This window comes from Rhodanobacter sp. FW510-R10 (genome assembly GCF_058781105.1).
This window is the reverse complement of sequence record NZ_JBYSWL010000002.1, coordinates 1-55769: the sequence shown is the minus strand read 5'-3', so window position 1 is coordinate 55769 and position 55769 is coordinate 1. Positions and strand designations below refer to the sequence as shown.

Sequence of the window (55769 nt, the reverse complement as noted above, 5' to 3'; positions counted from 1 at the left end):
CGTGCGCAGCAGGCCGGGGACGAGGAGGACATCAGGGTTGGGGTAGTCGGGAGCAACCATGGACGGACGCCAGGAGAAGACATTGCGTCACGATAGGTTTTCATCGGGGACGTCGGACAGCGAAAGCCGCGGTTCTTGGGTCGCCGTTTCGCCGACGGGCGTCAGCCGTCTCAGGCTGCCTTGGCCTGCCGGACGGTCACGGTCTTGGCGTCGTCCAGTAGCCCCTGCAGGGTCACGAGACCGGCATCGTCCAGCGCGGTGCACGCGCCCGAGGCGGTTGCCAGGTCGTGGAGGTCCGCGGGTCGGCAGACAAGATCACCGAAGCCGGATTGGAAGTACCACTCAATCGCAGCGCGGACCGTAGCAATCTGCTGGGCGTCGAGTGTGATGGCGGAGGGTCCGGAGAACGGAGACAGCGGCGCCGGGCTGCCCAACGACGACTCCAACGCGACTGCCTTCACGGTGCCGCCACGATCGCCAGGAAGACCACGGCGGCCAGCAGGAGCGGACTCGCAGCGCGCCCGAGGAAAGCCAGCGTCCGCTCCGGCCATCGCGCTTCGCAATAGGCCACAAGCCCTGCCGTCACCGCAGAAAGACAAGTCGGCAATGACGCCAGGTCGATCGGGCGAGATTGGGGCATCAGCCTTGCCCAGAGCAGTTGGCCGATAAGAACGGCGAGCCCCACCAGAACGCCGAACCCTACCGCGTGCGCGAGCAGTTTGGCGCTATGGGGCCGTGTTGACGGGTCCGTGGGGAGCACGCTGGACTTCATAGCCAAATCCTCGAAGTGAAAGCGAGGAGATCACAGGCTGGGCACGGCATGGCTCAAGGGGGATCACCATGCGCCGGAGGCACGCCCCAGGGGGAGAGGCGGCGTACCCAGACCTGTGACTACTCGTCCTCCTTGCGGAGGATCATCGGCGACCCCTACAGGGGGAAAGGGATCGCCAACGTGCGCTCTGGATCATGCTGCCCGCGTAGATCCGTACCGGTGTTTCTTCCGGTCACGTGTGGGAGCGCAGCCACAAATGAATCATAAGTGCGGTGGGCGAGTGTCGAAGTTCGGAAACCCTTTGCTTAGCACCCGTGGTTTCGCAGCAGAACGATCGCCTACCTCCGGACTCACTCGATCTCATCTTCCTTATCCATGTCGCCGGCGGACGCCTTGACGTAGGCCTCGACCGCATCGGCGGGCTGCTCCCCGAACCGATGCCCCGGTTCGCCGTAGATCAGTTCGCATTCGGCCACTGACCAGCCCATGCGCTCGGCGAGCAAGCGGCAGAACTCTTCCTTGAAGGCGGCCTCGCGCCAGTGCTTGTGCTTCATCCACACCACCCTCGCGATCACGGGATCGGCGAATCGTAGCGGTGTTTGGATTCAAGCGGCCTTGGGAGAACCGTGCCGGCGGCGCGCCACGTCCAAGCCCAGAAGCTCGGCCAGCTCGATGGCGCGCCCATCGGTCAACTCGCGTACCCGTTGGGCGAGGTACGCCGGGGCGAGGTCGCGGGCGGAGTCCGACGATGACGGCAGACCCTTGTTCACGAACGAGGCCACCATTGACATTCCCGCTTCCGGCCGGTCGGCCAGGTGACTGAGGATAGCGGTCCGAGCGCGGGAGCCGCGAGCCTCGGGCGGAAGCGCCTCTGCGGACGCGGGACGCTTGGCCTTCGTGTCCGTGCGGGCGCCGGTCCTTTCGGCACTGGGATAGGTCGCGACCAGGATTCCAAGCGCGGCCAGCGCAACCCACGCAGTGATTTCTGTGTTGGCCGCCTGTGGCGCCATCATCGACAGAATCACCATGGCGGCGGCGATCACCCCGAGGGTGCGGGCAAGAGCGGTTGGCATTGGCAAACTCCCGTGGTTGGAGTGCGTCAAGGTACGGCGTGGTCATACCGGTGGTTTTCCGAAACGACCAGCTTTTCGCCCGTTCTTCCGCCAGTCGGTTACTGCCGCCGGCGGTTGATCCGTGGCGCCAGCAGCGGCGCGACACCCCGGCCGTAGATCTGGGCAGCGATTGCGCCGGCGCCGACGGCAAAAACGATCCCGACCGCCGTCAAGCCATAGCCGATGGCCAGCGCCTTAACCGGCTGCTCCTGCCAATAGACCATCATCAACCACAGGCGCTCGATGGTCGGTTGGTCGAACCAGCGGCTCAGGGTGCTGCCGATGGAGGCTGACGATGCGACCAGCGCGAACCAGGCGGCGGCCTTGGGAATGGTGCGGACACGATCCCGCGCGGTGGCTGCCCGCCACGCCGCATAGGCGATCAGAATCTGGCAGAGAAAGAAGAGAAGCCCGAAGAAAGTGACCATGACGCGCTCCGTGAGTGGTTTGCGTCAACGGTCCCCCGACCGGCTCGGTACAGAAGTTACGCCGTATTCCGCCGGGCCAGGCGCAAGGTCACTTACCTTTCCGTGCCGGCCGGCTTCTCGGCGAGCACGTCGTTCAGCAGCGCATCGACGGCTTCGCGCGGGCCGCAGGCGAAGGTCGCGCCGAACTCCTTGGCGAGTTCTGGCGACAAAACGTCATCCGGACTCCCTTGCCGGGTGATGGACGCGATGTCCTCCACCGCCGGGGTCCCGAAGATCAGCGTCACGCCACCGCGGCGCTCGACTTGGCAAGTGGCTTGGACATCCATGGCGTTCTCCTATCCCTGAAGGACCGTTGGCAGCGAGGCGGCGGGCATACAGAGCGGGTGCTTCGGGCTCCCGTCGGCATTCTGGCCCAGCACGTGCACCTGGCGAAATGCCAAAGCTTCACGCACGGCCTGGCCACGCCCAAGATAGCCCCCGTGCCGGCCCCACGCGAACACGACCCTATCGGCGCGCACCACCTCTGCCTGTAGGTGGACGTCGTTCTCTGGGCCCACCGGATCGCGGGCCGTCCGGAGTGCCAGCGGATCGGTCGCCCGCCATGCGAACAGGTTCACCACGTGGAGCCAGTCGAAACCCCAGGCCCTGGCAAAGCCCGCGCAGCGGCGAATGGTCGGATCGTCCATGGTCGCATCGGCCGTGCTGGGGTTCAGCATCACGAACAAGCAGACACGCGTCCCGGCCGGACAAAGCTGACGCCGCAACAGGTAGCGGTAGCGCCCGCACGGCGACATCACCGCACTCGCCTGGAGGGCAAAAAGGTCACCCATCACCGGGGGGCGGGCGAGGCTTCGTTGGTAACGCCATGGCGGGCACGGACAGACGCCGCGGCCGTGTGTGCATCAGCGATGATGTCGCCACTGTCGATAGCCGGATCGACTGCCTCGATCAACGCGGCAAGAGCCGATTCGCACAGGTACGAGGGGTCACACTTCGTGTTCTTCTTAAAGGCGGGGGTGGCCAGCCGGTAGTCCACCAGTTCCGTGAACTCACTCTCCGCCGGCGCAGGGCGGCGAGACCCTTCGCGCTCGACGCAGCCGCCCAACACGATGCCATAGCAAATCTGCGGCGACTCATCGGCCCACCCATCTTCGGACGCCGCATCCTGAGCGTAGGCAAGCATGCGCTCCGCATCGGCCACTGCCTCTTCCAGCGTGTTGCGTCTTGTGAACTCGCCGTCGGCAGGATCGGCAGCAAAATACCCCTCCGCCTGCAGGTCCTGAGCTGGCTCGCAGACCGAGCCAGTGACGCCCTCGGTGACTGCAGCCGGAAGAATCGACTCGCCCCGCTGGTGTAAGAACAGGCAGAAGTTCGCCACGTCTCTGGGGTCGCCCTTGGCGACGTGCTCGCGCAGCATGTCCGACAGTCGCTGCTGCATGCCAGGCTCGGTATTCGCCCAGCCGCCGCGGCCGTTGGAGCGCGCCGCGGCGAGCTTCGCCTTCATCGCGCGCGCGAAGTCCTCCACAGCAATGTCGTCGGCGTGAGGTAGTTCCACATCCTCGGCAGCGGGGGTACGGCTTGCCTCCTCACGAATTTGCTGGAGGCGCGCCGGCGACACGTGCGGCTCCAGCAGCTCGATCTCCGTGAGTGCGTCTCCGGCGTAGAGCCCGACAACGCCGTCGCGATCCGTAAAGCCCTTGACGAAGGCGGAAGACGCAGCCGGGTTGTCCGGAAGCTGGATAACGACTGTCAGATACCGCGTATTCGTTGACATGAGTGGTCCTGGTGGCCGCCGCTCTCGGCGTGTTGTGCACCTTTGTACGCCGCCTGTCGCCGACAGGAAGGCCGGAATCATTCCTTCTGTGGCCTCCCTTTCGTCACCTAACCCAACAGGACGGCATCCTTATCGGAGTAGTGCCCGACCCAGGCGTATACGCCCGGTCCGGCATGGCCGTCGTCCCGATGCTGGACGACGTAATGCTCCGGATGGTCGGACAGGGGTTTCCCCTCGTGCCCGGCTAGCTGCGCCAGTCGGGCTATCTGGTCGCCCGTCAGCTCCACCGCGCCAGCGTGATCGCATGGCTCGGCCGGGACCCATCCCAAAGCCTGCGCCTCACGCACGGAAGGAAGCCTGCAGTCGGCGATCGCCTTCTGGAACACCTCCTCATTGACACCGCCAATGGGCACCACGTAGGCCAACCGTCCCGATGTCCCGAAGTAGACCGCGCGCATCCCGACGACCTGGGAGGCGACAACGACGGTGCAAGCCCTCGTGATCGCTGAGCCGCCGATGCCGCCATACCCCAGCGCCGTGCTGCCCCACACCTGTGAGAACAGCGTCACCGAACATTCGTTCTCCGTCGGCCGGCGCCGCCGCGTTATCGTCGGACCTCGGGACTTCCCCGTCGTGCGCTCCTCCTCGTAGACCCTGGCGCGCTCTTCTCGCGTCATACCCCGCAGCCATTCGTTGTGGAGCGCCCAGTTCCGATCTTCGTAGACCACAGTCGGAAGGTCGCGCAGACGTGCCGCGTGCAAGGCGGATGCAACCGCCAGAATGGGGTTGTCGGGACCCATGATTCTATTCCTCGGATGAGTTGATGGATGCCGTGGGCGCTTCGCACAGCGGCGCCAGCCACGGAACGAGCCGCGCACCGGCCGGTGAAAGGGTCGTGAGACGACGTGGATCGGAACCGCGGAGGCTTTTCTCCCACCCCTTCGGATCCGATCGGTGGAGCATTGCCGCGTTGAACCAGGGCGTTCCCTTGCGGATCGTGATGTCGTTGAGGGAAACAACGCCGACGATTGGCGCAAGGGCCTGCTCCATCCTGGACAAGGCGCCCTCCGGGTTCACGTAGGTTCGCTGGGCCCACGCACGCACGCGCTCCTTCTGAGCGTCGTCGCCCCATGCGTACGCGGCATCCCACGCGTCCACGTGAAGCACCAGCAGCCCGGTCTTGCCCCGCTCGATCACGGTCCCGATCGGAAACAGGCATGGCTCGCGGGTGACGTAGCGCTTGGAGTGCGTGCGGTTGTAGGTGGTGGCGGACAGCATGAGGGCTTCCACCAATGCATGCTGATCGTCGAACGCCAACGAGGTCTTCGCAGGCAAGTCCAGTATCGACCGAAGGCGATCGTACGTCAGCCCGTCCGGTGCCTTGGCGCTTGCCCAGCGATCGGCCGCCTCCCAGGCAAAGACCACCTGTTCGCCTGCGCGGCGCTGATACAACTCGATAGCCATGCTCTCGCAGCGCGGCGTGCCGTCCGGCGCAAAGGCCAGCGCGCAGCGGACGCACCAGGGGAACTCCGCGATGCGTGGGTCGCGCTCGGCCTCGGTCGCCTCGCGGTAAAGGTGCCAACGGTCACGCCCGTCGTGCGTCAACGCAACCGGTACCGACTCCTGCGCCGCGCACCAGGCCTCGACGGCTTCGACTCGGGACGCGTGGTTGGCGAGCGCGGCGTGGGCGGCGTTCAACGCCGCGGTGCGGAGCGCCGGTGAGGCATCGTTCGGCGTGGCCGGCAACCTGCCATCCTTTTGGTTCGCCCGGATCACGGCGCGGGCAAGTCTCGCGGCCCGGCCCGCCTCGCCAGCATCGCTGGCCATCCCGCCGTCACGCAGTGAGGAGACGATCCACTGCTGCCACGGCTCCTCGGCGGCGTCCCGCTCGATCACGTGCGCCAGTGCCTGGCGGAAGACCTCGACATAGTCTGCATAGTCGCTGCGACTGCGCCTTGAGCCCAGGTAGTAGCCAAGCTGGTCTGCGTCGGCGCGATCGAGCACGAGGTAGGCGTGTGGCTGGTCGAGCACCACCTGGACGTTGCGGGCCCGGCCAGTTTCGTAGCGGTGGCGCGTCGCGACAGTGATGGTGGGTCGGCCCCGGACATACGCCACGCGGGCCACTACCGTCGTGCTATCGGGCAACCACATCTGGTAGCCCTTATCCGATCTGCGCGTGTAGGCGCCAGGCGCCGCTGACTCGGTCATGGCGACGCGCGCGTTTACTGCGACCATGACGCCGGCGCCGAGGAAGCGATTGCATTGCGCTCGATAAGTGGAGAACGACGGACGATCTTCCGCGATTAGGGTGTCGAGGCTCACCAGGCGCAGGTGCATGTTCTGGAAGCTGGGATCGAGCCAATTCGAGAACCGAGGGATACCGCTGGCTTCCAGCAGCTGCGTGCGATCGTGCAGTCCCCACAGGATCACGAGCACCCGGGCGAAGTCGGTGAGCCGGCCGAGCTGGGAGCGCTGGGCTTTGGCGTAGTCGATGTCCTCGCGGGTAATCGACTCTTCGTCGTAGCCGCGTTTGTCCCAGTTGTAGCTGCGCCGGGTGAAGTGCTCCGCCTGTTCGACCGCGCTTGGCAGCAGCTGCTTGATGTTGGGCAACACCTCATCGCACGAGATCAAGGTAAGTGAGGCGCCGTCGCGAAACAGCAGATGGTGGCGCATCGACTCCTTGGTCATGGCCTCGTTGTAGCGGCTGATGGCGACGGACCGTTCCGTACTGTCACCGTCCCGCTCCCTGAGAAACTCCTTGTAGCCACCACGGAAGCGCACCAGAACGATGCCTCGCGGGGACGGGATCATCTGGCGCACGAGCGCCGGATCCTCCAGTGCCCTGGCGACCTTGTCCACCATCGTGTGGTCGAGGCCGCCCTGGTCGAGGCAGAGCAGCAGCTCCTCGTCGAAACTGAGCAGGTCCTGGTAGATCACCAGCGGTTCGTCCCGCGGCGCAGGCTGGCCGACTGCCAGCGGCAGGACCTCGACGCCGCGCCCGGTGTAGATCTCCAGATTCGTAACCATGCCGCGAATGCGGTCCAGATCGGACAACTGATTCCTGGCCTTTGACAGGAGCGCGCTCGCCTTCTCTTGATGGAATCGTGCCAACGCACCGGCCTGGTTACCCAGCTCGTCGCTGTGTTCCTTGATCCATGCCAGCTGGGCGTCAGCGACGGCCTTGAGGGCGTCCGCGTGCTGGGTCATGGCCTTCAAACCACCTTCCGTGGCCAGCTCACGCCCCGACTCGCTGCCGGCATTGGGGCGAGGCTCGTTACCCAATCGTGGGGTGTTCGGGTCGACGGGCGGCGGCTGGCTCATCGCATCCTGAGTGAGGCGCATCTCGTCGACAAGCGCGGCAATCTCGCGGGTGCGCACGACCTCGCCGTCGAGGGCCAGATCCCAGTCCTTCTCGAAGTCGTCAGCGTGGATGCGCAGCGGAATCTGGTAGCACTTCTCCCAGCCGGGATGCGGCGCGAGGACGATGACGTGATCGTCGCCATCGGCTCGTTCGATGTCCTGCAACAGAAGCACCACGCCGGCGTCCACACCGTTGTACTTGCCCCGGGCGTCGTGTCGGCCTTCGATGTCGTGACGGGCGCGCCAGTACTGTCCCGGCGTCGGCCCCGCAAGACGTTCGACGATCAGGTTGGCCGTGCCGGCTCGGGCGACCGTCAGATCCTTCATCGGTTCTTCTCCCCGGCCGCCACGGGGCCGGCGGTCGTTGCCCGCTGATTGGCGGCGTGCGGCGTACCGCCGAAGTTCAGTCGATCGTAGACCTCGCGCAACGTCGCCTCTTCAGTCGCTCCCATCTCTATCGACGGAAACGAGACTCGATAGAATCGCCGCCGCTTGTCCGAAAGCGATAGGTCCGCGAAGCGGGTGCTGCCGAATATGGCGAACTCGCCGGCAGCGAAGTCGCGCAAGGCACACAGGCGTTGCTGGCCGTCGAGGAGCAGTCCTGCCAGCGGCCGGCGCGTGCCATCGCGGTCCCAATCCCACTCCGTCGTGACGTAGTATCCGGTGCCCAGGCCTAGAAAAATGCCTTCGACAAAGCGCACCTGCTGCTGGCGGGTCCAGACGGCCGGGCGCTGCCACGCCGGGAGCACCAGGCCGAGCAGGCTGCGCTCACCCTCTGCCAGGTGCGTCGCCGGCGCCATCGCAAGCAGATGTTCAATGTCGAAGGCGCGATCGCACCCAAACAAAATGGGAGCGGGCAGGAAACCCCGCTTCAGCACGGCGTTCACGCTTCCGCCTTGGCGGGGCTGGAGGCCAGCTGACCCGCCCGCGACAGGCCGGGGAAGCGCGGAACCTTCTTCAAGGTGATAGGTACGCAAGCCATAGGAATGACCCAAGTTGGTTCAGAGAAACCAGCTTCACACGGCAAGCCAGGCCCCAAAGTCCATCGTGATCGTGCACGGGGCCACGTCCTGCGGTGACCACGCCTCTTCGAGGTGCGCCTTCATAGGACGCTCCGGCGCTCGATCGTTACTCGACCTGTGCGGACAGGCCGGCCTTCGCGAGGAGCTTGTCCACGCCTCGCCTCACGTTCCCCTTGCCGAGGGTGAGAACATGTCCGTGCAGTGCGGCAACGGCCGCGGGCGCTTCGTTGGCCAACGACCCGCTCGGATAGCCGGCCACGCTGGGTTCTCGGAGGGTGCGGCGCGCCAGTGGATCACTGTCCGGCACCAGGCCATGGGCGTTGATCTGCGCGTCCCGAATCCGCACCGGGCGGCTCAGGTCTTCCAGCGCGGCGGCGGCCGCGGCGTGGTAGTGCTTGAGCGGGTCGCTGTCCGGCCACGTGCGCCAATCAGCGGTCCGCTCAATATGCGCGGGGTGGGGCTCGATCGCCTCGAACTCGCGATGCGTGCGATCGACGAATTCCGCCACACTGCAAAAGAGCCCGTACAACTCGTCGCTCCAATGCGCGGGGCGGTCTTTCACCTCGATCCCAACGAAGTGCATGTCCGTTATCGACTCGACCCAGTCCGATCGGTCACCGGTCGCGAACTCGGCGATCCCGGGCTTCGTGCGCCAGATGTCGAGCCACTCGTCCATCCAATTCGGCAGCGGACCCTGGGCTTCCACCCATGCGGCCAGGTCTTGCGCCCACTTGCGTCGCGGCGCGCGCTCCATCGCGTCCCAGGCCTCCAGCGTCACGACGAACTTGATCGACAGGCGCGGCCACTCGCCAACGGACGGCGACACCATCATCACCATGTCCGGAAGTGGAGTCGTGAGCGCGTAGCAGGCGATTTCCTTGTAGTCGTCCGAGCCTCGGTTGGGAAACCCGAAGCGTCGAAACAGGTAAGTGAAGAGGGCGCCGTAATTGACGGTGGTGCCGAAGTGCTGGTCGAGTAGGCCGGGGCCGTAAAGGCCGTTGCCCTTCGCCTCCGTGCTGGCCCATCCGCCCATCGAGTCACTTTGCATTGACATCCACCGCCCATTGGCGAGCTCGGCCAGCTTGAGGGTGAAGCGGCGCGGACGGCGCGGTGCGGTAGCCGGGGTGGAATCCTTCGGGCTTGTGGTCGAAGACATGGCCTGGGGTCGGTGGTGAAGTTCCCACCACGGTAGACGGTCGCGGTCGCCCCGAAACATAGGAACAGTTCCTCGGGAAGACGTGGTTTCAGGGTTGCGAATGTGAAGGCCAACGATGTTGATCGCTGCGCCTGAACGCAGCTATCACAAGTCAGGACATACACTGACCGGCATGTGGGTGTGCGTCCGTTGCCGTTCTGAGTTCCCGGAGTTCACGGGAGGTGCCGAGGCAAACCTCGATGCTTTCGGCCTGCACTTCATGTGCCCTGTTTGCGGTCGAAGGAATCACCTTCGAAGCCTTGGCCTCGATGAAGAAGGCTGCCTTTGCTTGGAGCAGATTGACGAACCGGAGTGATGTCGTGCGGCTTCATGGTTGCATCGCGACCCGCACTTAATTGCCGGTTCATCGCTGTACCTGCTGACGGTCTCAGGCAACCGGTTGAGGAAGACCTTCCAGCGAAGAGCGCAAATGGTTACCCGGAAGATTCGCGTGCCGAGTTGCCCGAGCACGCTTCGCATTCGGTCCAGTGTCGACGTGCCGCCTCACGCCGGAACGCGGGGACACTGTACGAACCGGATGCCCTGCGCGTTGAGCAGCTTCGCGTAGCTATCGTCGGGCGACACCACCACCATCGGTCCGCCAAACACCGTCCCGTAGTGACGCAGCTGCCGAATCAGCTCACCGCGTGTCGGTAGCTCGGTCTTCGCCTCAATCAGCACGCCATAGTGGCCGCCGATGCGATTCCAGCCCAACGTGATATTCACCGCGTCCGGTCGGCTGCGATCGAAGGGCTCAGGAACTTCCACGAAGATCTTCGGCCGCTCCGCCTCAATGATGAGGTCTGCAAAACCGACGCTGCGGGCATAGCGCCGCGGCCCGAGATCTTCATCGCGAAGAACCCTCTCCCACGTTGTCCGCTTGACCCGAGGCTCGGGGCGAGGCGTGGCTTCCATGAAGGCCTCGACCTCGGCGGTCGCCCTGGCCTGCCGCGCAGGATCCATCGCCCACTCCACGTCACTGGTGGTCCACTGCGGACCGAACAGCTCAGGAAAGGCCCTGCGCAGTACGAGGCCGGCGTTGTCGTCGACCCAAACGACCACGTCGTCGTGTGCGGGCTTCTTTACTTCTTCATCCCAGAAGCCCTCTTGCTGCACCTTGTCCCGTGACTTCGCCATGCTGTCCTCTCCGGGGTCTGCGCCCAAACCAGGTTGAATGCCCAGATCATCCCATATGCGAAATCGAGATCCGACATCCGCCTAGGACGCTGCGTAGTCTAAGCGGCAGTCTTCACTGTCTCAGAACGCCCAGCAAGGTCGGGCACGCACCGTGCCCGAGCGCAATGCGCCCGGGGAACTGGGCTGCCAGCGCGGCGAACTTTTCCAATTGCTCTGCAACCGGCCCCTCGCAGCGCGGTGACCCGGCCGCGCGCAGTCGATCGTGGTAGGCGTTGCACTGGCAGTCGCACAGCGGCTTTCCGTCGAGGATGAAGTAGGCGAGGTCTGTGCGCATGGCGATCTCCAGCGGTCCGGTGGTTGGTTGGCAACCTGCGCCTGGAGCGTCAGTGCCAAAGATCCCCGTGGTTGTGGTCCACGCGCTGGGCGTCAGCCGGATGTGATCGCCTTGTGGAGCGGCACCTTTTCGATCGTGTTCATGCGCGCCAGAAGCTCCTTCATCGTCTCGACGCGCTCAGGTGTCAGAGGTTCGGCCTCCTCTGGCGGCGCCTCGTAGGCGTAGAGCCCGTTGACCTGAACGAAGGCCTTAAAGGTCAGTTCCATCTCCCGTTCAAGGGCCTGGCGCGTCACCGCGAAGGCAAGCTTCGCCTGGGCGTACTGGGCGCTGGTCAGCATGAACGCGACATGCCGCTGCGATCGGCCGCGCCGGAACTGCCGGATATCCAAGGTTCCGGTGACCATGGCCACCACCTGGCGAAGCAGGCGCGTCTCCATCCGGCCGGCCACCTCGAACTTGCTCAGCTCGGCACATCCCGCGTCGCCGCACAACAAGTCCTCCATGGACAGGCCGTGGTGCATCAGGAGCTTCTCCAGGTGAGCCTGCGCCGTTTCGCGCTCGCCCTGCGCCCCGCGCTCGGCCAGGGCGAGGATCTTCTGCAACCGTCTCAGGACGGCGTCCCGTACCTCAGCCACGCGTCTTTGCCTCCGGCTCCGCCCGCGTCCACGCCCCGTTGGGCATGGCTCGCCATCGTTCTCCTGTCTCCTGGTCGACCAGCAGCCACTTGTCGGGCGTGCGCGTCGTCGCTTTCAATGTGATGGTCACTGGTTCCGGCAGCTCGGGCACCGTGCGGCCGTCCATCAGCGTCCGGTGGCGCTCAACCAGGCGCCAGTGCACATGGCCTGCCTTGACGACGACGCCCTTGCGCGCCAGCTGCCGAAGCACCTCAGCCGCCAGGTCGCTCGCCACCTCTCGGCTTCGCGGCCGCGTCGAGGGGTAGAGCACCTCTGCGAGGTCCTGTCGGCGGAACCGCGCGCCGCGCTGATCCAGCAGCGACGCAACGGCACGTTCTTGACGCGGCGTGATCGGCATGAGGGTTCCTCAGGAGCCAGTATCGGAGGGAAGGAAGGCAGACTGGGGCACCTCGAAGAAGCCGAGCTGCCCTTTCCAAGGGATGAACCTCGGCGCGGGACGCGCGCCTTGTAGAACGAACCCGAAGGGGCCGAAGAACCAGGGGCTGTCGGAAGATGACACGCAATCCACGATCCGCGCAGCCCCGATGATTCCGCCCAGCGCAAAGGTGTCTGGCAACGCGATCTCGGGGAAGGCCTCGCGTACGAACTCGAGATCCGCTCGCTGCTCCTGGCCCCATCGCTTCCCAGCGTGAATAAGGACGTCTCCGCGCACGTGCGTCTGCCATCGCCGGTTCTCGACGTCCTTGTGGCCGTGGACGATCAGCCACGCCCACGGCTGCAGAATCGAAAGTGCCTTCACGCTGTCAGAACCTCTCTCACCATGCCCCCTATCGGATAGCCGTTGTGCTCCACCCCGTCGAGGAACCGGCCAGCGGCACGCTTGCCAGCACGGAACATGGCGCAGTCCAGGTGGGCGTGTTTGCCGACGCCGTCGATAGTGGACTGCACCTGGTGGGGGAGGTGAAAGCAGCCGGACATCACTGTCGTGTCACGCGCCGGATGCCCGGGCGGCAACTTCGCCCGATTGCTGACCAGGCACGGGTAGCTCGAAGCCTCGCCGACATCGCGGGCTGTCCGCCACTCGCCCCATTGCTTGAACAGGAACGGCACGGCCGCCCCGGCGCATTGGTCACGCAGGTTGCGCGCCCAATCCGGGTGGATCGGCCGTGCCCGCGCGCCACTCTCACCGCCGACGATTACCCAGTCGATCCCTTCCAGCGGCGCTCCTGTCAGGTCACAGCGGTCGAAGTTCTCTCCCGAAAGGCGGTGCGTGGACCCGCCAACCGCTTCACCCATCCAGCGCCTGACGTCGACGGCCCCGAGAAGCGGCTCCATCGACAAGAACCGCATGGCCGCGGGTGTCTCGAGAAGCTTCGGGATGTCGCGGTCAGCCTCCGCCTGGTTGCAGATGGTCGCGCCAATCCAGACGTTCGGCCACGGATCCCGATCGGTAATCCAGGCGTCCAGTCGAGACCACGACCGGCTGCGGGCCTCGGAATCGCGCAGGTCGGTCAGCATCCGGGTCACGTTGCCGATGCGCTTTGTCAGCAGAAGCCAGTCGATATTCGGCGTGGCGTCGATCACGTCCAACAGGTCGGATCTCCACTGCGGATCGACTTCGTTGTCAAACACATCGGCCAGGGAGGCACAGAACACCCGGCGCCGCGCCGCGCTGACGACGCAGCTGTCGTCGGAGCCTCCGTGCGGGCAGCTGCAGCCGAATCGCAGTTCACGACGCTCTCCGCGCCATCCGTGCGTCTCGCATAGAACGTAGGGCTGCGCGTTCCAACGCAGCGGCAGGTGCCAGTTTGATGCGGACGTGCGGCGGCGTGATCGGCCCGACCCCCACTCCACGCCCAGCGCCCGCGCCGGTGCACTGACCGCGGCGTAGCAAAAATCGCACGCCGGCGAGATCTTGGTACAACCGATCCATGGGTTCCACGTCGAATCGCACCATTCAATCTTGGTTCGGTCAGCCATTGCACGTCTCCGTGAGACCCGCGCTGGAAGCGCTGATGTACGCGTCCACGGCAGCGTCTGCGCTTTCCAGACAACGGCCGTCACGCGGCCCGAGCAGGCTGGAGATGGTGGCGCCATCCATCTGGCGGATGGCGCGCCACCGGGCGGCGTCCTGCCTGGACTGCATTGCGCTACCGCCGCTTTGCCGCGAGTTGCGGCGAAGCACGGCGAGCGCCTCTGGCCAGTGGAAACCGTCCACGAACCGCAGCAGTCTCCCGGGGAACGCCTCGCAGTTGGCCTTGTGCGGCCTGTCGTCGCACAGAAAGTCACCCTCGTCGCCCAGCAGCCCCTTGTCGTGGGTCACGATGAGGCGGCGCTTCAGCTCCGGCAGGTGTGCAAATACCCACGCGGCCTTGTCGCTGTAGGCGTGCGCCACGCCGGTGGGCGGCTTGGTGGCCAGCCAGACTTCGTAACCCATCCCGATCAGGCTTCTCACCGCGTCGATGGCGCCAGAGATCGCGGGCATCTGAAGGTACGCGCCGGGCATGACCTTCACCTGGTCTCCCGTCAGTCCGCGCTCGTCGCGGAACTTGTTGAAGTCCACGATGACGCCGTCCATGTCGATGAATACGCGGTTCATTGAGTTCTCCTGTGCAGGGCGTGTTACCTATGCCGTCGTCGCACGGCAGGCCGCGCGCTGAAACTCCCTCTCGGGTAGCTTGCCGGCGAAGTAACCGCGTTCGACGGGCACGTAGTGAACCGCTCGGCCGCGCCCAGCTTTCTGGATGGCGCGCACGCAAACCTTCTCCTTCCAGTCCCCGTGATCGAGGACGTAGGTTTCACCGACCGCGATGGGTATCTCCGAGGCGCCGGCGAGGCTGGCTGCGATCGTCATGCCACCGCTCCTTCGACCAATTCCGCGGCCATGGCAAATAAAGCGATGGTCAGCAGATCGGTGGCGGTGGTCGTAGAGCCAGTCATGGCGAGGTACTCATGTCGGTGGATCGACCTCCATCTTGAGGCCCGACGCCACTCGTCGAAGATCTCATCAGATCCGGCTGGGCTCCGGCGGACCCCTGTGTCGTGGGCGCATGCGTCTCCACTCCCATCTCGTCCAGCTCCTGCTGGGCAATCCGGGTGGTGTGCACGAGCGACTTGCCCGTCTCCTTGGCGATGCGCGAGACCGAATAGCCGGCCTGCAACATCTGGCGAACGCGCGAGCGGAACACGGCTCTCCTGCGCAGGTCGGGGTTGCTGGCAGCCATTGCATCCTCCTGTCGAGGCCGTCACTGGGCCTGATTGGCACGAACCGTTACGTTATGGCAGTGGTGCCGTCGCCGGACCCGGAAACATCCCGGTCTGCAAGTGGCGTTATGCGAGCGGTGCGCCGTCGATGCGCGCAAGGAAGGCGTCCACACGCTCCAGCATGGAGTCGGCGACCTCCGGTGTTACGCGGCGGCACGACTGGACGCATCTCGCGCGGCGATCAGTTCCTCGTATCGGGCCAGCACCGCCTCGCCTGAGAGGTACTGTGCGTTGAGACCCACCGCGGCGGCGACGGAGCGACGCGCGCCCGCGAGCGCGTCGGCCTCGCCGATGGTCGGCATGCGTGAGGGCCAACCGAGACCGCCGAACAGCAATTCGTCCGGAATCGTCGCTTCGGCTGCCTTGCGCGCGGCGGTCGCGACCTTTGCCGCCGCCAGACGCACGCGCAGATCCTCGGTGAGCCGCTCGGGTGCCACGTCGCCGAGCCAGCGGTTGCTCTGGAAGGAGAAGGTTGAGCGACACTCCAGGTCGACCATGGCGTGGTACGTGTCCAGGTGCTCGGCGAGGCGCGCGGAAATTGTCAGGTCCGGAAGCGACCCCATGATGCAGAAGCCGCAGGACACTCGCGATGCACCGTGAACGCGATAGGCCTCGTGCGGCTTCAGGCCGGCGTCGGCAATCTCCGCGAATACGTCGTCGATCGACCACGGGAAGATGGCGTGCCAGTTGACGCCGACGTGCCCCTTCCTTGTCAGCTTCGCCGCCGGCGAGGTCACCGGCTTGCGCGCGCGTGCGCTCGACTCCTGGGCGCGCACGCCATCGACGGACACGATGGGGCCCGTCGGAAAGCGCCGGCGCAGCTCGCGTGCGATGACATCCGTTTTCATCTCGCCTGTACAGAACCTCAAGGCGGGCGTGCTCCATGGCAGGGTGAGCAGCACGGTCTCCAGTCGGGCGTATGCTTCGGAGCGACTCACCCAGCGCGATTCCCAACGATCGAGCATGTCGCCGGCCGCCCGGTGAACCACAATCAGCTCCCACCCCAAGTGGCGCGCCAGGCGCTCGCAAACCGGCAAAGAGTCGCGCCACTCGACGCGCCCGAGATCCGCGTGGATCAGGACGCGCGGTCCTGCGTGACCGATCGCATCCAGGTGACGGGCCACCGCGAGCGCGACGGCCTGTGAGTCCTTCCCGCCAGAGACGCCGACGGCGACGGTCGCATCACTGGCGAGGAGCTCGGCGACGGAAGGGTCCGTGGCGATCAGGCGAGTGGGTGTCATGGGAGGCTCCGAAAGTCGAAGCCCTAGCGTCCGATGTGCCACGCCCAGGCAAACATCGCGAGCCTTTCGGCGCCTCAGACGTCCGTTCACTCGGCGCCGTCGCTTGCGGACGCGCGAAACGCTTTCAGCGACCGTGTTCGCGGAGGCCGCGCACGTGGTGGCCATCACAATCGGAAGAGGGACAGCGGCTCCACCACCATGCCGAGCATGCCGCGAACGGCTTCATTCGTACCCACCGGCCCGTCGCCTATGAAGGAGGCCCCGGGCGCACGGGTTCACCACGAGCGTCGAGCGCATTGCCCCCGTCACGCATGCGGTCAACGGATGCCAGGAAGCGGGCGCGATCATCTTCGCCGCGGCGGACCCGGAACGCGTCATCGACGACGTCGTTGATTCGTGCCCAATGGTTCCACGCGAAGCTGCGGCCGAGGCCGACGGTTGTCCTTGAGCTGGGGAACCGCTCTGCACCCTTGACCAGGGCTTCCCACGAGTCGCCGAACTCTACTTCGTCGAAGCGGCTATGCCGTCCGGTCAGCGCGACGCGCTCGAGTTGGAGTGCTCTTTCCATCAGGTCAGGGTGGTGCGCGGCAAGCCAGAACAACTCCCACGCCTTGGAGGCGGGGCAGAAGAAGCAGGCGGATTTGATTGGCACCCGCTCGGGGCCAAGTAGCTGGGCGATCGCCCTGATGCAGTCGCGCCGCTCCCACCCCAGCAGTTGCAGGGGATAGGCGTAGTCGAAATCGTCGCCTGTGGACGCCAAACTGCCCGAGCGCCGGCGATCCGCGGGGCCGCAGTCATAGCCGATCAGCTTCAGTATCCGCTGACCGGTGGCCTTCGCCTCCAGCCACATCGGATGGGCAGGCCGCGCGTTCGGGCCGGACTTGACGCCTTTCAACCACTGATCCTGTGGTCCCTGCTTCCACTTGATGGAGCAGCTCTTCATGCCGAACGCCAGGGACGGTAGCGTTTCGTTGGCGAGGCAGTTCCCGAATAGGTCCGCGTAACCCGTCGACGGCAAGGGCGTCTTGCGCACCACGGTGACCGGCGGCCAGCCCCAAGTCTCGAGGATGCGGCTCATCGCGTCGACGTGCGCGAGTGTCTCTGGTTTTTCTCCCCCCGTGTCGGCGAAGCCAATCACGCCGGGAACGATGCCTGCTGCGTACAGCGCCACGAGCATAGCCGTGGAATCAACGCCGCCGCCAAAGCAGACCACGACGTGGCGACCAGCCAACGCGTCACGTAGAGCCTGCCGCTCGGCTGGCGTCAGTATGCCGTCGGCGATGCCGGCGACCGCGGCTGTCTGTGCTCGAACGGCTGCGGTGGGCGGTGGATTGGTGGCGAGAGCGATGTGGTCGGCCATGGGGCGATCCGGCGAAGTGACGTCCGAATCGTGGCCTCACTGGAACCAGGCCAAAGATGGACCGAGATCCGCACCCTGCTCCGAGAGATTACGCCGCGCCGAAGAGTGATCGAGTCCGCTAAAGATCGTCCGTGTCTGTGGCGTCCTTAGCTGACGATCCGACCCTCACGACCCAGCGCCCTGGCGATCGCTCGCTCGCTCTCAAGTACGTCGGCCGGCTGCTCGACCTGGCCGGTCACACGGATGCGCGTAATCTCGGCGAGGCAGCCGCACACGCCGCTTCCGGAGACGTGGGTCGCTTCCTCTCGCAGGCACCATTGGAATCGAACGCCGTCACGCTGGTAGGCGCTCTCGTAGAGTAATTCGCTGATGACCTTGGCCCACCCTTGCCCTGACATGGGTGGTTCGGCCGGGCGTAGCCATCCGGTACACCGATACTCGGCGCCGTCGTATTCGAAAAGTGTCCCGACGTCCGGCGCCAGGCACGCCGGGCTTGGTTTGTCGACCAGCGGCTCACCCAACACGGGCGCCACCCTCCCCTGCTTCGGCCTGCTCCGTTCCTTCGGACGCTTGCTCGACCGAACGCTGCTGCGAGGTCGCTTCCGTGGTGCACGACTGCTGCTGGCGTCGGTCTAGCTGATCAAAGAACTGCTGCGCGCTCTCCTGCACTACCACGTCTGTTCTGGTGACGCGCAGCGCGAAGCCGCCAAACTCCCCTCGGCGCTCCTTGTCGCACCAGTAGCTCCCCTGCACGTCGATGTGCGGGATGTCAGCGTCCGGGAGTGCCCGCAGAACGAGCTGGAGTATCTGCGTCCAGTCCGCACCACCACCGCCCATGCACTCGCGCAGGGCGCTGGTGAAGGGTTCTTGGCTGCATCCGTCCAACCCGGTCTCTTCAAGGAAGGCCTCCCACGCTTCCACCAGCGGCAACCCGTCTGGCAGTTCCAGGTCGCATGGACCTTCACCGTCCCGGGTAAAGAGGTACAGGCTCTCCGAATCGTCCGTATCCACGACCGCGACGTTGCATGCGCACAAGGCCAGTCGATGGGCCTCCGTCAGGTGGTGCTTCGGCAGGAAAGTCAGGACGGTCGCGACGCAGTAGTTGTTGGCCATGATGGATCCGAGGTCGTGGAAGGCCACCATCGTCTCCGACAACCTCGCCGACCGAAGTTGTCGGGCCATTTCGCGCGCCTGTGGCCAGGACGATCCTGCACTTCCTGGATGGCGGTCACGCGGATTGCTCTGTCCGGAGAGGACGGGTGCATTTCGCTACTCGAACCGGACGAATGAACGGATGCGGACTCAAGCTGTCGACGGGCGCCTCCAGCGCGCGGCACGCAGCATTTAGCGTCGCGGCCCGTCGCCTACTGGCTGCGCCAGTGCCCTGCGGGGATGAACTCGGCCGCGATACCCATGGCTTCGTAGCGACGCTGGCGAGCCAACGCAAGGAAATCCAAGCCTCCGGCGCGGTCTGACCGCGCCAACAGGGGTAGCGGAGGAGGCAGTACTCGCCCGCTGAGCGCGGACACACCTCGCCGGAGTACCGGCGCCGTTCGGCGAAATCGAAGCGCAGCCAGATGCCCTAGAGCGAAGGCTGAAATCAATGCTGCAATGCTGAGAATTGCCATGGCGCGGCTCGGGTGGTTGCTACACCTCCATTTTACCGGGCATGCCCCATTCAGAAGATCGTTCCCGATTGGCAGCGAGGTCTGTGCCAAGTAGCCGCAGGCAGGCCCACCGAGTGCTTAGGCAGCTCGCGGCCACTGCTCGAGCGCTTCTGGCATCTCAAATCCGGGCTGGCCCCGGAATCGCTCCCCTCCCGAACGCAGGTAATCGAGCACCCGGTCGCAAACCAGCCATCGCCGACCAGCGCGTTCGGCGGCCAGGCCGGTCGTTCCCTTCCCGCCGAAGGGATCGACGACGAGCTGGCCAGGCTCGGTGAGGTAGCGGATCAGGAAGTCCGCAACCGACGTCGGCATGACCGCGCCGTGCGCAGCAACGCCGAGGGCGCCAGCATCCATCCGGGTGGCGATCGCGTCGGCGCACCGGTGGCCACGCATCAGGACGTTCTTCGGGATACGCCCGGCCGTTTGGTGGCCGAAAGCGCCGGCTCGGCGGCGGTAGGCACCATCCGAGTGGTCGACCTCGGTCGCGGTACCGCCGGCGGCGATCAGTTGCCGATGCTTGTCCGTGTGCGGCTCAAGGACCCGGCGATTGTCCGCAAACGACGCGCGCGGGTCATTGCACATCCACACGATGGGCTCGTAACCGACGTTGAGGTGGATGCGCTCTTTCGAGGCCCAGGCGATCGGACCGGGCGCCTTGCTCAGGTTGACCCAAGGAAGGCGATCCATCAGATGCAGGCCACAGCGATCCTCCAGCGCGATGATGACGCGCTCGATGTACGTCGAGCGGGCCGGGCTGCCCGGCTCGAACACGTCGTTGGAAAAATTGATGGCCAGCGACGCACCTCTGGCGAGCGTGCGCACCAGCGGCTCGATCGACCGGACGATGAAGTCCACGTATTCGGACACCGGCACGTTGCCGTAGGCCCGCGGCTTGCGAAGCGGGTACGGTGGCGACGTCAGCACCAGGTGGACCGGCTCGTCCAGTCGCGTGACGATGTCGGTGTTGTCTCCCCAGATCGCGACACCCAGGTCGGTGGAGAACGCCACCAGCTTCACCGGCACCGCCGGCACGTGCAGACCCTTGCGCGTGCGTTCCACCAACTCCCACACGCCGCGCTCGCCCTCCACCCTGCGCAGCACGCCCATATGCTTGAGGGTCTGGGTGTGCCACCGAATTGCGCGTTCGACACGACTGTGCAACTGCCCTGCCCGTCCAATCGGCGCACGCGCCCGGCGCGCGGTCTCGCTGATCCCTGCCCGATCGGCGACCGCGCGATACAAGGTCGCGTTGTCCAGCCGGCCTTCGTCGCTGTCGGCATAGGCGGATGCGACGTGCTCGAAGAGCGGATGCGCGATCGCGCTGTCCATGGACGTCACGCCGCCCGGACCGCGCCGTTGACGATCACATTCGGGCCGCGGTGCTGTGAGGGCTCGCCGGTCAGGCGCGTCGCCGGGACGGTTGCCTCGTACCGCTTGGCCGAACCGCGTTTGGTCAGGTGCAGCGTGACCGAGCCCGATTCGTCGTGGATGGACTGAACGAGCGCCGAGCTGTACGTCGTTCCGGCCACGCGGACGTTGTGCAGTCGCGTGCCGACCTTGAGTTGCAGCGATGCGAGGGCGGCGGCACACGCCGCGCGAGTGCGCTCTGTCTCTACGACGTGCCGGAAGCGGTAGACCTCCATGCCAACCATCCTGTCGACCACGGCGGCGAACGTTGGCACGTCGGTCCAGCCGTCCGACCGGCCGTGCACCTCGCCGAATCCGTCGCAGATGAGGGTGAGGTACCACTCGCCTCCGTTGGGCTTGGCGCGCCGAACGATCGCCCAGGCGCCGCGCCCACCAGCCGCCAGCGCCTCCTTCAGTTGACTCACTTGCTCCTTCTGCACGTCCAGCGCGATGCCGGCGGCCTGGATCAGATCGGGCAGGCGAAGCTCCCTGGCCGGGATGGCGATATCCCACGTCGGGCGGCACGACCGCTCGAACTCGTCCTGGTAGAAGACCTTCGCATCAAGCGTCTGCTCGACGATGGCACGCAGCGCGGGGATGGTGAGCAAGGCGGCGGTGGGCATGGTTGTCTCCGGCAGGTGGAAGTCGGGGATTAGGATGCGGTAGACCGGGCCGCGCGGAAGTTGGGCGGGATTCCGGTGCCGGCGCGCCAAGGCATGGCGTCGCACGGCTGTCCGGTATCGACCATGAGCGACTACTGCTCGGCCGCGTGTTTCTCGAAGAGTGCCTTGCCCTCGGCTTCCGGCAGCTCGTTGAGCACCCGCACGTCGCTCCCGTGCTTGCGTCGAATGGCGTCCCCGATTGCCGCGGTGTACGGCCGAGGAAAGGTGAACAGGCCTTCGGAGGTCAGGAACAGGCAGTGCACCTTCATGTGCCGCTTGAACTGGCGATCGAGGTCGCGGCGCGTCAGTTCGTCTTCCACCAACGAATCGAGGTAGCTGTCGAGGGAGGCGTGGTTGTGGGTCGCGCCCGCGTAGGTCCACGTCTGCGTCAACGCAAAGGCCTGCGCGCGCTCAATGAGCTCACGGATCTTCGCGTCCTTGCTCACGGGCATCACCGAGGTAGGCCCGCCCGTCCCGCGGTTCTCCAGCTGGGCCACCCGAACGCCGTCGATGTAGAGCGTAGCCATGAAGCACAGCGTCTCTTCGGACAGCTGCCGGAACTCGCGCAGGCTCTTGAACTGGAACGATGGGGTGGACATGCGGCGCTCCGGAGGCAGGAAGGGAATGCCAGAGTGCCCCTGTCCATCGCGCCCGAAAGATGCCATCAATCCCGCAGCCCGCATCGAACCTATTGCCGCGATCCTGCGTCCGCTGGCGATCCGGCTTGTCAGGCCCGCTGGGCGAGGAACGACTTCGCCGCCGCCCTGTCCACGACGTCCACCTCGCCAATGAACTGCTCCACCAAGTCGATCACCGCCAGCAGTTCGCCCAGCTTGAGGGCGCGAAGACGATAGGCCAGGCCGCCGGCGTCCGCACCGTGACTCTCGCCTCGGTCTGCCATCTGCTGCAGCTTCACTGGGAGGATGAGCGCATAGTCCGGTTCGGCCAGGTCTGTGGCGCTCACCAGGTCGGCCAGCAACACCAGCTCGGCGGGGGTCAGCTCCAGTCGGCGTGGTAGTGACTCCTTCACCAGGACGTTGTAGCGGGCGACCACGCGATCGAGTCGCTTGGAGATCGTCTTCGCCGGCACACGCCCGCTCCCGAGCAGCGCGGACAGGTGTGCGCGGATGTAGATCGACGTGCGGTTGTCGGTGTCGGCCATGGACTTTCTCACCAGTAGGTGTGACTAAGGTAATCGGTAACTCATACCTTCGCACGGGTGGCGCTTCCGGGCGACCGAGGCGTACTCGCCACCACCGAACGGCGGCGGCCACGCGAAGTGGCGCTCCTTTTGCTCTACTTCCAATCACTTACAAACACGCGCACCGCCCGTCGTGATGCGACGGAGGAAACAAGGCCGACCCGTGAAACACAGACTTGCGATGTTTCACGAGTTATTTTCTCCCCTTGCATCAATTACTTGCATGCCCAAACGCGGATAATGTTCCACGGCACCAACGATCAGCAGCCCACCGGCTTGGCATAGACCCAGTTCGGTGTGGCGTGAACCACGATCCAGCGGTGACCCTGCCACGCAAAGCCGTCACCGGACACGGCCTTGCCGAGGGTCTCCGCCCGCGTGAACTGGCCGCAGTCGTGCCAGGGATTCGCACTCTCCTCGCACCGGCGCTGTCGGGAGCCATCCGGGTTACGCGGGCAGCCACAGAGGTAATCGGCGGGTAGCGCCGGCGTTACTGGCACTCGTTGTTGTCCCAGCTGATGATCTCCACGTCGCCGGCGATCACGCCGTGCACCACCAGGCTTTCCAGTGAGCTACCCCAGTCGGAGGCCGTCTCGGCCAAGGCGAGCTGCTCGGCATCCTCCGGAGACGCGGCTTCGTGCGCCGAGACGTGGGTCGTTCCCCGGCCATCGGCTTGGCGCACGAACACGGTGTAGGTGGCAAGGGAAGCCAAGGAAGGTAGCTCGCGGCCTTCGAGCCGGACGTCGGCGTCGCAGTCCTCGCAATGACCGCTCTTGTCGTAGATCGTGGTGCTGTACCAGTCCTGCGCGTCGACGTCCCAGCGCACCGCCGCCTCCATCACGACGTCGGTGCCGCCGCATTGGGCGCAGACCATCTCCACGCGGGGTTCAGGGAGTGAATCAGGGGAAGCGGGCGCGGTGGGTTCGGGGGTGTTCATGGCGGGCCTGTTGACGGTGGGAGCGCATCGACTATCGCCCCGACCGAAGAGGATCAAAGTTCAGGCAAAAAGAAAGGGCCAGTTGCCCGGCCCTTCTCCCGCCCCACCTGCCGACCTATCAGGCCGCTCGGCGCCGTCCGGTGGCGACGATTCGTTTCCCAGTCTCACAGCGGGACATAAAGGCGCACTTACGGCACACGCCCGGTGACGACGGCCCGCACGGCTGCACCTGTCCGCGCAGCACGGCGAAGTAGCGCGCATGCAGCTGGGCCAGCGCCTCATCGTCCAGCAGGCGCACCCGCTCGTAGCTCACCGAGCCCTGGCAGACCAGTCGAATCCAACCAAAGGGGGCCACAGGAGCATCCGCTCCCGGGACGCGCCCATGCCGCAGCACTGCCGCCTGGACGGACAGCTCGATCTGGTCGTACCCGTACACCGCCCGCCGGCCGCGCCGCTTCGTGTCCACCACGTACAGCAGACCGTCCGTTCCAAGGAACACCTGGTCGAATCGAGCCCCCAGACGACGGGGAATATCAGTCCGGTGGTAGGTCTCGGACAGGATAAGGCGCCCATCGGCGATCACGGAGGGCATACGGCCTCGCTCCAGGCGCTCGTACCGGGCCAGGCTGCCCTCGCGCACGGCCCGGCGCGCCACGTCCGCCCTGTAGATGAAAAAAGCGGCGGCCAGGCAAAGCAGGAAGAGGATTGTGGCCACCTCACTCCTCCTCGCTCGGGATGGCCGCGTCCCATCCGGACGGGAGGTTGCTTACGACCCAGTGGGTGCGCTGTGCCGACTCCGATTCCCACGTCACGTCCGCGTCCGCAAGCGACTTGCCGTCCATGCCGGTGATCGCGGTCAGTCGGGAGAGCCACGCCCGGCGCCGCTCCTGGTGGTAGGCGTAGAGCCAGTGGGCCGTCTTGTGCAGACGATCAAAACCGTGCCCGACCAGCACGCCGTGCGTCTCCCACGCGGTCGCGAGCGCCGTATCGGTGATGGCCCGGCCCGCCAGCGCAGCGTTGGCATGCACGCCCAGGACGTACTGCGCCTTCTCGCGGACCATATCCACATCGCCCAGTGCAGCCAGCCGCCAGCCGGTCACCTTTCGGCTCTGGTCGTTTTCCTCACGGATGGCGAGGATCTGGGACTGGAGCGACTTCACGGTCGCGCGGCCTGCGTCTGCTACCGACAGGATGAACTCTCCGGCCTGATCCACCTGCGCCTGGGTCTCGGTCGCCGTCCGACGGCTCTTCGCATCCATCAGCGCCCCGTGGATGCGCCGGTACTGTCGCTCAGCCCGGTCCTGCTCCTCGAACAGCACTAGGTCTCGGGTATCGGTCAGCTCCACTCGCATCGTCACCGCGGTCAACTCGCTCTTGATTGCCATCGTCGATTCCTCCTTGATTCTCACCCAACCAGGGCGCGCCGTACCCATTCCAGGACGCGCTCGGCAGGGACGCGCAGCCCTGGACAGCGCTCCATGAGCCTGACCATCCACGGGCTGATTGCATAGTAGGCACGCACTACGCCCCGTCCAAACCCGTGCGTGAGCAACACCCGGTCACGCCAGTCCCGCAGCTGCTGGGTGCGTGGATCGGCCGAGCCCCACATCGCCGTGGCAATGAAGCACCGGCGGTCCTGTGCGGGCCTCGGCTGGTTGTGGAGCGCCGAAACCACCTGGTGGAAGCGTTCGTGCTCCTCGATGCCGGCCCCCGCCGCGGCCTTCTGCGTGGCTGTGGACTGCTTTCCGAAGCGCACTTCGTTGAGCAGCTTCACCTCGCAGAAGCCCAGCGACGCCAACGCTGTGGCCGGCAGGTAGTCTTGCTCGCTCCGGGCGATCACTCAAACCTCGGCTGGAGCACGTCCGACACGACCGATCGCAGCGTCTCTTCCAGACCCAGCAGGCGCGTCACGGGCGGACGGCTGTCGTAACGGGACACTTTAAGGCCCTTGAACTCGGTGGTTTTCAGCTCCTCGAAGACCGCTTGCTTGTCGATCAGGCCCATCGCCAGCGCCTGATCCGACGTCCAGATCCGGCCAGAGGCGATCTCCTCGCGACTCGCATGGAGGCGCGCGCCACGCGTCGCCATCAGGTCATCGACGAAGGCGTTGCCCAGTTCCTTGACCATCTCGGTATTCAGGGCCGCGTCCTCGGCCGACGTCTTCGACCACGTAGAAACACCGCCCTTGAGCACGCCCGAGCGGAAGACGTGCTCGGTCAGGCCGAACTTGGCCGCGGCCTCACTCGCGTCGAGGTAACGCATGATCGCTCCGATCGAACCGACTACCGAGTACTTCCCGGCGTACACGCGATCGGCGTGCATCGCCACCATGTAGGCCGCCGAAGCTCCCATCTGGTTGATGAGGGCGTAGACCGGCTTGTGGTGCTGCACGCGGCACCGTTCCATGGCGGCGACCATCCGCTCCGCCTCGGTCGGTGACCCGCCGGGCGAGTTGATGTCCAGAAGCACGATCTTGACCTTCGCGTTGGGACACGCCCGCTCCAGCATGCCGACAACCTTGTCGGCCGAGGCACGCGACGACGAGGAAATCTCGCCCTCGATCGGGATCACCGCCACCGCATCGGTGCTCGGGTCTGGGTCGGTGGCGGGCGTCCCAGCCAAGCTGCGGATGAACATCCAGTAGGACAGCATGCCGCCCAGGGCCAGACCGATGAAGACACCCCGCTTCAACTTGCGCCAGTTGGCTTCCCGGCGTTCCCGGGCCTCGCTGCGCGCCATGTGATTCGCCACGGCTTGCGCGGCGCCGACCACGGCAATCCGCCAGTCCCCCTGCTCGGCGCCCTTCTGATCGTGGTCATTCTTGTCGGTCACTGCTCTCTCCTCGTTTCGAACACCGTGTTCCACGGCGCGTGCGGGGCCATCGGCACCCGTGCTGGTTAATCGTGTTGCTCAGCCGGCCGGGCCGCGTGGCGCCCGGGAAGCATCCGGACTGTTGCCGTCGGCGCGCCTTCTCCGACCGCCCCGCTCGCCAAGTTCAGGAGGCACCGCCACGGCGCCCGAAGCAATGCTGCGAGCGGCACGTGGTGACCCCGGTGTTGGCCGAGGTACTGGCCCACGGCGGCCCACATTGTGGCTGAGGCGGTCTCAGGCGACGCCGGCAGAGGGTGGATGTTGCGGTTGTGATCCATGGGTTCCCGTAGCGTCCTGCGATGTGGACTCAGGTGTACCCCGGGAGCGGGCCGGCACCAAACGACTGCGCGTCGATCGACCCCGGCTCCGTAACCGCAGCTTGGTCGCTGGCCAACTGCTCCTCGTACTGCTTGACCAGGCGGAGGGAGGCTCTCCGAAGATCGACCAGCGCAGCCCGCTTTGCCCGTACCGCGGCAGCGCGTCGCTCGGTCTCCCGTACCAGCTCTCGCTCATAGGGTCGGGCGTGCGTCAGGAGACCCGACATGTGGTAGCCGTAGCCGGCGCCCTTTCCCCCGCGCGCGAGCGGGATATAGCGATAAGCCGTCCTGCCCGTGGAGGACTTGTTCTGGGTGAACCAGTAGATCTCCAGCCCACCCTTGTGTGCGCGCACGCCAAGATTGAGTGGGGAGTACTTGCCGGCCTTGCCGTCTGCCACCTCACCCTGATTGGGTATGGCGACCTGGTTTCGAAGTTCGCTCCTCGCTTCCCTGAAAGCCGTCATCAGAGCTGTGGCTTCGGCCTCGACCAATGCTTCCGCAAGTTGCAAGTGGGCTGCGATAGCTCGCAGCTCTTCAAGCCCTTGGGTGGCCTCGGCTGGGGATAGGGTCAGAAGGCTCGTGTTTTGGGGCGTGTTCCCATTCATCTATCTATCATGGGGAAATCAACTTTCCCCAATCAGGCGAAACCAGCCGGTTTTGCCCGCCCCTTTCCCACATGGGGAATACCCCCCGTTCCCCATGTCTGTCATGGGGAACGATGCTCTTTCCCCATGGGCGTCCGGAGCCTGCTTCGCTCCGTGCGACGCTCGGCGGAAGGTCGAGGCCGCGGCCGCAGTCGGCACCGAAGCGGTCGCTTTTCTCCTGTCACCCGACGATCCGAGAGCCGTAACCGTGCTCGCCAGAGCGTGCCTTTCACCGGTCGAAATCGTCTGGTGCAGATTCTAATGCCCGTCGAATGGCGTCGTGACGCGGTTTCCGCGGTATTCGCCTGAATCGTGATGCAGAACACGACCCCGTTTGGGGCACCTACCGCCCCATGCGACGGTATCTGCATCCCCCTTTGCACCACCTCGCGCAGCTGCGGAGTTTTGTCCGCTGCATTCAATGGCTTAGTCCCAAGGAGTTGATATGGAAAACTGCACCACCACCCCCGCGCTCGTCGGTTTGGACGTCGGTTATGGCAACCTCAAGGCCTGCGGGATCGTGCCGGGCTCTGAATCGGTCGACGTGGTCAAGCTGCCAGTGGGTGCCGCCCCTCTGGATCAGGCGCCGACGCTCCTCAACAACGAGCCGGATCTGCGTGGTGGCGAGGCCGTGACCATCCAGGGGCTGCCCTGGGTGGCTGGTACCGATCCGATGATCCTGCAGGGCTTTACGCGCCAGGCCGACCGGTCCTACATCACGTCACCGGAGTATCTGGCGCTGTATTACGCCGCCCTGGCTCGCCTGGGGTATGACCACGTGGGCATTCTGGTGACCGGCCTTCCGTGTGACCAGTACGATGGCCCGGACAGCAAGATGATTCGCCAGCGCTTGGGTGAGCGCCTCAAGGGCGAGCACCGTATCTCGCCGACGCGTACAGTCCAGGTCGATCGTGTGTTCGTGATGGCCCAGCCCATGGGCACTTATGCGTCGGTGTTCCACGACCAGTCCACGTTGGATGACGGCCGAACGGTGTTGGTCATCGACATCGGCTTCTACTCCGTCGACTGGGTTCTGATGCAAGGCGGCTCGGTACGCGGCGGTACGGCGCAGACGAACCCCGCTGCGACCGGCCGTATCCTTGAACTTGCGGCGCGCCAGATCTCTGAGAATCACGGCGGCGCCCAGCTGAGCGTCAATCGCCTAGAGGCAGCCTTCCGCGCCGGTCACGACCAGCTCCGCATCGGTGTCCATACGGTCGCGTATCGTCAGTACATCGACCAGGCCGCGGCCGGCGTGTCCCGCCAAGTGCTGTCCGCTGTGCTGGCGTCGGTGCGCGATCTCGGCGACGTCATTGACTGCGTGATCCTGACCGGCGGTGGCGCCACCCTGTTCGAGCCGGCGGCCCGTAGCTGCTTCAAAGGATCCGAGGTACGGGTGACGAACGATCCGGTGATGGCCAACGCCGAGGGCTACCTGTGGCTCGCGCGCCGCGCCCATCGCGAAGCCCAGCGCAAGGCCGCGCAGGCCGCGCACCAGAAGCGCGCCTGACCGTGGCACGCACAGCTGGCAAGGCCGCGCGAGTGCGGCCTCGAACGATCGTCTATTGGGATCGCGACGGCCGGGATGGCGAACTCGTCGGCGAGCTCGATCGCTTCCAGGCGCGTAGCCGCGGGGCGCGTCTGAAGTATCTCGCTCGGCTGGGGCTCCTCGTCGAGGCGAAGGGTGGCTTCCTCGAGGGGCGCCGCTTGGACGGCGCGCTCGTCCTGCCATCGCATGGCGGCTATGCCCCTGCCCCGCCCCTTCAGCGCGGCCTCGAGGGGACCCCTGAACCCGTCGAGTCGGCCAATCTGGACGATCTCGCTGGCTCTGGCTTGGACGGGCTTCTGGCGGCAATGGAGGAGGTTTAACCGCCAGCCGGCGTTACCCCGTCTTCGTTCGCGATACTCCGCGTCTCCGCTGAGCGCCGTTTGTTCATGGCGTCACCCACGTTTTTGGGTTTCATTGCCTGAAATGTGGGTGTAGCCTCGCGAAAATGCTTACGCGCTGGTTAATTTTTACCCATTTTCTACGAGGTGGTACCGATGGCCCTACCCGCCGATCTACCCGACGAGCTGCCGGAACCGCTGGCCGCTACTGCTGACGACTTCTGCCGTTGGGCTGACGAAGGTCAGTCGATGCTCCAGCGCTTGGCGGAGGCTACCAACGAACCGAACGAGCGTCGCGTTCTGCGCAGCTTCCGGAAGTTTGAGGCCCTGGAGATGGGCGGGATCAGCGAGTTCCGGTGGAAGGAGGCCCGACGCACCCTGTCCCTGGCCAGTGGCGCCGGCGCACAGGCGCGCGTCACGCTGGAGGAGATCCACAAGATACAGGAGCTGGCGGGGGTGCGACCACACAAGCCCTTGGGTTCGCGGACGGCACGTGTTGCGGTCGCTAACTTCAAAGGGGGGGCCACCAAGACGACGGTGGCGCTGCACATGTCGCAGGCGTTTCCATTACGGGGGTATCGCACGTTGGTGGTAGATGCGGACCCCCAAGGCACGCTCAGCCGGCTGATGGGATTCCGTCCCGAGACGATCGAGCCGGAGCACACGCTGACGAGCTTGTTTGAGAACGTTGCGCGTACGGACGGTGAGAAGGTGGGGCTCAAGCCGCAGCCAACCCACATAGATGGACTGGACATTATCCCGGCGTCGCTCGACATGACGGGCGCCGACATTCACATTGCCTCTGCGTTCATGCACAAGGTCGAGGGCGCCTCGGATTTCTATCGCCTGTTCGACGCGGCGCTGGAGGAAATCGAGGATCGCTACGACATCATCGTCATCGACACGGCGCCGGCATTCTCGTTCCTTGCGCTTAACGTGCTCTGGGCGGCGAACGCCCTTCTGATCCCCCTCCCCCCGAGCTTCCCGGACTTCTCTGCCACCGTCGACTTCTGTGCGATGTCGGGCGATTTGGTGACAGCCTTGTCTCGTCTGAAAGGCATGAACAAGCGGTGGAGCCCTTGCGTCTTCGCTCACTCCCGATCGGACAACAGTGGGTCGGCAAACATGGTGCGTGAGTTCAGCAGCCACCTGTTTGGCAAGTATCGAATCGACCAGGGTCTGCCGAAGTCCTCGGCGTTCGAGTCCGCCCTGGCGCAGATGCGCTCTGTCTACGAGGTCACAAGCCACGATGTGGACAGCCGCGCCCTTAATCGTGCCCGTGACGCTTCCGATCAATTGGCCAGTCGCCTGATTGGCCTAATTGAGGCCGAGTGGGCGCAGCAGGTTAAGCAGATGAAGGAGGCCTCCGATGAGTAAGGTCAGCGATCGTCGCAAAGGGATCCTCGGCACGGTGCTTGCGGCTGCCGGGGCAACTCCGGCGCCAGATCAAGGTGCCCCACCTGTCACGCATGCGCCTTCCCCTTCCCCGGGAGGCGATGACCCTCAAGGCGCGACGGTAGCGCCCTCCTCTCAGCGCCGCTCGTATATGGGCGGTCTGTTTAGCGGAGAGGCGGCCGGCCTGGAGGCTCGCGTCAAGGAACTCGAAGCGAGATACCAGGACGCATTGGTCGTCAAAAAGATCGACGCATCTTTGGTGTCTGCTGGCCCGTTCCGGAATCGCCTCGCGACGTCGTACGACCGGACGCGGTCGGAGTCGTTCAAGCACCTCGCCGAGCAGATCAAGGCGAGCGGTGGCAACGTGGACCCGGTGTGCGTTCGCGTCGTCGCAGATGGCTACGAGGCGATCTATGGCTACCGGCGGTGGCAGGTCTGCCTCCAAGACTCGCTGCCATTGCTCGCCATCGTGTTTGAGTCCCTTTCGGACGAGGACGCGATGGTTCTGCAGTATTTCGAGAACCAGAGCCGAGACAACCCGTCCGTCGTAGAGCTCGGGCGTCAGGCGGCAGATTGGCTGAATGCAGCGGGGCGCGGCAACCGCGACAAGGTCGCGGCCCAGCTCGGGGTCACGCCATCGCACCTCTCGAACCTCGCGTTGATCGGAAATCTCCCGGACGAGCTCATGGATATCCACCCGGACGTTCAAAGCGTCTCGTTTCGTTCCGCCCGCATCCTCGCGGTGATGCAGCGAGATAAGCCAAAGGAATTGCACGAGCGTCTGCAGCTGCTCCGGCGAAAGGTGCCTATTCCGTCAGCGGCCGAAGCAACCGCGTTCTTGGTGGCGGCCAGTGCCAAACCAGCACCCAAGGGCCATTCCACGACTCGACCAAGGCTACGTGCCGAGGTAAAGGACGGCGTGTTCGCAATTCCGACTAAGGACCTGAGTGAAGGGGATACGAAGCGTTTGATGAAGGTGCTGCAGGAGGCAGCGCGGAAGGCGGGGTTCGATATCTCCCTGTAAGTCCAGACAGAACATCGAGAGGGAGGGAATTGTGCGACGCGTCTTACAAATGGTTCGGCGTATGGATTGTGCGACGTGTCGCATAAACCGATCCGAGAGCAATTGTGCGACGTGTCGCACACATGGGATCAGCAGCAATTGTGCGACGCGTCTTACAAACCGCGAGGCCATTTCGCTGGACGCCTCCAGAGCCGAAGGGCAGGGGATCTCCAGCAAAGCGGCCAACCGCTGACCAGCCATCCTTCTGGGTGGAACTAAAGAGAAACCGATGACATAACCGACGAACAGCCAAAACGAAAAAGCCCCCGGAGGCAACCGGGGGCTCGATCGAAGACTTGGTGCAACCACACTAGGAACACGTTCTGGCTAGGAACGGTTCAATCCTACCGGTGTGATCGCACAAGGTCAAGGTCTGCTCGTCCTCAAAAAAGTGAGGACACTATGAATACCCATCACCTACAGGAACCGAGTATCTGTGGCGCCGCCGCGCATCATCTGCAAGTACTGAACCGCGTGCGCCAACACATCGCCAGTGTTGCCTCCGCCGTCGTTTTCTTTGCTCTGGTACAAAACACGCCACTGGACGATGGCGAGAGCACCACGGCCTTGTCGTCCTTCGAACTGGCGAGTCTTACCGGCATGACACCCTCGGCCGTACAGCGAGCACTGAACAATCTACGTGCCGCTGGCTTAATCGCACGTCATCAGCTAGTCAAACAGAAGGGCTGTGTCTCTCTCACACTAATCACGCCAAAAGGGCTTGACATTATATCGCCATCTGTGGCTAGCGCAACGGCCACGTCTTTGCCGGCCAGTGTTCTCGCTGAACTGGTTGGCGAGCCGCTCGCCGCTGCCCAAGCCTGCGCGCGCGCTTGGGCCGAAGGAACGCTCCCCAGCTCCATCGACCTGGTCGACTTTCGTGGCGGCGGGGCTGCCCACGAAAGGCTCATGGCGCTCCTGCGGGCAAATGTCGAGGCGCGGACGCAAGCCGTCGAGGAAGCCATCGCTGAAGCAGAGGCCGCAGAACAGGCCGAGGCCCAGGGCAGGGTGACCATCCCGCTGTCCGATGGATCCATGCTCGAGCTCGATTCAGCAAAATTTGCTGAAGTTTCTCCGCGGTCGGTCGATCTAGCCTTTGTGAAAGACGTCTTGTTCCGAGTCATGGCGCGCGGGCGCCGTCTAACCCCGGACCTCGCCATTCGGTTGGCGGGGGAAATCTGCTATTCCCGAGCCTCCGGCTTTGTCCGCGACCACGCTTGGGAGTCCGGAGTTGCGGTGCTAGCTTCGTGTGTAACGCGACCAACGTGGGCCAAGCCGCGCAGCATTACGCCGGCCTGGTACGCCTCGGTAGCCCAATGCAGCACCGTTCGTAACTTATCCACAGCCTCTTCGGAAGTCGTTCACTAACTGGTTTTGCTTTTAAAACTGCTTTTCTCTAAGAACCAGTTAGACATCGCAAACCGACGAGCCTGTTCACATCGAGCACCACGCTGACCCATGAGCACTACCGACTCCGTATTTTTCCAGGACATCGTGAGCTACGGCGAAGCCGCCATGGCGTTCGTCCGCCGACTGACCAGTGTCGCCCCAGAGGCGACCCAAAGCATCTGCCGTCTCAAGAATGCGCGACTGCTCTATGTTCTGGAACGGCTCGACCAGTCGGCAGTGCGGCGTCTGCTGAATGAGTTCGGGTGTCCGTTCCGGGCTGTCGAGGCCGACGTGGCGGACGCGATTGCCCGCATCGAGGCCGGCAAGACGCCGGTGGCCATGATCGCCGATGCGCACCCGTACTTTGGTGAGAACCCCGCCTTTGCGCGGGAGCTGGAGCTGCTCCAGCAGCAGTTCTGGACGCTGGTGCGCTACGAGGCCGAACGGTACCCCATGGCCGCGGCTTCCGTGTTTGGGTTCGGCGATCGCGCATTGGTTGTTCGGCTCGGCAGACTCCGCTTGCCGGAGATTCGTCAGCTCTCGCGGTATCCTATTGCGATGCGCCTCAAGGAATCGCCCGCATTCGAGCTAGCTGTCGGCCTGGAAGGGCAGGGCGCTACCGAGCCTCGCCGCCTCGCTGTTGCCGGCATGGCCGCCGCATGCCATGTCCCCCCGTCCTCGCCGGTGCTCCAGTCATGACGAACCTCCGATCCCCGCGTCCGCGTCGTCTGGTGGCTAAGTCGCTAGCCGATCCGGCGATCATGCTCACCGTTTTGCAGGCGAAGTCGCTCGCTGGCTACCACCCAGCCAATTACATCCAGCAGGCCGAGGACCTGGCGGTGCTCGGAATCCGCGCCAGCCTTGTCGCCGAACTTACCGGCCTGCCACTGAGCAATGCCACGCGCATTGCCAAATCGGTGGGCAACGCAAAGACCGGTCGGCGCAAGACCAGCTTGGACGACATCTTCCGGACGGCCTACAGCCAGCAACAGGCGTCCGTCTTCTTGGTGATGGTCGAAAGGCAGCTCGCGCTCAACCCTGCGCCGAGGCTATTGTCCGTGCACGTCTTGGACGCCATCCGATCGCTTTGTGCATGCCTCCCGTCACAGCGTGAACAGGATTGGGAGCGCATGGTCGAGGCCGCTATCCACCTCCAAGACGGGACGCTTTCCCTGGTCACCTGCAGTGCATGCCATACGCGCCATGTCGTTCCGACGGGTGGTGTCAGCTCCGCCGGTGCGCGCATTAATGAAACAGACCGATCCTGTCCCCTTTGCCGAATTGCGGCATCTTCCACCGAGATCGTTCGCACCGGCGGTACAGAAGCCGTGGTGGTCAGTGCGCGCGTGCGCACGTCGACCAAGACGGTCATTCCGACGCTGACTGCTGATCTGCATGAGCGACGCCAACGGCTCCGGGCCGCGCTGCCATCCCTGGCAACCCAGCTCGCGCAGTCCGCCGGGAAACGGTAGGGCGATAACGGGGCGTTTCCCCCTTTGTGGCCACCCCGGGCCCAATAGCATGCGGGCATGCGTGCCCATCTCATCCTCTTTTCGGTCTCGTTGGCCCTTGCAGGCCTGATCGCCCCGGCATACGCGCAAGACGCGCCAACCGGGACTCCCGCGCATACGACTCCGCCTGAGCGTGGTTGGTTTTTCTACCACGACCCGAAGCCAGAGCCGCCGAAACCCAAGCCGACGAAGCAGCCGACTGTCCCCGCGGATGTGGCAGCGAAAGCTCCGAAGGTCGGCTCGGCCGCGTGGATTGCTGCGAACATCGACCGGATCCGCGAGGAAGCCATCGACGATCCGGCCGACAAGGCGAAGATGGAGCTCTACGCGTACGTCCAGAAGCTCGCGATGGACAAGTCGGAGGTGTTTGCAAACGCATACATCCGGACGATGAGCTCCAATCCGTCCCTGGATGAGACGATCAGCAACCCTACCTCGACCTTCGCGCTGCGTGAACTAGGCGATCAGCGCGAGGCGAACATGCAGGCCGTCCTGAAAAAGATTGCTGGGCAAACCTCGCTCTGGTACTTCTTCCGCAGCGACTGTCCCTATTGCCACCGTGAAAACCCGCTCCTCGGTTTTCTCGAACGCGACACGGGTATCTCGATCCTGCCGATCAGCCTGGACGGGAAGCCGATGGACGATGGCAGCTTCGCCGACTGGGTGCCGGATGCGGGGCAGGGCGCCTTCCTGAATGTGACGAGCACGCCGACCATCTTTCTCGTTCACCCGGGCTCGCAAACGGTGGCGAGTCTCTCCGTTGGCCTTCGATCGCTCCCGGACCTCCAGCGACGAATGGTGGAGATTGCGCGCGAGCAGAACTGGATCGACGAGGCCGACTACCAGCTCGCCATGCGCGGAACGCCGCAGCGCTACCTGACGACAACTTTCGACCCCGCGACAATCACCGACCCCAACGACCCTGCGCAAGTGCTGGAAGCACTTCGTTCCGCCGGCACGCACGGCAGGCCGGAAGCAAGCGGGGATCTTCGCGCGCTCAATGAGGCGTCGCCCACCAATTCAACGCCGTGGACGGACAAGGACTAATCCCATGCGCAAGCTCCTCCTCTTGATCTTCCTGTCAGCCCTTACAGCCGGTGTAGGCGTTGTCGCCCCTGTCGTTGCTCAGGACATCGGCGTGGCGAAGCAGTCGAAGAACATCTTCAACACGATGACGAATACCACGGACCCCAAGATCGTCATGGGAGCCCGTCGTGGCGTCATCACGGGCGGATCGTTCGTGGCCAAGAACAGGATCATGAATGTGCAGCTCGCGTCGATGACTGCGCCGAGCGTGTCGGTCGGGTGCGGTGGCATCGACGCGTTCATGGGCAGCTTCAGCTTCATCTCGAAGCAGCAGGTTGTGCAGGCGCTGCGATCCATCGCGTCGGCCGCTGTCGGCTACGCCTTCAAGCTCGCCCTGGCCAGCATGTGCCCATCGTGCGAAAAAATGATGGCGACGATGCAGGACACGATGAATGCCCTCACGTCGAACAACATCAATAGCTGCGAGGTTGGCCAGGCACTTATCACGGCCGGTGGTGACAACTCCATCGCTAGCGCCATTGACAAGGCGGGTGCGCCAATCAGGGACACCATGGGGTGGTCCGACGACTATCAGGCAGCCAAGAACCAAGGTGGCAGTTCTTCGCCGATGATGGATGTACTGAACAAGTCACCGCAGATCTATAGCCAGATCGTTTCCGGCAACATCGTGTGGCAGTCAATGGCGGCGCAGAGCACGGGCTTGTGGTTCGGTGATACCTCTCACGAGTTGCTGGAAGACATCATGTCCCTGACCGGCACGATTGTGGTGTGCATGCCACAAAAGGCCGGTGCCGGTGGCCCTGACTGCGTGGTCTCCAAGTCGGGCACGGAGACGAAGGACCAGGATGGCCGGCTCGTGCAGCGAACCTTCCAGCCGACGCTCACCCTCGAGGAGCTCGTGGAGGGCGCCCAAGCCAATCAGGCGATTAAGCGCATGACCTGTGCGGGCGTCAACGCATACGACCCCAAGGGTTGCAACGACATCCAGATCAAGGACTACCCCAACTTTGTCGGGATGCGTCAGCGCATCCGCGAGGTTTTCCTCGGGACCGGCGCCGACAGTACTGGCGGCATGATCGACGCCATCGCCGCCGGTGACCGCAATGCGACGGCAATGGAGCAGGCTTTCATGACCGGGGGTGGTGCGTACGCTCAGATGGCGGTGAGTCTCGCCAAGAAGTCGCCCACGGCGGCCAAGCTGTTCGTGCAGCAGTTCGATGACCTCATTGCTGCCGAAGTCGTACGGAACATCGTCTTCGTCAACATTGATGCCGCGCTTACGGCCATCTCGCGCCGCGATGGCGCGGATACATCCGACGTCCGCAAGCTCATTGGGGAAGCGATGGACAAGAACCGCGCGCAGCTCACGGAGTACTACCGCAAGGCGCAGGGGCGCAGCGCGGTCTTCCGGTACTTCTCAGACCTCAATTCGGTCATCGAGAAACGCGATCCGATCCAGCGCCCGATCGGCGCCCTGAACTAAGGACAGTCATGCTCGCTCCCTTCTTCCAAAACGTCGGCGGCACATGGACGATCTACTCCGTTGGCGACGGACTTTTTATGAAGCGTGTGTTGGATGGCGTCGCTGCCATGTCCAACAGTGGGCTTTTCCTGTCGCTTGGTGCGCTGGGCATGATGCTCGGACTCGGCATCATCGCCTTTCAGCACCTCGTTTCCAACGGGCAGAAACTTGAGATCGGATCCCTCCTGATCTCCTTTGTTCTGTTCTGCATTTTCTTCGGGGCGAAGACAAATGTCCTGATCCAGGATCTCGGTGGTGCACCGGGCTCCGTCCAGAACGGTGTCTACGCGGTCGATAACGTCCCGTTCGGGCTTGCGGTTGCAGGGAGTCTCGTATCAACGGTCGGACTGACCTTGTCAGAGAAGATGAGCCAGGGCTACGGGCTTCCAGGAGGATCGTCGGATGCCAATGGCGTCAGCGGCTTCGGTCGCAGTCTCGAGTGGATCAATGCCGTGCGCAACTGGGAGCTTCCTGAGTTCGCCGGTGCGGGGAACAATGACATCGTGTCCCGGTTCAAGCGCAACGTGACCGATTACATCGCGAACTGCACCCTCGTTGGTGCCGACAACGGTCAGATCGACCTCCCTCGCGCGTTTCAGGCAGCCGATCCCTTCCAGATGGGTAGCTTGAGTGGGGGTGGAATTGGCTACGACAACATGTTCCTCACTACGAAGTGGCAGAACCCCGACGGCTCCATCGGAGGCAAGGATTGCGCGAGCGCAATCAATGACCTCGCGGCGGATGCCCATGGCAACGCACTGTTCACGTCTTTCGCAAACGCCGCCGCTCCTCGGATGAAGCGAGTGGCGCCTGGCGTGCCCGCCGACACGCAGATGATGGACGCCTTTTCGGACATCGGTATCGCCGGCGACAAGGCGGCCGACTACATGGCCGCCTCGGCGGTGAATGCGGTTTGGACCATGGCACTGCGCAAGGGAAGCGACCCGTCCGGCCTGGACGTCATGTCACAGATCATGGTGAACCAGAGCGTCGAGCAGCGCGCGACGCAGTGGGGTGCCGATGAGAGCATGTTCCGCCAAGTGATGCGTCCCACCGCGGCTTTCTTCGAGTCGATGATCTACGCCATGGCTCCCTTCATGGCGCTGATGATCGGACTGGGTCCGTGGGGCATCCGCAAGATGGGTCAGTACATGATCCTCACGATCTGGGTTGCCCTTTGGCAGCCTGTCCTTGCTGTGGTCAATCTGTTCCAGATGACCATGGTCGAGCACGCTGTGGTCGCGATGTCCCAGGTACCGCCCGGGGCGACACCGCTACCGCTGACCAGTCTTGCGGGTGCAGCGAACCTGCAGCACCAGATCGTCAACTGGATTGCAACCGGTTCGACCATTGCGGCGGCGACGCCGGCGATAACCATGATGCTGATCTTCGGCGGTGCGGTCGCAGCTACCTCATTGTCCGGTCGCCTCCAAGGCGCGGAGTTCACCAACGAGAAATTGACGACACCGGACGTTGCAAAGGATGCGCCCGTCATGGAGATGAAGTCGATGCAGACGCACGGCCAGATCTCGGGTACGCACACGACTGGCGCCGATCGGGTGCAGCCGTCATTCAGTGGCAGCGAAGTGAGCGAGCAGGCTGTCAGTTCGACGAGTTCCGCGCTTCAGTCCGCCTCACGCACCATGACCGCGCAGAACGGCAAGGCGTTGCAAGCGGGGGTCTCCAACCGCGATGGCGTCACCGTATCGGGCGGGTCCGCTGTTTCTTCCACCGCGACACAGAACCAGCAGGAGGCAGCAAGCTTCATCAAGAGCCAAGGCATGACGATTGGTGCGAACCAGGAAGCTGCGTGGGCAGCGGTCATGGCGATCACGGCGTCGGGCGGCGTGGACGCGGGCATCGCTGCCGCGAAGGGCATGGGTCTGAACGCTGGTGTTGGTGCGCGAGGCACATCCAGCTTTTCCGAGAAGGACGCCCGCTCATTGTTGGAATCGGTGCGCAATGAGGCGAGTCGCAACGGTACGTTTAGTGCCACCTTGGCCAAGGCGTCCACCGACTCCGTCAATCAGATGGTGAGTAACGGCTCGGAGGCCACGCAGTCCGTGGTTGGCTCGTCCTCGTACCAGGCCGCCAGCAGCGACATCGCTCAGAAGCAAGAGGCTTACCAGACTGCACTGTCGAGCAAAGGGTCATTCACGATGGGGCAAACGCTGGGCAGCCTGGAGTCGGCCCATGCCATCAAGGCGAGCGGGCATGGTGCTGACGTCGTTGCAAAAGCTCAGGACCTTGCTGGAGCTGACGCGATGCGGGACGCCAGGCACTTGGTCGACAACGCACCGTGGCGTTCGAGTGACCCGGAAGAGCGCCGAATCCAGGCCGCGCAGTTGGCTTTGAAGGGATCCGATCTGCCAGACCAAAGCGCCCTACGGCCGGGTACCGAGAGTGCGCGTCAACTAGCCCTTATGGAGTCGCTTCGCTACGCCGGCGGCGCCTTTGGCGGCGCCGTGAATCAGGCGGCGACCGGCAATGCGCATGCGAATCAAGGGCTGGCGAGCAGCGTGGTCGCGGGCGAGGCGACATCTGCCGTCAATAGTGCACATCCTGGTGCTGGTGTCACGGAGGGGGCAGTTCTCGGTCGGGCCGCGCCCTTCCTCGCGGGAGACACGGGCGACGCGTGGAGTAGCGCCGCGAGTAAGGCTGGAGTTGGAAATGTCGACGACTTGCTGGGAAGCAAGCAAACCCTTGACGAGTTCCGGAAGGACCCGACGTCCGGCGCGTTGTTGAAGGACGTTGACGGGTACCACGAGCAGCACCTCCAGGAACAGAAGGAGGTTGGCAAGCCCATTCGCGAAGCCAATACGGAGAGGGCGCTCGAGAACGATACCGGCGGCTTCTCGAATATGTTCAAGAAGTCTTACAACGATCTTGCATCGGCGGCGAAGAACAACTCGCCACTGAGTATCGGCGCCTCCCTGGCGGCGGCGCGCAGCGCTGCGAACGGCGAGCCGACGGCTCAAATCGAGGAGAATTTGAAGGGCTACAACAAGGCGTCCACGGCCTATCTCGGCGCGTCTATGGCAAGTAATGGCCTTGGGCCTATGGCAGGTCTGGCCGTCGCCAACGTGGCCGCGCAAGGCCTTTCCTTGACCGGCTTCCACGGGACTACTGAGTCCTCGATCCTCGCGGCCGCGACTGACCACCAAGAGGGGGCGCGAATCAACGATGCGTTCCACGAGCGGCTCAACAGCTTGCAGGCGTCGGACGGTGCATATCAGAGCGAAGGGCTTGTCACGGCACGCGCCGTTGCCGACACGATCTACGCTCAGCACGGTGCCACGCCAGAAATGGCGAAGGCGTACGACAAAGCCTACGCCAGCCTCTCAGACAACGAGAAGACGTACTTCGCCAGTTATGTCGGCGTCTCAAACAACAGCGGCATTGGCGGTGGCATCGGCGACATGAGCCAGGCCGAGTCTCGGGCAGGCCTCAATCCCAACGGCCTGACGAATCCTATGGGGGCCAGCCGGCCATCTGTCGATGGCAAGTGATCGAACGCCGGAGGCGTTGATCCGCGATGAAGATAAGGGCCGGCTCGCCCACCTGCAGCCGGCCACTCAGTGTCTGAATATGTGGCTCAGATGGGCGGGGCGCTCACGGCCACCGACCAGGCCGACCGAAATCGTCCTCGATACCCATGGCTTCGTAGCGACGTCGGCGGGCCATCTCAAGCGCATCCATGCCGTGCTCCTCGGCCTCGCGTGGCAAAGGTGGCGGCTGGCTTCGCTTAGGTAGGTTGGGTACGCCGGCCTTTCGCAGCGTGAATGCGCGACGGATCCTTGGCAAGGTGACGTAACCCAGCACGATGATGGCGATTGCGGTTGCGATGGTGAGGATGTTCATCGTGGTGCTCTTTGATGGTCACGCTTTGACTATACGGGCTAGAGGGAGGAGGGAAAGTTCCGGGGGAAATTGACAGTCGAGTAGACCCCAAGTAGCCTGCAACACAGTATCGCATCCTCTGGATGCTCAGTGCCGAGGCCCACTCAAAGGCCGCACCTGTCCCTTGAGACAGGCCACACGATCAGCGCACTTTCGCCCGTGCGCCATTTGGCGGTTCTTCCCGCCAAATGGCGGAAGAACCATTTCCCTCGTCTTTTCGTCAGGAGATCTGGCATGGTTCTTTTGTCCAATGTTTTTACCCTCGTCGGTTTCTGTCTCCTTGGCTATTTTCTGAGCCGAACGCGCGCCCGTCGTCGATCCAAAGTTGTCCCGCCTCCGCTTCCGGCAGCCAGCAAGACGGCAATATTGGACGTCGTTGCAGAAGGTTGGGAGCCGATGTCGAGCCGCGAGCTCTTCGTCAAACTCGGGATACCCGATGGCCTGGTCATGGCCGAGTACCCACTGTCCAGCAAGTCTCTGTTCGAGGCGCTGGGTATGCCGGACGGATACCCAGTTCTACCCGAAACCGAGCCCGTGGCGGTACAGCCTGCCATGGAGGTCTCGGTGGACCTTCCGCCGGAGATCCTCCGCGAGGAGGAGCCACTCCAACCCTGGGAGATCGCGTACGCCGAAAACGCCGACGCCTAATACGCCCAGCCACACCAATCAAAGCCGGATCCCCTTGGGGACCGGCTTTTTCTTTGCCTGCTCGTCTTGTGCCGACTCAGGTGCGCCGAAACGAGCCACGCAGGAGGGTGCGTTTCGAGCGTCCATATGGAGACGTTGACCGTACCTTGTCCGCTCCTACGCTTGGAGCAATGTCCCCATGGAACGTGTTTCGCTTCCGCGCCACGTCGACGCACCACAGCGGTTCCTGTTGTGGACCGTTGACCAGGCCATCCCCTTTCTCGTGATGGTCGGCTTCGGCATCTTTCTCAACATGCTGATGCTGTCAGTCATCGCAGGCCTCACCGTAAGCTGGTACTTCAACCGGTACAAAGAGTCCCGCTCGGACGGTTTCATCAAGCACATGTTTTGGTGGTACGGGTTGGCCCACATGGGTTCGAAAATACGCTCTGCGGTCAACCCCTTCATGCGGAGGATCTTCCCCGCATGAAACTCGCGACTTACCTTGCCAGCTGGGATGCGACCCGCCTGGAGAACCGCTTCGGCCGGTTCGTGATGGTCCTGCTGTCCGCCTCTACCTTGCTCCTAGCCATCTTCGTCATGAATAAGGATCCGATCATCGTCGAGATCCCGCCCGGCCTTACGGACAAGGGCACCGTCATGGTGGATGACGCCAGCGACGCGGTGAAGGAATCGTGGGCGATGTACTTCGCCGATCAGCTCGGCAATGTCACTCCCCGTACGGCGGATTTCGTCGACAAGAAGCTCGCGCGGCACTTGTCTACTTCAATCAGCACGCAGGTCCGTGCGCTCATCGCCGCCCAGGCGAAAGAAGTCAAGGACGAGCAGGTGACGATCCAGTTCAGTCCGACCGATGTGTTCTCGCTCCCGGACGACACCGTCGTCGTGACCGGTGAGTACGCGATCCGTGGACTTCGGCAGGACGAGCGCCGCTTCGTTCAGACCTTCGAGTTCGGAATCCGAGTGCGCAACTACCACGTCGTGATGACGAGCCTCGATGCCTATGAGGGCCCGTGGCGGCCCTTGGATGAGCGTCAGAAGAAGGCCGCGGCCATCGCCGCTCGCGAAAAGAACAAATAAGGAGAGCAAGGATGCAAATGTCCTGCAGCAAAATGATCCTCACCCTCGCCGCGATCGCGGCTTCGACAATCGCCACCGCGCAGGTGACGCCCGGCCTTCCGGTGCAACCGCTGCATCCGCCGGCATCGACACAAGCCGCCCAAGTAGCAACGACCCATCAGCCTGGCCTGACCCAACAGGAGCAACAGGCTGTCGCGAGCTTGACTGGACCCGCACCGCAGGGTTCGGTTGCATCGCGGCCTTCGAGCATCAAGCCTCCGCCGCCGACGCTCACTGTTAAACCCGGGGTGACCACGGTCTTCGGCATCGCACGCTCGCAGACCAATCGACTCGTCGTCCCTTTCAGGACGCCAACCGTAAAGACGTCCAGTTCGGCTGACATCAGCGTCGACCCGGCCGGCGTGGTCTACGTGAAATCGGACTCGAGCGAGCCCGTCTCGATGTTCATCTACGACAAGCCCGATCCGACCACTGCCGTGTCGGTCTCGATGGTGCCGGCCGACATCCCGCCTGTCAGCGTGCATCTGCGCGTGCCCGAATACTACCCGCGCGCAAATGTTGCACCGGAAGTTATCCGTCAGGGTGACCGCTCGACAGCGAAAGGTTGGGAAACCGATCAGCCCTTCACGGACACCGTGAAGGACCTCTTCCGGTCGCTCGCACTTGGCAAGGTTCCCGACGGTTATTCGTTAGGCCGGCCCGATACCGGCTCCATCGCCAGCGCACGCTGCAGCATGCCTGGGCTATCCGTCGAGCCGCTGCAGCTCATGACCGGCTTCAACATGTTGGTCGTGGTATCGCGCGTCACGAACCTCCAGCCCGTCACCGCAGACGTCGTGGAAACCGGGTGCAGCGGCGATGACGTCATCGCAGCCGCGGCTTGGCCGGCGGTCCGTTTGAAACCTGGTCAAGCAACCGAATTGTACGTGGCCATCCGCGCGCCGGCCGAAGATCCTGGGAGTGAGTCGCGCCCGGTTCTCGTCAAGGAGAGTCGCTGACATGGTAGCGAACATTAAACAGCGTTGGGCGGGACTCAGCAGCACGCACAAGCAGTACGTCGTGTGGGGTGTCGGCATCCTGATGCTGATGGCCCTCGGAACCTTCATCTTCGGTTCGCCGTCTACGAAGAGCCACGCGCCGAGCGCGGTAAAGTCCCGCATGGCGAACGAGTTGATGCCTGCCGGTGCCGCGCGCGACCTGGGGGTAAGCAGTCTCGCTACCGGTCTGCAGGAGCAGGCTCGGGACCAGAAGCAGCTTTTTCAGTCGGTGGATCGGCTTCGCCAGCAGCAGGAGGCGCAGAAGCGTCAGGGCCAGACGGGCGCCGAGCGAGACAGTGCGCAGCGCACTCAGGACGAGCTCGAGGATCTACGTAAGCAGATTCAGGCGCTCCAGCAAGGGAGTGCCAGCGGTGTGTCGCAGGCGCCAGTTGTGCCGTCTGCACCGAATCAGGGTGACCTGGCTCCGATGGCGGGAAGCGCGCAGGCGTCGTCGTTCCGCTCATCTGGCGCGTCCAGCGGAGCAATCCGCGAGATTGGGGTGGCCCAGCAGACTGCTTCCGTGTCCGCAGATGCGCTCGATGCGTCGGCACGTCCAGCCGTCCCTTCCGTACCGGGTAGCGCTCCAACGCGGTCTGGCGTCAAGAACGACCGGCTGCCCGACGACAAGGTGCCAACCCAGTATCTTCCGTCCGGCTCGATGATGCAGGTAGTGAGCATCACAGGCATGGACGCGCCGACCGGCAGGCAGGCGATGAAGGATCCGTTGCCTATGCTCTTTCGCGTGAAGGCGTCGGCGGTGTTGCCCAACCGCTATCGCGCGGACGTGCGCGAATGCTTCGTGGTCGCCTCGGGTCACGGTGACCTGGCCAGTGAGCGTGCCTATCTGCGCTCGACGACCATCTCCTGCGTCCGGGCCGACAAGAAAGTCATCGACGTCCCGGTCGAAATGGTCGCCATTGGTCCCGACGGCAAGGCAGGTATCCGTGGCCGCTTGGTGAGCAAGCAGGGACAGGTGATCGCAAAGGCTGCGGCCGCCGGCGTGATGCAGAGTATTGGGCAGGCATTCAGCGGTAGCAACTACCGCATGAACTTCGGCGCAGACAACGTCGACTACGGGACGGCGCTGCAGCAAGGGGCCGGCGGCGGCGTGGGATCGGCGTTCGATCGCATTGCGAAGTACTACCTGGACATGGCCGACCAGATGTTCCCCGTAGTCGAAGTTGATGCCGGACAGAAGGTCACGTTCATGCTGGTGAAGGGCGCCCAGATGGGTGTCGTCAAGTAATGCGAAACGCGCCCCGGTAACCCCCTCGTTTTTCGGCTTCGCGCCGTTTGGACTCGCCCATGATGGCGACGTCAAGGAGACACGCATGTCCGTCATTCGCAACATCTCATTCGCCTCTCTCGCCATGGCGCTGCTCGCCGGTTGCGCAGCCACCGGCGGAAGCAAGTTCGCCTGCCCGAATCCGACGGGCGTCACGTGCATGAGCCCCATGGATGTGTACCAGGCGACCAACCACGCCGACGAGGTCAAGGGCGTCGATCCGAAGGAGGCGGCAAGACTGTCTCGCGAGGGTCGTTCGGCGGGAAAAGTTGCGGGAGCTGAGCCGGCGCAGGCCTCCGTCGTTGCTTCGCCGGCACGAGATCGCGCGCAAGTAGTCAGGTCCCGTCCCGTGCTATCTGCGGCGTCCGCGCCGCGAGGGCCGGTTCCGCCGGCAACGTTGGCGGTGGATGGTGACACGTTGGCGGTGGTCTCGCCTGCGGCGGCAATCGTGCGCGCCACCGATGCGGCGCCAGCGCGAACGCGCTCGCGCCAGGAGGTTCCGGCGCTTGGCGCCGATGGTTCGCCGGATGCGTTCCGGAAAGCCGCAAAGATCATGCGGATCTACGTACGTCCCTGGGAGGACGACGCGGGCGATCTGCACATGAGTGGATTCATATACACGGAGATTGAGCCGCGGAAGTGGTCGGTCGCGCAGCGCGTGTCCGACGACTCCAGTCTGTTCCGTCTTCTTGGAGCACCCGGTAAGGACGCGGCGCAGGACGCATCGGCTGGCGTTGGTAAAGCCACTCCGACGGCACACCGCACGGGATCAGATGGTGGCGAATAACCAAGGATTTTTGACATGAACGCAATGACCATCAACCCGGCGCACGCCGATTCCGAAACCCTCGAGTCGACGCCGGCAAAGAAGCTGTCCCGCACCGACCGCGCGACGTTGTTCGTCTCCGAGTACGGCCTGCTGATTGTGTTGCTGCTCGTGGTCAGCGCTACCGCTTCCGCCGGTACCGACGGGTCCGAGTTCCAGGAAATTTACGACAAGATCCGCAACTGGCTCGAAGGCACGCTGGGCAAGGTGCTGGCCGTCTCCGCCTTCGGCGTCGGCATGGGCATCGGCATCGTGAAGCAGTCGCTGATGGCTCTGGCCATCGGTATTGGCTTCGCGGCGGTTCTCGCTTACGCGCCGAAGATCATCGACACGATCTTCTCCTTCGCCATCTAGCGCGATGGTTTGGGCCGGCCCGTTCTGGGCCGGCCCTCTTTACGACTATTCCCACAGGATTGGAGGGCACGTGCCTAGTTACGCTGAGCGCCAGGAGGCGCTGATTCGCCAGTTTGGCGTCGTTCACGCTTTTGACGAGGACGAGGGCCTCTTTGTCATCTCCCCCGATCGCATCGGCTTCGGTGCGATCTCGGCGCCGCTGTCCGGCATCGACACGTCAACCATGGAAGCGTTGAACACGCTCCTCAACGTTCCGTTTCCGACTGGCGCGCTATTGCAGGTGATGCACTACGCCTCGCCCGACATCGAGTCCACGATCTGGGACTTCAACGAGCTGCGCAAGCACGAGCAAGAGCCAACTCTTCGCATGATGTCGGCCGAGCGAGTGCGCTACTTGCGTGAGCTGACCCTGGAGCCCGCTGGCCAGGTTGCCGGCGCGCGCTTGCGCCAGCTGCAAGTGATCATCTGCGTGTCAATTCCGCACGGTAGCGGCCCGATGAGCGATGCGGAGCTGCAAAAGACCCGCGAGCTGCGCCAGAACTTTGAGGCGGCACTGAAGGCCATTCGACTCCCCTTCGGTCGCCTGTCGAATCGCCGCTACGTGCGGTTCATGGAGACGCTCCTCAACCACAGTCCGCAGGCGATCTGGCGCCGAACCGCCGTGGCCGAGTGCGAAGATGACGTGTTGCTGTGCAATCAGATCCTCGATCCGGATACCGCTATCGAGTATGGTGCCGACGCGATCAGGCTCGGCGAACACGCGCATGTGCGCGTCATGAGCGTGAAGCGGTATCCCGACTCGCTGTTTCCGGGGATGGCCCAGTACTACATGGGCGACATCATGCGTGGCACCAAGGCCATGCGCGACCCGGTGCTCTACACGGTCAACATCCTGTATCCGGATCACGAGTCCCGCCGCAGCACGCTGACCAACGATTTTGGCTGGGCCACCAAGAACGCAAGTGGGCCGCTTGCTCGCTTTGTGCCGGAGTACGGTCGGCGCGCTGAAAGCCTGCGGCTGATGGTCGAGGCCTTCGACAGCGGCGACAGAATCGTTTACGCCTACCTTGGCGCTGCGGTTTTCAGCCGTACCAACGACCTCGCCATCCAGGCTGCCGGTGACGTACAGGCGATGCTGCGGACCCTGGGCTTCCAGGCGATCCCTGACCGGTACGCGCTGCAGCCTCTATTTTCCCAGCTCCTGCCGTTTGCGGCAGAGGCGGCGATTCAGAAGTTTCTGACTCGGTACCGCACCTATGCGACGCGCCATGTCGTGCCGATGCTTCCCGTGATCGGCAGCTGGCGTGGCACGCGGCAGCCTTTGCTGACGCTCATCAGCCGTGACGGGCAACTGATGCCCTGGTCGCCTTACGACACGGACTCAAACAATAACTTCGTCATCGCAGCGAAGTCGGGCTCCGGCAAGAGCTTCATGGCCAACGCAATCGTCAGCAACTTCATGAGCGTGGGTGGTCGCGCCTGGATCATCGACAAGGGCTTCTCCTACAAGAAGACCTGTCTGGATCGCGGCGGCCAGTACATCGAGTTCGAGCCGGACTCGGACATCTGCATCAACCCGTTCTCCATCGTGAAGGTGTTCGAGGACGAGGTGGAGATCTTGCTGGGCATCCTGCAGATCATGGCCGCGCCGAAGGGCGGCTTCGACGAATACCAGAGCCCGGGCGTCCAGCGCGTACTGACCGAGCAGTGGGCTGTCCATCAGCATGCGCTCACCGTCGACCGTCTGGAGGAGGCGCTTCTGGCCGAGGGTGACACACGCCTGCAGGACGTTGGGCACCAGTTGTTCCCATTCACGTCAAAAGGCCAGTACGGACGCTACTTCAACGGTCCGTCCAACGTGAACCTGGACAACCGCCTCGTGGTGCTGGAACTGCAGCAGCTCACCGGCCGCCAGCACCTTCAGCGCGTGGTTCTGCTCCAGCTCATGTACCAAATCCAGCAGGGCATGGACAACCTGCCGGTCGAAATGCCGAAGGTGCTCCTGATCGACGAAGCTTTTAACCTGATCGCCACGGGTGAGACCAAGGACTTCATCATCAGTTGGTACCGTCAGCTGCGCAAGTTTGGCGCGGCCGCCGGCATCTGTACCCAGTCGGTCAACGACTTCTATCAGAACGAGGGCTCGGCGGCGATCATCGAGAACTCGGCGCACAAGCTGCTACTCGCGCAAGAGCGCGATTCGATCTCCCTGGCGAAGAAGAACGGTCGACTGTCCCTCTCGGAGGTCGAATACAGCCTCCTGGAAACCGTCCACACGGTGCAGGGTGAGTACTCCGAGATCCTCCTCGTTGGCCCGTTTGGCACCGGCATCGGCCGCCTGGTCGAGTCGCCCTTCAACACCCTGATGTTCTCCTCGCACGCCAAGGACAAGGCGGCCATCGCGAGCTACCAGCAGGCCGGTCTGTCGCTGGAGGACGCCATCTGGGCGGTGATACGCGATCGGAAGGGCGGTGACGCGCGGAGGTCTGCGGCATGAATACGGAACAGAGCAAGAGTGCGTCAAGAGCCTCGTGGGGACCGCTCCGCTGGGTTGTCGTGCTGGGCTGGCCCGTCGTGGTCGCCGCTGTGGCGCTACGGCTCGCCGGCGTGACTGGTCTGAGCGAGGAACTGGCCGAACGTCCGCGCATCGCCGTCCTCGATGTCCAGGGCGCTGTCCAGGCCAGCCTTCGTGCAGGCAGCACCGATGAGGATCTCAGTGCCGCTGTGGCGCGCGTGCAGGGGGCCGCAAGGCGCCTGCGTTCGGCCGGCTATGTGGTGCTGGATACGTCCTACGTATACGCCTTCCCGGCCGAGTATGAAGCTCGCCTGCCCGAACAGGAGAACGGGACGCGAGGTGGCCATGACGACCATCGCTAATCCGCCCAAGCCGCGCTGGAGCCGCGCCAAGGCGATCAATCTGACGTGTCTGGTGGCGATCGCCTGGATTGCCCTGATCGAGAGCGTGGGGGCGTTCGTCCACCTCGGTTACGACCCGCAGGTGACCCGGTGTCTTCCCTGGAGGGTCTACGCGATCAACCAGCAACGGCCGGACGTGGTGGAGGCGGGCCGGATCTACGTCTACCGGGCGCGCCACATCCCGCTTATGCGGGACGGCGCGTCCGTCATCAAATACGCCGCGGCGGTCGCTGGCGACCGCATCCATGTGGACAGCAAGGGCATTTCGATCAATGGACGGTACTGGGGGCCGCTCAATCCCTCGGTCATGGAAAAAGGAAACGTTGGCGTGAGTGATGTCACCAAGGACTACACGGTACCCGTCGGCCACGTGCTGATGCTCGGAACTGAGCCACGGTCATGGGATGGGCGGTACTGGGGCTTGCTCAAGACGTCCCAGATTTTTGCAAAGGCTCGTCCGCTATGGTGAGGAAGCAGTGGTTGTCGATGGCTGCCCTGGCGCTTCTCCTCCATGGTGGTCTGGCGTCGGCCCAGAGCGCGCCGGCCGCTGCTGCGTCGGTGAACGCGGCCGATCGCGTTGGGCTGGAGCGTGCCGCCGACGCCGTCGAGAATCCGGAGGCCTATGCTGGTTCAGGGTGGCAAGCGTCAGCCGATGCCGCGATCAAGGCGGAAAAAGACAAGCACGGCGAGGCGCTGAACGCGATCTCGGACAGCTCGCCGGACGCGATGCGCAAGGTCCTCTCGGACGCCGCGCGCACGATGAATCTGCCGTCTCCCGTGGCCTCGTCTGACAAGGCCTTCGCCGCACGGCCGAAGGAAATGCGGACGTACCGCATTTACGTGTCTCAGTCGATGGGCGAGGGCGGCTTGCGCGCGGCCATGGCCGTGGCGGCCGGACGCGACGACATGGTGCTGGTCCTGCGCGGCCCGCTCAAAGGTCAGACGGTCTCCCAGCTGCAGACCGTGCTCGGCGGCTTTGTGAAGGACCAGGCGGTGAAGCAAGAGCCGATCCCGAACATCGAGGTCGATCCGACCGTGTTCACTGACCACAAGGTCAGCTCCGTGCCGACACTCGAAAAGCTGGACGCCAGCGGCAACGTGGTGGCCAGCGTCCGCGGCGTGCTCGATCCGGCCTGGATTGACCGAGAGGTCGCAGGCGGCGCCAAGGGCGATCTTGGCGCGCACGGCCAAACCTACCCGGTGACCGAGATTGACCTCCTCGAAGCGTTCCAGCAGAAGGCGCGCGAGTTCGACTGGGAGACCTGGAAGACGAAGGCGGCCGAAAATTTCTGGAAGAAAACACGCTTCACGGAGTTGCCACGCGCAACGGTACGTCGCGTGCGCGAGATCGACCCGACCGTCGTGGTGCCCAAAGACATCGTTACGCCGGACGGCAAGGTAATCGCTCGTGCTGGCGATACGTTCAACCCGCTGGAGTCCATAGGATTCCACCAGACGTTGGTGATCTACGACGCCACTGACCCCGCGCAGGTTGCCTTCGCGCGCCAGGCCCTGGTCGATGCGCGGGGGGCCAAGGTCAAGCTGATCACGATCAGCGTGGACCGCGAGAAGGGCGCAGACGGATACGTGGACATGGAGATCGCCATGAACCATCCGGTCTACATGCTCAACAGTGCGGTGCGCGACGCGTTCCACCTTGAGCGGGTGCCGAGCACCGTGACGGCAACCAAGAATCGCTTTGTAGTGACTGAGGTGCCCATGCACCAGGGAGGGAAGTGACATGGCGTTGCTGTTGACGCGCAGGCGAGGGCAGGGCGTGACCGTGGAGATTCCGAAGGGCGATGGGACCGTCGATCGCATGCACCTCAAGTTCGTGCAGTTTCAGGGCGGCTCCTGCCGAGTCGTCTTCGATGCGCCCCAGCACATCACGATCGTCCGCGATGAGTTGATGGCGGACCCTATCGAGGAGCCGAAACGTGCATAAGGCCAACTCGCGATCCCTCATGGCACGCTGCCTGATGGCTCTCGGTCTGCTGCTCGGAAGTGTGACGGTGGCCTACGCCGAGGACACGGGCAACATCGCCGGCGCGTCGGGCGCCACGTGCCCTGACTCGAAGTTCTTTTCCGGCGCAATGATCAACAACGTCTGCTGGAAGTGCTTCTTCCCCATCAAGATCATGGGGATTCCAGTGGGCGGTGGCCAAACGCCGGACGACACGGCCGCGCCGTTCTGTATTTGTCCTGGCCGGACGATGGGCATTCCGTCCCCCGGCATTACGTTGGGCTACTGGCAGCCGCGTCATCTATTCGAGATGGTACGTCAGCCGTGGTGCAGCCCCGTATTCGGAAAGGCGCTGATCACAAAGAAGGCCAAGCTGGGCGTCACCGGCCTGGCCCGGTGGGGCGGCTACGAGCCCGGCGGGCAGCAGCATCATGAGTCAGAGGGCAGCTACTACAACTGGCACTGGTGGGCCTACCCGGTCAACATTCTGTTGGACTCGCTCATTGGCTCCGTGTGTACCGGCAAAGGCGGGTACGACATCGACATCATGTATCTGAGCGAGATCGACCCAACCTGGAACGATGACGAGCTGTCGTTCTACACAGCGCCGGAGTCGAAGCTGTTCGCCAATCCGATCGCGATCGCGGCGTGCGCGGCCGACGCGGTCGCATCCACGGTGTACAAGCCAATCCAGCTCCTGTTCTGGTGCGCCGGTACGTGGGGACATGCTTATCCATTGAGCGGTAACGTCGTGGACGACGACAGTCCGCCGCGAACGACTTCCCTACTGACTTTCCGCGCCATTAATGCGCTTCATCGCCGAACGCTAGCAAAAAAGAGTTACGGCAATAGCGCCGTCTGCCGCAACATGATTGAGCCGATCATACCGAAGCAGCAATACAAACTTCAGACGTTCTACCCCATGCCGGAAAAGCGTAGTAATCACTGGCTCGGAGCAAGCACGTTTGAATGGGGCGAGTGGCGCAATATCCCCGTAAAAGGAGAGGATTACGTCATTATGTCGTGGGAATATACGGAATGTTGTATGACGTTCTGGTGAGCAAATTTGTGGCTCATTAAAACGTAATGTAGCGTTTTATCAGGTTGTTGAATAGGGATTATCTTCTGTGCGTATTCCATCGTATCGTCTCATCGCCCTGACGCTCGCCGGCGCGCTTTTGTGCGCCGTGGGCGTTGGCGCGTCTGCTCAGGACACGCAGCCCACTGTGGCGCCTCTGACCAAGCAGGACACGACGACGGCGACGCAGAGCGCAACCAGCGACGGCGACACGCTGCTCGCAGCCAAACCGAACGTCGGCTACACCGAGGGTGGCGAGGCCGGTACCGGCGTGGCCAACATCAACGGCACGCAGATCGACATGAACCGCCTGGTGCCCGGCTCGACCACGGCAGACAAGGACTACGTCAAGAAGCTTCAGGATGCCAACAACCATCAGGACCTGCTCGACCTCAAGAAGACTTACGACGAGCAGGAAGCGCTCTCAGCCAAAGGCACCAGCGCGCTGGAGCAGGCCTCAAGCACCGTCGATGCCTCGGCGACCAACAAGGCTGTCACCAAGGCCGACGTCGCAAACGACGGCACGCTGACAGGTTCGCTCGATACCTTGGCCGATGCCCAGAACGGGAACGTTCTCGGCGAAGCGTTCTCGGACTGCAAGGACACCACTGTCGTCACGCCGGTGCAGAGCGAGGGTTACATCACCGACTACAAGACGTGCGAGAAGATACTGACCCCGATGGAGCAGGGTGAGGTATGCAAGCGCACTCGCGTCGGTACCGTTTCAATCCCGCGGCAGCCCGGGACCAAGACGGCAGAGCTACTCGTCGAGCAAGGAGCAACGGGCCAGGTCTGCACCCGGAAGACAACGGCGCACTATTACCGCGACACGCTCCACCAGACGCGCGATGGCGACCTCAACATCACGACGGAAACGGGCGGGCTTTCGTGCCGGCGAATTATGAGCGCGAGCTCGTCCAATGCGACGACGACGGGGACTGCGCAAGGTGATTTGCCGATAAGCACGGAAATGGGTGGGCTTTCGTGCACGAGGACGATAAGTGTCACTGGCTCGGTTTCTGAGGCCAACGCTTTCTACATGGTACTTGGAAACTTGCAGGGTATTGGCGTTCCTGGTCAGGTAGGCAAGGTGACCAATAAGTCTGTAGACATGTCGGTTTACGATGCGTTTTTTAATACAACCCCCGTGCCCGCAGGGACCGTCTTCACGAAGTATCTTCTTAATCATGACCCGGGCGTCTCGGTAACCAATATCACTCTCAGCGGTTCGGTTGTCAGATGGACGGAAAAGATCCTTACCCAATACAACAATGGCTACAGCTTTTCTCTCTATTACGACGTGGGTTCCGTTCAAGCCACGGTGGGCGACAGTGGTAACTGCGGAGACCCGGGTAGTTCGCAGTGCCCAACGAGATGGTCTTGCAGCGCATCGGCGCCCTACGTCGTAAATGGGCAGACGGTCACCACGGCACTTGCTCAGAGTAAAGCGCCGCTGTATCCCGGAGCTTCCTCGACATGCGTCGTGGCGGCGTTGAACCGCACGTGCGGCGGCACAGCCTCAATGGGCTCGTCCATCTCGATCGGCGACAAGGTGCCGACTGGGGCGACCTACGGGCAGTTCACGCCCGCGGGCCGCACTAGCCTTGGCGAGGCGCTCTTCAACTTCGTTTTGCCCGTCGCGCAGGCTGGTGAAGTCAGTGCGATACGGGTGACGAACTTCCAGTGGACGGTCACCAATCCACAGCCAGGCGTGACGGTCACGCTTACCCAGACACCGACGCAGGCGAACGGATGGGTGGCCGGGTTCTCCGTCTCCCGAACCAACTTTACCTACGTCCCTCAGAAGCCACATATTGTGATGACGTGGAGTGTCACCACGTCCACGACCGACGTGGGTGTCGGTGACACGGGCAACTGTGCGGACACTGGCAGTACCGCGTGCCCGACCAAATGGACTTGTACACAGAATGCGCCGACCACGATCAACGGGCTGGCTGTGTCTGCGAGCTTGGCGTCGACCAAGGCTCCTCTCTTCCCCGGCGCGCCGAACACCTGTGTGGTCGGCGAGCTGAATCGCGTCTGCAACGGATCGTCGACCATCGGCACCAGCATCGGTATCGGTGACCTGTTGCCGGCCGGCACGACGGCGATTTCGGCGTTCAATTGGTACGTGACCAATCCCGACTCGAACCTTTCGGTAGGCCTGGTCTCCGCCCCAACGCTGCAGAACGGATGGACCGCCACGTTCAACGTCACCCGCAAGTACACCGGCAACGGCGCTCCGACGCCAGCGAAGCCCCACATCCACATGACGTGGGACGTGCTGAGCGAGCAGAAGATTTCCACGGGGACGGTGGACGCAGGTGACTGCAACGCTTCGCCAGAGAGCCCCAGCTGCAAGATGGTGTGGACGTGCACAAAGAAGGCACCAGGAACGACGGACGACGGCATCCCGCTGACCTACAGCGACATCATCTCCACCGGGCGGGGCGAGCTCTACCCGGGCGAGGGCAACACTTGCATCAATGCCGAATACGACCAGGTGTGCTCCGGCACCGGCGGCAAGCGGACGTCCGTGTCGATCGCGGACCAAGTGCTGCCCATCACACGCCAGCTCTACAACTTCAAGTGGGTTGTGTCGCTCCCGATCACCGGCGTCACCGTCACGATGGTGCAGGCGCCTAGCTACGAGAACGGTTGGATCGCAGTATTCGAGACGACGCGCACCTCATGGGCAGTCGAACCGCCCGGCCAGCCGAAGGTCACGCTGACCTGGGATATGGACGGCAACCCGGTCTATGGCTTCGAGATCAAGGACACCGGCAATTGTGACTTGAAAGGCGATTCGTTCTGCCGCGTGTACTGGACGTGCGACACCCGAGCACCCGTGACGGTCGCCGGCGGCGTCATTCCGGCAGAGGTCGTTATGCAGCAGCCACCGTTGTTCGACGGGGACGGTGGTACGTGCATGGTGGCCACGCTTCACTACGACTGTCAGGGCATTACCCAGACCGAGGGCACGGTGTGCTGGGATGACGATGACGGGACGCGGCATTGCGTCGAGGCCCCGCCCCAGGGATCCGGTTCACCTGACTCCTGCGCGGACCTGGAGAACGATCCGACCTGCAAGCTTCAGTCGACCGACTGCGCAGACGGCGGGCGTGGCTCGAACGGCTTCTGCTACATCGAAACGAGCCAGTACGCCTGCACAAAGGGCGTGCCCGTCACCGACCACACCGTCACCGAGGTGACCACGTGCTCGGGCAACCAGGCTTGCCTGGACGGTTCGTGCACGTCACCGGACAAGAAGGATGAGCAGTCCTATTCGCGCAATAAATCGCTGGCGACGCAGGCCAAGGCCAACACGGTCCTGACCGACTGGCAGTACACCGGCGCGCCGACGGGCCAGTCGGCCACCCAATCCACAACTACCCAGTCCGTCGACTCGTCGCTGATTCCCGGTTGGGCCAACCCGTAGGAGGCGGGAAGGAAATGAAGAAGATCATCAGGAAGTTCGCCGGGATCGTGACCGGCCTGGCCCTAGCCGGCCTCGCCTACGGGCAGTCC

At 63.9% G+C, this 55769-nt stretch carries 61 protein-coding genes (1 of these 61 running past the window's edge); 24 read left to right on the top strand and 37 right to left on the bottom strand.

The features are described 5' to 3' along the window. From AC3WJB_RS15490 to mobI, 36 genes are all read right to left on the bottom strand, one after another. On the bottom strand, positions 1-60 hold the start of the coding sequence (locus AC3WJB_RS15490; protein WP_068098750.1) for an esterase/lipase family protein. It extends 603 nt beyond the left edge of the window; only the first 60 of its 663 coding nucleotides appear in the window; its start codon is at positions 58-60; the stop codon falls past the left edge of the window. A gap of 110 nt (positions 61-170) precedes the next feature. Continuing rightward, positions 171-461, bottom strand: a complete 291-nt coding sequence (locus tag AC3WJB_RS15485; RefSeq protein ID WP_068098752.1) for a hypothetical protein — start codon at positions 459-461, stop codon at positions 171-173. After that, positions 458-772: a hypothetical protein gene (locus AC3WJB_RS15480; RefSeq protein WP_068098753.1), complete on the bottom strand. Its 315-nt coding sequence runs from the start codon at positions 770-772 to the stop codon at positions 458-460. The genes AC3WJB_RS15485 and AC3WJB_RS15480 overlap by 4 nt, the downstream gene beginning before the upstream one ends. A gap of 350 nt (positions 773-1122) precedes the next feature. Beyond that, positions 1123-1326, bottom strand: a complete 204-nt coding sequence (locus AC3WJB_RS15475; RefSeq protein WP_068098755.1) for a hypothetical protein — start codon at positions 1324-1326, stop codon at positions 1123-1125. Between the two features lie 51 nt (positions 1327-1377). Continuing rightward, on the bottom strand, positions 1378-1845 hold the full coding sequence (locus tag AC3WJB_RS15470; RefSeq protein ID WP_068098758.1) for a hypothetical protein: 468 nt from the start codon (positions 1843-1845) through the stop codon (positions 1378-1380). A gap of 98 nt (positions 1846-1943) precedes the next feature. Then, positions 1944-2312: a hypothetical protein gene (locus AC3WJB_RS15465; RefSeq protein WP_068098761.1), complete on the bottom strand. Its 369-nt coding sequence runs from the start codon at positions 2310-2312 to the stop codon at positions 1944-1946. Positions 2313-2404: 92 nt separating this feature from the next. Beyond that, the gene (locus AC3WJB_RS15460) at positions 2405-2638 is read right to left on the bottom strand and encodes a hypothetical protein (protein ID WP_068098763.1); all 234 of its coding nucleotides are present in this window, start codon (positions 2636-2638) and stop codon (positions 2405-2407) included. Between the two features lie 9 nt (positions 2639-2647). Further along, positions 2648-3142: a DUF1643 domain-containing protein gene (locus tag AC3WJB_RS15455; RefSeq protein WP_068098765.1), complete on the bottom strand. Its 495-nt coding sequence runs from the start codon at positions 3140-3142 to the stop codon at positions 2648-2650. After that, positions 3142-4086 carry a hypothetical protein gene (locus tag AC3WJB_RS15450; RefSeq protein ID WP_068098768.1) on the bottom strand — a complete coding sequence of 315 codons (945 nt, stop codon included), beginning with the start codon at positions 4084-4086 and terminating at the stop codon, positions 3142-3144. The genes AC3WJB_RS15455 and AC3WJB_RS15450 overlap by 1 nt, the downstream gene beginning before the upstream one ends. Positions 4087-4193: 107 nt before the next feature. Next, entirely contained in the window at positions 4194-4886 is a 693-nt protein-coding gene (locus AC3WJB_RS15445; RefSeq protein ID WP_068098769.1) for a hypothetical protein, read from the bottom strand. 4 nt (positions 4887-4890) lie between these two features. Then, positions 4891-7773, bottom strand: a complete 2883-nt coding sequence (locus AC3WJB_RS15440) for a hypothetical protein (RefSeq protein WP_068098770.1) — start codon at positions 7771-7773, stop codon at positions 4891-4893. Beyond that, entirely contained in the window at positions 7770-8333 is a 564-nt protein-coding gene (locus AC3WJB_RS15435) for a DUF262 domain-containing protein (protein WP_201028715.1), read from the bottom strand. The genes AC3WJB_RS15440 and AC3WJB_RS15435 overlap by 4 nt, the downstream gene beginning before the upstream one ends. A 241-nt stretch (positions 8334-8574) precedes the next feature. Beyond that, positions 8575-9624 carry a hypothetical protein gene (locus tag AC3WJB_RS15430; RefSeq protein ID WP_153037850.1) on the bottom strand — a complete coding sequence of 350 codons (1050 nt, stop codon included), beginning with the start codon at positions 9622-9624 and terminating at the stop codon, positions 8575-8577. A 543-nt stretch (positions 9625-10167) separates the two neighbouring features. Further along, positions 10168-10800, bottom strand: coding sequence for a hypothetical protein (locus AC3WJB_RS15425; RefSeq protein WP_153037851.1), 633 nt, complete (start codon positions 10798-10800; stop codon positions 10168-10170). A gap of 112 nt (positions 10801-10912) precedes the next feature. Then, on the bottom strand, positions 10913-11134 hold the full coding sequence (locus tag AC3WJB_RS15420) for a hypothetical protein (RefSeq protein ID WP_068098775.1): 222 nt from the start codon (positions 11132-11134) through the stop codon (positions 10913-10915). A 92-nt stretch (positions 11135-11226) separates the two neighbouring features. Continuing rightward, complete coding sequence (locus AC3WJB_RS15415) at positions 11227-11769, bottom strand: hypothetical protein (protein ID WP_068098777.1); 543 nt, start codon at positions 11767-11769, stop codon at positions 11227-11229. Beyond that, on the bottom strand, positions 11762-12166 hold the full coding sequence (locus AC3WJB_RS15410; protein WP_068098779.1) for a hypothetical protein: 405 nt from the start codon (positions 12164-12166) through the stop codon (positions 11762-11764). Before AC3WJB_RS15410 ends, AC3WJB_RS15415 begins: the two co-directional genes overlap by 8 nt. Positions 12167-12175: 9 nt before the next feature. Next, positions 12176-12568, bottom strand: a complete 393-nt coding sequence (locus AC3WJB_RS15405) for an ASCH domain-containing protein (protein ID WP_068098780.1) — start codon at positions 12566-12568, stop codon at positions 12176-12178. Next, the gene (locus AC3WJB_RS15400) at positions 12565-13749 is read right to left on the bottom strand and encodes a phage Gp37/Gp68 family protein (protein WP_068098784.1); all 1185 of its coding nucleotides are present in this window, start codon (positions 13747-13749) and stop codon (positions 12565-12567) included. Before AC3WJB_RS15400 ends, AC3WJB_RS15405 begins: the two co-directional genes overlap by 4 nt. Then, complete coding sequence (locus tag AC3WJB_RS15395; protein WP_068098786.1) at positions 13742-14368, bottom strand: 5' nucleotidase, NT5C type; 627 nt, start codon at positions 14366-14368, stop codon at positions 13742-13744. The genes AC3WJB_RS15400 and AC3WJB_RS15395 overlap by 8 nt, the downstream gene beginning before the upstream one ends. A gap of 27 nt (positions 14369-14395) precedes the next feature. Then, on the bottom strand, positions 14396-14623 hold the full coding sequence (locus AC3WJB_RS15390) for a hypothetical protein (protein ID WP_068098788.1): 228 nt from the start codon (positions 14621-14623) through the stop codon (positions 14396-14398). An 82-nt stretch (positions 14624-14705) separates the two neighbouring features. Next, positions 14706-14993 (bottom strand): hypothetical protein, encoded by a 288-nt coding sequence (locus AC3WJB_RS15385; protein ID WP_068098790.1) that lies wholly within the window; start codon positions 14991-14993, stop codon positions 14706-14708. A gap of 183 nt (positions 14994-15176) precedes the next feature. After that, positions 15177-16274: a phosphoadenosine phosphosulfate reductase domain-containing protein gene (locus AC3WJB_RS15380; protein ID WP_068098791.1), complete on the bottom strand. Its 1098-nt coding sequence runs from the start codon at positions 16272-16274 to the stop codon at positions 15177-15179. A gap of 247 nt (positions 16275-16521) precedes the next feature. Then, the gene (locus tag AC3WJB_RS15375; RefSeq protein ID WP_201028716.1) at positions 16522-17634 is read right to left on the bottom strand and encodes an adenine nucleotide alpha hydrolase family protein; all 1113 of its coding nucleotides are present in this window, start codon (positions 17632-17634) and stop codon (positions 16522-16524) included. A 146-nt stretch (positions 17635-17780) separates the two neighbouring features. Then, complete coding sequence (locus AC3WJB_RS15370; protein WP_068098792.1) at positions 17781-18032, bottom strand: hypothetical protein; 252 nt, start codon at positions 18030-18032, stop codon at positions 17781-17783. A 115-nt stretch (positions 18033-18147) separates the two neighbouring features. Then, entirely contained in the window at positions 18148-18747 is a 600-nt protein-coding gene (locus tag AC3WJB_RS15365) for a hypothetical protein (protein WP_153037854.1), read from the bottom strand. Between the two features lie 632 nt (positions 18748-19379). Further along, entirely contained in the window at positions 19380-20630 is a 1251-nt protein-coding gene (locus tag AC3WJB_RS15360; protein ID WP_068098794.1) for a site-specific DNA-methyltransferase, read from the bottom strand. A gap of 5 nt (positions 20631-20635) precedes the next feature. Continuing rightward, positions 20636-21331: a hypothetical protein gene (locus AC3WJB_RS15355; RefSeq protein WP_068098795.1), complete on the bottom strand. Its 696-nt coding sequence runs from the start codon at positions 21329-21331 to the stop codon at positions 20636-20638. Between the two features lie 131 nt (positions 21332-21462). Beyond that, entirely contained in the window at positions 21463-21969 is a 507-nt protein-coding gene (locus AC3WJB_RS15350; RefSeq protein WP_068098796.1) for a hypothetical protein, read from the bottom strand. 128 nt (positions 21970-22097) lie between these two features. Beyond that, entirely contained in the window at positions 22098-22532 is a 435-nt protein-coding gene (locus AC3WJB_RS15345; RefSeq protein ID WP_068098798.1) for a hypothetical protein, read from the bottom strand. 529 nt (positions 22533-23061) lie between these two features. Beyond that, positions 23062-23508 (bottom strand): hypothetical protein, encoded by a 447-nt coding sequence (locus AC3WJB_RS15340; protein ID WP_153037855.1) that lies wholly within the window; start codon positions 23506-23508, stop codon positions 23062-23064. 118 nt (positions 23509-23626) lie between these two features. Continuing rightward, positions 23627-24223 carry a hypothetical protein gene (locus tag AC3WJB_RS15335; RefSeq protein WP_068098802.1) on the bottom strand — a complete coding sequence of 199 codons (597 nt, stop codon included), beginning with the start codon at positions 24221-24223 and terminating at the stop codon, positions 23627-23629. A gap of 1 nt (position 24224) precedes the next feature. Further along, positions 24225-24893: a hypothetical protein gene (locus AC3WJB_RS15330; RefSeq protein WP_153037856.1), complete on the bottom strand. Its 669-nt coding sequence runs from the start codon at positions 24891-24893 to the stop codon at positions 24225-24227. A 20-nt stretch (positions 24894-24913) separates the two neighbouring features. Then, complete coding sequence (locus AC3WJB_RS15325; RefSeq protein ID WP_068098808.1) at positions 24914-25348, bottom strand: CFI-box-CTERM domain-containing protein; 435 nt, start codon at positions 25346-25348, stop codon at positions 24914-24916. Next, positions 25345-26340: a S49 family peptidase gene (locus AC3WJB_RS15320; RefSeq protein ID WP_068098810.1), complete on the bottom strand. Its 996-nt coding sequence runs from the start codon at positions 26338-26340 to the stop codon at positions 25345-25347. The genes AC3WJB_RS15325 and AC3WJB_RS15320 overlap by 4 nt, the downstream gene beginning before the upstream one ends. A gap of 346 nt (positions 26341-26686) precedes the next feature. Beyond that, positions 26687-27301 (bottom strand): conjugative transfer protein MobI(A/C), encoded by a 615-nt coding sequence (gene mobI / locus AC3WJB_RS15315; protein ID WP_068098813.1) that lies wholly within the window; start codon positions 27299-27301, stop codon positions 26687-26689. Positions 27302-27785: 484 nt separating this feature from the next. Here mobI and AC3WJB_RS15310 point away from each other — a divergent pair, with 484 nt between their 5' ends. The 10 genes from AC3WJB_RS15310 to AC3WJB_RS15265 all read left to right on the top strand — a co-directional run bounded on the left by AC3WJB_RS15310 (position 27786) and on the right by AC3WJB_RS15265 (position 40663). Beyond that, positions 27786-28850 carry a ParM/StbA family protein gene (locus tag AC3WJB_RS15310; RefSeq protein ID WP_068098815.1) on the top strand — a complete coding sequence of 355 codons (1065 nt, stop codon included), beginning with the start codon at positions 27786-27788 and terminating at the stop codon, positions 28848-28850. 2 nt (positions 28851-28852) lie between these two features. Beyond that, positions 28853-29209 (top strand): hypothetical protein, encoded by a 357-nt coding sequence (locus AC3WJB_RS15305; protein ID WP_153037857.1) that lies wholly within the window; start codon positions 28853-28855, stop codon positions 29207-29209. A gap of 174 nt (positions 29210-29383) precedes the next feature. Further along, a complete protein-coding gene (locus tag AC3WJB_RS15300; RefSeq protein ID WP_068098819.1) occupies positions 29384-30604 on the top strand; it encodes an AAA family ATPase in 1221 nt (406 codons plus the stop codon). Continuing rightward, entirely contained in the window at positions 30597-31646 is a 1050-nt protein-coding gene (locus AC3WJB_RS15295; protein ID WP_082824040.1) for a ParB/RepB/Spo0J family partition protein, read from the top strand. The genes AC3WJB_RS15300 and AC3WJB_RS15295 overlap by 8 nt, the downstream gene beginning before the upstream one ends. 441 nt (positions 31647-32087) lie before the next feature. Next, the gene (locus AC3WJB_RS15290) at positions 32088-33053 is read left to right on the top strand and encodes a helix-turn-helix domain-containing protein (RefSeq protein WP_153037859.1); all 966 of its coding nucleotides are present in this window, start codon (positions 32088-32090) and stop codon (positions 33051-33053) included. A 90-nt stretch (positions 33054-33143) separates the two neighbouring features. Beyond that, complete coding sequence (locus AC3WJB_RS15285) at positions 33144-33773, top strand: hypothetical protein (protein ID WP_068098822.1); 630 nt, start codon at positions 33144-33146, stop codon at positions 33771-33773. Further along, on the top strand, positions 33770-34546 hold the full coding sequence (locus AC3WJB_RS15280) for a hypothetical protein (protein ID WP_153037860.1): 777 nt from the start codon (positions 33770-33772) through the stop codon (positions 34544-34546). Before AC3WJB_RS15285 ends, AC3WJB_RS15280 begins: the two co-directional genes overlap by 4 nt. 57 nt (positions 34547-34603) lie before the next feature. After that, positions 34604-35632: a conjugal transfer protein TraF gene (locus AC3WJB_RS15275; protein ID WP_068098825.1), complete on the top strand. Its 1029-nt coding sequence runs from the start codon at positions 34604-34606 to the stop codon at positions 35630-35632. A gap of 4 nt (positions 35633-35636) precedes the next feature. Next, the gene (locus AC3WJB_RS15270; protein WP_068098828.1) at positions 35637-37115 is read left to right on the top strand and encodes a conjugal transfer protein TraH; all 1479 of its coding nucleotides are present in this window, start codon (positions 35637-35639) and stop codon (positions 37113-37115) included. An 8-nt stretch (positions 37116-37123) separates the two neighbouring features. Further along, positions 37124-40663, top strand: a complete 3540-nt coding sequence (locus AC3WJB_RS15265) for a conjugal transfer protein TraG N-terminal domain-containing protein (RefSeq protein ID WP_068098830.1) — start codon at positions 37124-37126, stop codon at positions 40661-40663. A gap of 103 nt (positions 40664-40766) precedes the next feature. Here the strand turns inward: AC3WJB_RS15265 and AC3WJB_RS15260 are convergent, their stop codons facing one another. Further along, on the bottom strand, positions 40767-41015 hold the full coding sequence (locus AC3WJB_RS15260; RefSeq protein WP_068098834.1) for a hypothetical protein: 249 nt from the start codon (positions 41013-41015) through the stop codon (positions 40767-40769). 273 nt (positions 41016-41288) lie between these two features. Between AC3WJB_RS15260 and AC3WJB_RS15255 the strand changes: the two genes are divergently transcribed. From AC3WJB_RS15255 to AC3WJB_RS15190, 14 genes are all read left to right on the top strand, one after another. After that, entirely contained in the window at positions 41289-41702 is a 414-nt protein-coding gene (locus AC3WJB_RS15255; RefSeq protein ID WP_153037861.1) for a hypothetical protein, read from the top strand. 178 nt (positions 41703-41880) lie between these two features. Continuing rightward, positions 41881-42171 (top strand): type IV conjugative transfer system protein TraL, encoded by a 291-nt coding sequence (traL, locus tag AC3WJB_RS15250; protein ID WP_068098933.1) that lies wholly within the window; start codon positions 41881-41883, stop codon positions 42169-42171. Then, positions 42168-42782 carry a TraE/TraK family type IV conjugative transfer system protein gene (locus tag AC3WJB_RS15245; protein ID WP_068098935.1) on the top strand — a complete coding sequence of 205 codons (615 nt, stop codon included), beginning with the start codon at positions 42168-42170 and terminating at the stop codon, positions 42780-42782. Before traL ends, AC3WJB_RS15245 begins: the two co-directional genes overlap by 4 nt. Before the next feature lie 32 nt (positions 42783-42814). Beyond that, complete coding sequence (locus AC3WJB_RS15240; RefSeq protein ID WP_492683273.1) at positions 42815-43780, top strand: hypothetical protein; 966 nt, start codon at positions 42815-42817, stop codon at positions 43778-43780. A 1-nt stretch (position 43781) separates the two neighbouring features. Then, positions 43782-45065 carry a TraB/TrbI/VirB10 family type IV secretion system protein gene (locus AC3WJB_RS15235; RefSeq protein ID WP_068098939.1) on the top strand — a complete coding sequence of 428 codons (1284 nt, stop codon included), beginning with the start codon at positions 43782-43784 and terminating at the stop codon, positions 45063-45065. Between the two features lie 85 nt (positions 45066-45150). Beyond that, complete coding sequence (locus AC3WJB_RS15230) at positions 45151-45891, top strand: TraV family lipoprotein (protein WP_068098941.1); 741 nt, start codon at positions 45151-45153, stop codon at positions 45889-45891. Positions 45892-45906: 15 nt separating this feature from the next. Further along, positions 45907-46284 carry a TraA family conjugative transfer protein gene (gene traA, locus AC3WJB_RS15225; protein WP_235604435.1) on the top strand — a complete coding sequence of 126 codons (378 nt, stop codon included), beginning with the start codon at positions 45907-45909 and terminating at the stop codon, positions 46282-46284. A 4-nt stretch (positions 46285-46288) separates the two neighbouring features. Then, positions 46289-48781, top strand: a complete 2493-nt coding sequence (gene traC, locus AC3WJB_RS15220; RefSeq protein WP_068098943.1) for a type IV secretion system protein TraC — start codon at positions 46289-46291, stop codon at positions 48779-48781. After that, a complete protein-coding gene (locus tag AC3WJB_RS15215) occupies positions 48778-49161 on the top strand; it encodes a hypothetical protein (protein ID WP_161487780.1) in 384 nt (127 codons plus the stop codon). Before traC ends, AC3WJB_RS15215 begins: the two co-directional genes overlap by 4 nt. Continuing rightward, the gene (locus AC3WJB_RS15210; RefSeq protein WP_161487781.1) at positions 49145-49669 is read left to right on the top strand and encodes a S26 family signal peptidase; all 525 of its coding nucleotides are present in this window, start codon (positions 49145-49147) and stop codon (positions 49667-49669) included. Before AC3WJB_RS15215 ends, AC3WJB_RS15210 begins: the two co-directional genes overlap by 17 nt. Positions 49670-49686: 17 nt before the next feature. After that, entirely contained in the window at positions 49687-50940 is a 1254-nt protein-coding gene (locus tag AC3WJB_RS15205) for a TrbC family F-type conjugative pilus assembly protein (RefSeq protein ID WP_161487782.1), read from the top strand. Between the two features lies 1 nt (position 50941). Continuing rightward, positions 50942-51145, top strand: coding sequence for a carbon storage regulator (locus AC3WJB_RS15200; protein ID WP_068098951.1), 204 nt, complete (start codon positions 50942-50944; stop codon positions 51143-51145). After that, on the top strand, positions 51138-52223 hold the full coding sequence (locus tag AC3WJB_RS15195) for a TraU family protein (protein ID WP_492683270.1): 1086 nt from the start codon (positions 51138-51140) through the stop codon (positions 52221-52223). The genes AC3WJB_RS15200 and AC3WJB_RS15195 overlap by 8 nt, the downstream gene beginning before the upstream one ends. Before the next feature lie 67 nt (positions 52224-52290). Then, positions 52291-55680, top strand: coding sequence for a hypothetical protein (locus AC3WJB_RS15190; protein ID WP_153037879.1), 3390 nt, complete (start codon positions 52291-52293; stop codon positions 55678-55680). The last annotated feature ends 89 nt before the right edge of the window (positions 55681-55769 follow it).

Excerpts from the sequence above, each read along its gene's own strand:
- AC3WJB_RS15480 (WP_068098753.1), bottom strand. The coding sequence starts at position 772 with ATGAAGTCCAGCGTGCTCCCCACGGACCCGTCAACACGGCCCCATAGC.
- AC3WJB_RS15475 (WP_068098755.1), bottom strand. The coding sequence starts at position 1,326 with ATGAAGCACAAGCACTGGCGCGAGGCCGCCTTCAAGGAAGAGTTCTGC.
- AC3WJB_RS15470 (WP_068098758.1), bottom strand. The coding sequence starts at position 1,845 with ATGCCAACCGCTCTTGCCCGCACCCTCGGGGTGATCGCCGCCGCCATG.
- AC3WJB_RS15465 (WP_068098761.1), bottom strand. The coding sequence starts at position 2,312 with ATGGTCACTTTCTTCGGGCTTCTCTTCTTTCTCTGCCAGATTCTGATC.
- AC3WJB_RS15460 (WP_068098763.1), bottom strand. The coding sequence starts at position 2,638 with ATGGATGTCCAAGCCACTTGCCAAGTCGAGCGCCGCGGTGGCGTGACG.
- AC3WJB_RS15455 (WP_068098765.1), bottom strand. The coding sequence starts at position 3,142 with ATGGGTGACCTTTTTGCCCTCCAGGCGAGTGCGGTGATGTCGCCGTGC.
- AC3WJB_RS15450 (WP_068098768.1), bottom strand. The coding sequence starts at position 4,086 with ATGTCAACGAATACGCGGTATCTGACAGTCGTTATCCAGCTTCCGGAC.
- AC3WJB_RS15445 (WP_068098769.1), bottom strand. The coding sequence starts at position 4,886 with ATGGGTCCCGACAACCCCATTCTGGCGGTTGCATCCGCCTTGCACGCG.
- AC3WJB_RS15440 (WP_068098770.1), bottom strand. The coding sequence starts at position 7,773 with ATGAAGGATCTGACGGTCGCCCGAGCCGGCACGGCCAACCTGATCGTC.
- AC3WJB_RS15430 (WP_153037850.1), bottom strand. The coding sequence starts at position 9,624 with ATGTCTTCGACCACAAGCCCGAAGGATTCCACCCCGGCTACCGCACCG.
- AC3WJB_RS15425 (WP_153037851.1), bottom strand. The coding sequence starts at position 10,800 with ATGGCGAAGTCACGGGACAAGGTGCAGCAAGAGGGCTTCTGGGATGAA.
- AC3WJB_RS15420 (WP_068098775.1), bottom strand. The coding sequence starts at position 11,134 with ATGCGCACAGACCTCGCCTACTTCATCCTCGACGGAAAGCCGCTGTGC.
- AC3WJB_RS15410 (WP_068098779.1), bottom strand. The coding sequence starts at position 12,166 with ATGCCGATCACGCCGCGTCAAGAACGTGCCGTTGCGTCGCTGCTGGAT.
- AC3WJB_RS15400 (WP_068098784.1), bottom strand. The coding sequence starts at position 13,749 with ATGGCTGACCGAACCAAGATTGAATGGTGCGATTCGACGTGGAACCCA.
- AC3WJB_RS15395 (WP_068098786.1), bottom strand. The coding sequence starts at position 14,368 with ATGAACCGCGTATTCATCGACATGGACGGCGTCATCGTGGACTTCAAC.
- AC3WJB_RS15390 (WP_068098788.1), bottom strand. The coding sequence starts at position 14,623 with ATGACGATCGCAGCCAGCCTCGCCGGCGCCTCGGAGATACCCATCGCG.
- AC3WJB_RS15385 (WP_068098790.1), bottom strand. The coding sequence starts at position 14,993 with ATGGCTGCCAGCAACCCCGACCTGCGCAGGAGAGCCGTGTTCCGCTCG.
- AC3WJB_RS15380 (WP_068098791.1), bottom strand. The coding sequence starts at position 16,274 with ATGACACCCACTCGCCTGATCGCCACGGACCCTTCCGTCGCCGAGCTC.
- AC3WJB_RS15375 (WP_201028716.1), bottom strand. The coding sequence starts at position 17,634 with ATGGCCGACCACATCGCTCTCGCCACCAATCCACCGCCCACCGCAGCC.
- AC3WJB_RS15370 (WP_068098792.1), bottom strand. The coding sequence starts at position 18,032 with ATGTCAGGGCAAGGGTGGGCCAAGGTCATCAGCGAATTACTCTACGAG.
- AC3WJB_RS15365 (WP_153037854.1), bottom strand. The coding sequence starts at position 18,747 with ATGGCCAACAACTACTGCGTCGCGACCGTCCTGACTTTCCTGCCGAAG.
- AC3WJB_RS15360 (WP_068098794.1), bottom strand. The coding sequence starts at position 20,630 with ATGGACAGCGCGATCGCGCATCCGCTCTTCGAGCACGTCGCATCCGCC.
- AC3WJB_RS15355 (WP_068098795.1), bottom strand. The coding sequence starts at position 21,331 with ATGCCCACCGCCGCCTTGCTCACCATCCCCGCGCTGCGTGCCATCGTC.
- AC3WJB_RS15350 (WP_068098796.1), bottom strand. The coding sequence starts at position 21,969 with ATGTCCACCCCATCGTTCCAGTTCAAGAGCCTGCGCGAGTTCCGGCAG.
- AC3WJB_RS15345 (WP_068098798.1), bottom strand. The coding sequence starts at position 22,532 with ATGGCCGACACCGACAACCGCACGTCGATCTACATCCGCGCACACCTG.
- AC3WJB_RS15340 (WP_153037855.1), bottom strand. The coding sequence starts at position 23,508 with ATGAACACCCCCGAACCCACCGCGCCCGCTTCCCCTGATTCACTCCCT.
- AC3WJB_RS15330 (WP_153037856.1), bottom strand. The coding sequence starts at position 24,893 with ATGGCAATCAAGAGCGAGTTGACCGCGGTGACGATGCGAGTGGAGCTG.
- mobI (WP_068098813.1), bottom strand. The coding sequence starts at position 27,301 with ATGAATGGGAACACGCCCCAAAACACGAGCCTTCTGACCCTATCCCCA.
- AC3WJB_RS15310 (WP_068098815.1), top strand. The coding sequence starts at position 27,786 with ATGGAAAACTGCACCACCACCCCCGCGCTCGTCGGTTTGGACGTCGGT.
- AC3WJB_RS15300 (WP_068098819.1), top strand. The coding sequence starts at position 29,384 with ATGGCCCTACCCGCCGATCTACCCGACGAGCTGCCGGAACCGCTGGCC.
- AC3WJB_RS15295 (WP_082824040.1), top strand. The coding sequence starts at position 30,597 with ATGAGTAAGGTCAGCGATCGTCGCAAAGGGATCCTCGGCACGGTGCTT.
- AC3WJB_RS15290 (WP_153037859.1), top strand. The coding sequence starts at position 32,088 with ATGAATACCCATCACCTACAGGAACCGAGTATCTGTGGCGCCGCCGCG.
- AC3WJB_RS15285 (WP_068098822.1), top strand. The coding sequence starts at position 33,144 with ATGAGCACTACCGACTCCGTATTTTTCCAGGACATCGTGAGCTACGGC.
- AC3WJB_RS15280 (WP_153037860.1), top strand. The coding sequence starts at position 33,770 with ATGACGAACCTCCGATCCCCGCGTCCGCGTCGTCTGGTGGCTAAGTCG.
- AC3WJB_RS15275 (WP_068098825.1), top strand. The coding sequence starts at position 34,604 with ATGCGTGCCCATCTCATCCTCTTTTCGGTCTCGTTGGCCCTTGCAGGC.
- AC3WJB_RS15270 (WP_068098828.1), top strand. The coding sequence starts at position 35,637 with ATGCGCAAGCTCCTCCTCTTGATCTTCCTGTCAGCCCTTACAGCCGGT.
- AC3WJB_RS15265 (WP_068098830.1), top strand. The coding sequence starts at position 37,124 with ATGCTCGCTCCCTTCTTCCAAAACGTCGGCGGCACATGGACGATCTAC.
- AC3WJB_RS15260 (WP_068098834.1), bottom strand. The coding sequence starts at position 41,015 with ATGAACATCCTCACCATCGCAACCGCAATCGCCATCATCGTGCTGGGT.
- AC3WJB_RS15255 (WP_153037861.1), top strand. The coding sequence starts at position 41,289 with ATGGTTCTTTTGTCCAATGTTTTTACCCTCGTCGGTTTCTGTCTCCTT.
- traL (WP_068098933.1), top strand. The coding sequence starts at position 41,881 with ATGGAACGTGTTTCGCTTCCGCGCCACGTCGACGCACCACAGCGGTTC.
- AC3WJB_RS15245 (WP_068098935.1), top strand. The coding sequence starts at position 42,168 with ATGAAACTCGCGACTTACCTTGCCAGCTGGGATGCGACCCGCCTGGAG.
- AC3WJB_RS15240 (WP_492683273.1), top strand. The coding sequence starts at position 42,815 with ATGATCCTCACCCTCGCCGCGATCGCGGCTTCGACAATCGCCACCGCG.
- AC3WJB_RS15235 (WP_068098939.1), top strand. The coding sequence starts at position 43,782 with ATGGTAGCGAACATTAAACAGCGTTGGGCGGGACTCAGCAGCACGCAC.
- AC3WJB_RS15230 (WP_068098941.1), top strand. The coding sequence starts at position 45,151 with ATGTCCGTCATTCGCAACATCTCATTCGCCTCTCTCGCCATGGCGCTG.
- traA (WP_235604435.1), top strand. The coding sequence starts at position 45,907 with ATGAACGCAATGACCATCAACCCGGCGCACGCCGATTCCGAAACCCTC.
- traC (WP_068098943.1), top strand. The coding sequence starts at position 46,289 with ATGGTTTGGGCCGGCCCGTTCTGGGCCGGCCCTCTTTACGACTATTCC.
- AC3WJB_RS15215 (WP_161487780.1), top strand. The coding sequence starts at position 48,778 with ATGAATACGGAACAGAGCAAGAGTGCGTCAAGAGCCTCGTGGGGACCG.
- AC3WJB_RS15210 (WP_161487781.1), top strand. The coding sequence starts at position 49,145 with ATGACGACCATCGCTAATCCGCCCAAGCCGCGCTGGAGCCGCGCCAAG.
- AC3WJB_RS15205 (WP_161487782.1), top strand. The coding sequence starts at position 49,687 with ATGGCTGCCCTGGCGCTTCTCCTCCATGGTGGTCTGGCGTCGGCCCAG.
- AC3WJB_RS15200 (WP_068098951.1), top strand. The coding sequence starts at position 50,942 with ATGGCGTTGCTGTTGACGCGCAGGCGAGGGCAGGGCGTGACCGTGGAG.